This window comes from Arthrobacter sp. FW306-1B-F12A, assembly GCF_058781865.1.
On sequence record NZ_JBYSXD010000002.1, the window covers coordinates 57,672 to 108,391 of the forward strand.

A 50,720-nucleotide genomic window follows, 5' to 3' on the forward strand; every position below is an offset into this window, starting at 1 on the left:
TCACGGCGCCGGCCAGATTGTGATCTCGCATTTCAACCAGCCCGCCGGCGGTACCGCGGAGGGCTATGCCCGCGCCCTTCCGGGCCTGCTGGACCGTGGCGTGACGTTCGCGCGGCTTGGTGACACGCTGCCGCTTTGACCCTCCTTGAGGCAAACGACTAGAATGAACGGGCGCATACTACGTGCGCGCAAATTTACAATCCACAATTCAGGATGACCCGGCGTTTTGCCGTGTCCTGCGGACCGGCAACGGGAAGCGGGCGGTTTGCCTGACCGATACTCTATCCACAACGGAGCCCCTACTACATGACCATCACCTCCACCGAGAAGCCCGGTACCCCCGTAGTCGCGATCAACGACATCGGTACCGCTGAGGACTTCCTCGCAGCTGTCGACGCCACCATCAAGTACTTCAACGACGGAGACCTCGTCGAAGGTATCGTCGTCAAGGTTGACCGCGACGAAGTTCTGCTCGACATCGGTTACAAGACCGAAGGTGTCATCCCTTCCCGCGAGCTTTCCATCAAGCACGACGTTGACCCCGGGGACGTCGTCTCCGTTGGCGATCAGGTCGAAGCCCTGGTGCTCACCAAGGAAGACAAAGAAGGCCGACTGATCCTCTCCAAGAAGCGTGCTCAGTACGAGCGTGCCTGGGGCGACATCGAGAAGGTCAAGGAAGAAGACGGTGTTGTCACCGGTACCGTCATCGAGGTTGTCAAGGGTGGTCTTATCCTCGACATCGGCCTGCGCGGCTTCCTGCCCGCATCCCTCGTCGAGATGCGCCGCGTCCGCGACCTTGCCCCGTACATCGGTCAGCAGATCGAAGCCAAGATCATCGAGCTGGACAAGAACCGCAACAACGTTGTTCTTTCCCGCCGTGCATGGCTCGAGCAGACCCAGTCCGAGGTTCGCTCCACGTTCCTCAACAAGCTGGAAAAGGGCCAGGTTCGTCCCGGCGTCGTTTCCTCCATCGTCAACTTCGGTGCATTCGTGGACCTTGGCGGCGTAGACGGCCTCGTTCACGTTTCCGAGCTGTCCTGGAAGCACATCGACCACCCGTCCGAGGTTGTCGAGGTTGGCCAGGAAGTCACCGTCGAGGTTCTCGAAGTGGATCTGGACCGCGAGCGCGTGTCCCTGTCTCTCAAGGCCACGCAGGAAGACCCGTGGCAGACCTTCGCCCGCACCCACGCCCTCGGCCAGGTTGTTCCGGGTAAGGTCACCAAGCTGGTTCCGTTCGGTGCGTTCGTCCGCGTCGAAGACGGCATCGAAGGCCTCGTTCACATCTCCGAACTGGCTGTCCGCCACGTTGAGCTTGCTGAGCAGGTCGTCTCCGTTGGCGACGAGCTCTTCGTCAAGGTCATCGACATCGACCTCGAGCGCCGCCGCATCTCGCTCTCCCTCAAGCAGGCTAACGAGGGCGTTGACGCTGAGAGCACCGAGTTCGACCCGGCTCTGTACGGCATGGCCGCTGAGTACGACGAAGAGGGCAACTACAAGTACCCCGAGGGCTTCGACCCCGAGTCGAACGAATGGCTTGAGGGCTACGAGACGCAGCGCGCCGCTTGGGAGCAGCAGTACGCTGACGCCCAGGCACGTTGGGAGGCTCACAAGAAGCAGGTTTCCCAGCACGCTGCTGACGACGCCGCTGCTGCCGCTTCCGGCGAGAGCGACTCCGGCACCACCAGCTACTCCTCCGAGCCGGCTGCCACCGAGTCCAACGCGGGCACCCTGGCATCCGACGAGGCACTCGCCGCCCTGCGCGAGAAGCTGACCGGCAACTAATTGCCACTGGCCCGGGTTTCCGGGCCGGATCAAAACGGCTCCTGCGATTCATTCACGAATCGCAGGAGCCGTTTTGTTTAACCCTCTTGCACTGGTTGCCTGCTTGCCTGTGCCTCTCACTCGCGTCCCTCTTGCCCGGCTCCCCACGTGACAGGGGAGGGCATGTCCCGTGGGTGCTCAGGCCTGGACGTCGACCCATTCCGTTCCCCGCAAGTGGAGGCCCGAGGCGCCGCCGGTCAGGGATGCCAGCCGCTCACGGGCGTCCGCGATTGCGCCTGGATCATCGGGTAGCGCCACGCGCAGGATTGTCTCCGAGGGCTCGTAGCTAGTTTCGGCCATGACGTAGCCCGCGGAGCGCAGATCGTTTTCCAGCCTCCCGGCCGCTTGGTGGGGCACGGGGATGTCGCACATCCGCAGGCGGCGGCGCTGGACCAGGGGAGCGGAGTCCAGCGCGGCCGAGATCGATTCGGAGTACGCACGGACCAGTCCGCCCGCGCCCAGGAGGATCCCACCGAAATAGCGCACGACGACGGCGCTCACGTCGCTGAGGTCAGCCACCCCAGGCAAGGTCTCGCGTTTGATGAGCGCCTCAAGCATGGGGATGCCAGCTGTTCCGGAGGGTTCGCCGTCGTCGTTGGACCGCTGGATGACGCGGTCCGGACCGAGGACGAATGCCGAGCAGTGGTGCCGGGCGTCATGGAATTCCTTGCGCAATTCCGCCACCAGGGCGCGGGCGGCGTCCTCGTCGGAAGCGCGGCGCAGCACCGTGATGAAGCGCGAACGTTTGATCTCGAGTTCGTGGCGGAAATCGTCTCCCGGCGCCAATGTTGTGTACGCGGTCGCCCGGCTTTCTTCCTGTTCTGCCACCGACCCAGTCTAGTGTGGAGGGGTGCTGAAGATTGGACTTACCGGCGGGATCGCCTCCGGCAAATCGCTCGTGTCCGCCCGGCTGAGGGAGTTGGGCGCTGTCTTGATCGACGCCGACGCGCTGGCCCGCGAGGTCGTGGAGCCGGGCACTCCGGGCTTGGCGGACGTCGTGGCCGAGTTCGGTAAAGACATCGTCGACGCCGAGGGGCGCCTTGACCGGGCACGCCTCGGCGCGATCGTCTTCGCCGAGCCGGATCGCCGCGAAGCGCTCAACGCGATCATCCATCCCCGGGTCAGGGAGAAGGCTGCGGCGATGCTCGCGACCGCGAAACCCGGCGACATCGTCGTCCAGGATATTCCACTCCTGGTCGAAACCGGGCAGGGCAGCAGCTTCCACCTGGTGCTCGTCGTCGATGCGCCGGACGAGGAACGGATCCGGCGCATGACGGAGATCCGAGGCATGACAGCGGAGGACGCGGTGTCCCGGATGGCCGCGCAAGCCAGCCGGGAGGAACGGCTGGCCGCGGCCGACATCGTGTTGGAAAACTCCGGAACCGTGGAGGAAGTCACCGAGCTGGTGGAAACTCTCTGGGAAGAACGATTGGTGCCGTTTGCCCGCAACCTCGCGGCGGGCCGTCCGGCCCCACGAGCCGGCGGACCTGTATTGCGGCCGCCAAACCCCGACTGGCCGGCCCAGGCCGGGCGGCTGCTTGCCCGGATCCGGCGGGCATCCCCGGAGGTGTTGGGCGCAGACCACATCGGTTCGACGTCGGTACCCGGCCTTCTTGCAAAAGACATCATCGACCTGCAGGTCAATGTGTCCTCGCTTGAAGCCGCAGACCGGATAGCGGGGGTCTTGGGTGAGGCAGGATTCCCGTTGCGGGAGGCCTCTGCCCGTGACACACCCAAGCCACCGGACTTGGATCCATCGGCATGGCAAAAGCGCTTCCATGCCAACGCGGACCCCGGGCGGGCAGCCAATGTCCATGTCCGGGTGCTTGGAAGCTCGGGCTGGCGTTATGCGTTGTTGTTCCGGGATTGGCTCCGCGCCAACCCCGAGGCCGTGGCAATGTATGCGGCCCTGAAGCAAGAGCTTGCCGCGCAGTACGCCGGTGACGGCCGGACCCTGGCGTATGCGGAAGCCAAGGAGCCCTGGTTCACCGAGGTCGCGTGGCCGCTCATGGATGCCTGGGCCAGCAGCAGCGGTTGGCAGCCGCCGTCGTACTCCATGGCGCAAGGCTAGGCATGGCCCCGAAACGGAGAATCACGCCGCACCTTGAGGGACAGCGGCTCGGCGCCGTTCGTGCGTTGGCGTGGGGCGGCGTCGTCCTCATGGCCGGGGCCGCGCTGCTGTGGTTCCTTGCCGGCGGCCGCGAGGAGTTCGTCGCTGGAACGCAGCCGGCGACGTGGCGCGTCCTCGTGCCGGGCACAGCTTTCTGGTTGGCATGGACCGCCTGGCTTGGGGCAGGAGTGTGGTTCGCCGTCAAGATGTTCCGTTCCGTCATGGGGCGGCTCGACGACGGTTGGACCAGGCCAGGCGGAGGTGACGGTTCCACCGGATAACGCGGACAGTAACTGTCCGCGGGCGGGGGTACATTGGATTCATGAGTCTTGCCCAGGAGATCAACCGTGTGGTCGCGCCTTTTGAGGTCATCAGCGAATTCAAGCCGGCAGGTGACCAGCCGGCCGCAATCGCCGAGCTGACCGAAAGGATCAACAACGGCGAGAAAGACGTCGTCCTGCTCGGCGCCACCGGTACGGGCAAGAGTGCCACCACCGCCTGGTTGATCGAACAAGTGCAGCGGCCCACCTTGGTGATGGTCCAAAACAAGACCTTGGCCGCGCAGCTCGCCAACGAGTTCCGGGAGCTGCTGCCCAACAACGCGGTGGAGTACTTCGTTTCCTATTACGACTACTACCAGCCTGAAGCCTACGTCCCCCAGACGGATACCTTCATCGAGAAGGACTCCTCCGTGAATGAGGAGGTGGAGCGGCTGCGGCACTCGGCCACCAATGCGCTGTTGACCCGCAGGGATGTCATCGTTGTGGCTACCGTGTCGTGCATCTACGGCCTGGGCACCCCGGAAGAATACATCGCCGGGATGGTCACGCTCACCAAGGGCGCCGAAATGAACCGGGACGATCTCCTGCGGAAGTTTGTCGGCATGCAGTACACCCGCAACGACATGGACTTCCACCGCGGCACGTTCCGGGTCCGCGGAGATACCGTGGAGATCATCCCTATGTACGAAGAGCTGGCCCTGCGCATCGAGTTCTTCGGCGACGAGATCGAGAACATCTATACTCTGCATCCGGTAACGGGCGACGTCATCCGCGAGGAAACCGAGATGTACATCTTCCCGGCCTCGCACTATGTCGCCGGTCCGGAACGCATGTCCCGCGCCATTACCGCCATCGAGAACGAGCTCGGGGAGCGGCTCAAGGTCCTCGAAGGCCAGAACAAGCTGGTGGAGGCCCAGAGGCTGCGCATGCGCACCACCTACGATCTCGAGATGATGCAGCAAATGGGTTTCTGCAACGGCATCGAGAATTACTCACGCCACATCGATGGCCGCGGCTCCGGCACGGCCCCGCACTGCCTCATCGACTACTTCCCGGACGACTTCCTGCTGGTCATTGACGAATCCCATGTCACGGTTCCACAGATCGGCGCCATGTACGAGGGCGACATGTCGCGCAAGCGCACACTCGTGGACCACGGTTTCCGGCTTCCTTCGGCCATGGACAACAGGCCGCTCAAATGGGATGAATTCCTGGAACGGGTGGGCCAGACCGTCTATCTTTCCGCGACCCCCGGCAAGTACGAGCTGGGCAAGGCCGACGGGTTCGTCCAACAGATTATCCGCCCTACCGGACTGATCGATCCCGAAGTCATCGTGAAGCCGACCAAAGGCCAGATCGACGACCTCCTTGGCGAAATCAGGACGCGCGTGGAGCGCGACGAACGCGTCCTGGTCACCACCTTGACCAAGCGGATGGCCGAGGACCTGACCGACTACTTGCTGGGCCATGGGGTCAAGGTCCAATACCTGCACTCCGACGTCGACACCCTCCGTCGCGTGGAACTGCTCCGGGAGCTCCGCATGGGCAGCTTCGACGTCCTGGTGGGCATCAACCTGCTCCGAGAGGGCCTCGACCTGCCCGAAGTGTCACTTGTCAGCATCCTCGACGCCGACAAGGAAGGATTCCTCCGCTCGGCCACCTCCCTCATCCAGACCATCGGGCGCGCCGCCCGAAACGTCTCGGGCCAGGTCCACATGTACGCCGATCGGATCACGGACTCGATGGCGAAGGCCATTGAGGAAACCAACCGCCGCCGGGAAATCCAGGTCAAGTACAACACGGACAACGGGGTCGATCCACAGCCGTTGCGCAAGAAGATCGCAGATATCACCGATCAGCTTGCCCGCGAAGACGCCGACACCCGCGAGTTGTTGGCCGCAGCCGGAAAGGGCGGCCGGACCGGTAAGGGCAAGGGCGCTTCGAAGGTCCGGCAAGATGGCCTGGCCGCGGCGCCGGCCGAAGACCTCGTGGGCCTGATCGAACAGCTGACCGAGCAGATGCACGCGGCTGCCGCTGAGCTCCAATTCGAGATCGCTGCGAGGATCCGTGACGAGGTGGGCGACCTCAAGCGCGAACTCCGCCAAATGCAGTCCGCCGGGCACGCTTAGGGTAAAGTTGGGGCTACGTAGGGGAGTATCCCAAGCGCTACGTCCGTCAACACGCAAGGCACAGACGCCTCGCCGGGCCTAGCGGATCGCCGTTTGAGCGTTGTTGCCTTCGGGCATGGAGACGCAGGCAGGTCGGAGAGACTTACGCCGTTTTGGCGTACCTGCGAAAGGCATTCTAGATGCAACTCCCCGCCTGGTTTGAGATCGGCTCCTTCGTCGTTCTCGGAATCATCCTCCTTGTCGACCTTCTCCTGGTGGTCAAGCGTCCGCACGAACCCTCCATGAAGGAAGCAGGCCTCTGGGTCGCTTTCTACGTCACCCTCGCCTTGGTGTTCGCCGGAGCGATGTTCGCCTTTGCCGGCCCGGAGCATGGCAGCCAGTTCATCGCCGGTTGGGTGACCGAATACAGCCTGAGTATCGACAACCTCTTTGTCTTCATCATCATCATGGCGCGGTTCTCGGTGCCCCGTAAGTACCAGCAGGAAGTGCTCATGGTGGGCATCATCATCGCCCTCGTCCTGCGCGGTATCTTCATTGCCCTGGGTGCCGTGGTGATTGAGCAGTTCAGTTGGGTCTTCTACATCTTCGGCGCGTTCCTGCTCTGGACCGCGTGGAAGCAAGCCACGGACAACGGCGAAGACGAGGAAGACGGCGCCGAAAACCCGCTGATCGCCCGTATCCGCAAAGTTGTCCCGATGTCGGAGAAGTTCGACGGCGGCAAGCTTCGGACCACGGTCAACGGCAAGAAACTGTTCACTCCCATGCTGATCGTCTTCGTGACCATCGGCATGACCGACCTCCTGTTCGCTGTGGACTCCATTCCGGCCATCTTCGGACTGACGCAGAGCGCCTTCATCGTCTTCACCGCCAACATCTTCGCCCTCATGGGCCTGCGCCAGCTGTACTTCCTGCTTGGCGGACTCATGAGCCGGCTGATCTACCTCAAGCACGCATTGTCGATCATCCTCGCCTTCATCGGCGTCAAGCTGGTCCTGCACGCCATGCACGTCAACGAACTGCCCTTCATCAACGGCGGCCACCACATCGAATGGGCTCCGGAGATCCCGACCTATGTGTCCCTCGCGGTCATCCTCGGCACCATCGTCGTGGCGGTTGTCGCGAGCCTCCTGACCCCGGCGGGCAGCAAGTCCAAGCTGGATGCCCGGCTCGAAGAAGATTCCCGCAAGAGCATGAACAAAGTCAGCGGCAACTAACACGGGTCAACTGCGGAACGTTTCGGAGCCCCGGCCCTTACTGTGGCCGGGGCTCAGCGTTTGGCGGAGATATGCTCTTGGCATGGCGTTGACCTCTCCGATGACCCTCGATCCGGCAGCAGTACAGCGACGCACAGTCCGATTGCTGAGCACCGCACAACTGCTGAGCGGTGTGGGCAACGGCGCCACCCTGTCCATCGGATCGTTGCTTGCCGTCCAGCTCAGTGGATCGAGCGCCTGGGCGGGATCGGTCACCACTATCCTCACGCTCGCCGGTGCCGTCACTGCTTTGCCCCTGGCCGGTCTTGCCGAGCGCAGGGGGCGCCGTGCCGGACTCGTCACCGGTCTCCTGGCCGCGATGCTTGGGGCAATCTTCATGATTGTCGCGGCGGCTACGGGGGCTTTCGCGGTGCTCCTCCTTGGTGCAGCCCTGCTGGGTCTCGGCACGGCATCGAACCTCCAGGCGCGATTCGCCGCCGTCGATCTCGCCGCACCGGAGCACCGCGGACGATCGCTTGCAACCGTGGTCTGGGCAATCACCATCGGCGCCGTGGCCGGTCCGAACCTCATCCAACCTGGCGCTGCGATGGGCGAAGCTCTGGGCCTGCCCGCAATCTCCGGGCCATTCGTCTTCTCCGTTGCCGGCCTCCTTCTGGCCGCGATGTTACTGATGGCCGCACTGCGCCCCGACCCGCTGTTGCTGGCAAGGCGCCTGGCCGAGGGGACGCACGACGACGGCGGAAGCGCTGGCGCCCGTGCCGAAGCAGGAGGACCCCGACGTCGTTCATTGACTGCCGGATTCCAGGCCGTGCGGGCGTCTCCGCGCGCCAAGCTGGCCCTGACTGCGGTGGTTGCGGCGCATGGAATCATGGTGGCGGTCATGTCGATGACGCCGTTGCACCTGCAGGAGCTCGTCTCCACCGGGCCGGTTGGGGGCCATGTGGGTCACGAGGGCGGCCACGCCATGGGTACCGACGCCCTGGTGATCATTGGATTTACGATTTCCCTCCACATCGCCGGCATGTTCGCTTTGTCGCCGCTGATGGGGTGGCTGACGGACAGGGCGGGCCGGATCCAGACGATCGTGCTGGGCTTCGTGCTGCTGGCGGTGGCTGTCGCCGTGGCCGGCTTCGGGCAGCAGGACCCGGCCCTGGTCACGGTGGGGCTCGTTGTGCTCGGCCTAGGGTGGTCGGCCGCGACGATTTCAGGATCCACCCTGTTGGCCGAGAGCGTCGAGCGGCAGCAACGCGTCATCGTCCAGGGAGTCTCAGACACACTCATGGGGGCTGCCGGTGCCTTGGGCGGAGGCTTCTCCGGGCTCGTGCTGGGCTGGGTGGGCTACGAGGGTCTGAACATGGCTTCCGGTGCCGTGGCCGTCGTCGTGCTGGCCGTCGTCGCGGCTTCGGTGAAGCGTCCGGCAGTACGGCCGGCGGGCTGAGCTGAACAGCAGAACCTCAGTTCTTGCCGCGCACCATCCCCAGGAGCCGGTTGAAGATTCCTTCCCCGTCTTCGCCGATGCCATCGTGATGGAAATCCCCTGTGGTCCAGGCCTGCAGTCCGCGGACGGCGGCCGCGGTTTCCATGGATAGCTGGAAGTCCACATAGATGTCGTCGCGGTAGACAGCTGCCGCGACCGGCACAGTATTCGCCTTCAGCCGGGACACATCGTAGAGCGGTTTCCAGTCTTGTTTGCCGGCCAACAGCGCAGCCACTTCCTGCAGGGGCACGAGCGCTGGATCCTGTTCGAAGTACCAGGGGTAGACCATTTCGCCCGTAAGGAGCGGCTCCGCGGCGTCGGGATGGAACTCGGGGAACTCCCCGCTCACCCGCCACGCCGCCCAGCCGGTCGCCTGCCCCTGTCCGTAGATGGACTCGTGCAAGACCGCGTACAGGGGATTCGATGCCCGGGAAACGAGGCCGTAGACCTGTTCCAGAAAGGCGTCGGAGAGGCGTTCGCCCGCCGGAGACGGCACGAAGGCGTCCTCCAGGAGGGTGTGCAGGGCATCCACGCGGGCGTTCCCGCCCAGGAACGATCCCACCATTTGGAAGCGTTCCGTGGTGAGGCGTTCTCCGCTGGGCAGCCGCTCGTCCGTCGATTCCAGATGCCGCGCGATCCGGGTGACCCGCTTGCGGTCCTCCGGGTACCACCCGAAGTATTCCGCGTTGCGTTCCGCGACCCGTTGGAAAGTCGCCTTGTAGACGCGTTCGGCCGGACCTTCCAGCGGCGCCAGACCTCCCGTGATGAGCACTTCGCTCAAACCTTCCGGCGCGAAGGACAAGTAGGTCAGCGCGCAGAAACCGCCGAAGCTCTGGCCCAGGACGGTCCAGGGTTCCGAACCGAGGGTCTTGCGGATGAGTTCGGCGTCGGCCACGATCGAATCCGCCCGGAAATGCGTGAGGTAGTCTGCCTGTGCGGCGGCATCGCCCCGGAGCGGCAAGGTATTTCGGTCCGCCGGCGTGGACAGGCCCGTGCCGCGTTGATCCAGCATCAGGATGCGGAAACTCCTCGCGGCAGCCTTCATCCAGCCGGACAGGGAGGTGGTCCGGGTTCCGCGTCCGCCGGGCCCGCCCTGGAGGTAGAGCAACCACGGTAGCCGGGCTGTGTCCTCCTCCGAGTGCTCGGCGGAGACGAACTCCCGCGCGAAGACTGTGATCGTTTCCGCGGTGCTGTCGGCTTCCACACCTGCGGACGCCCAATGGTCGAGGGGGACCGCGAAGAAGTGTTCGGTGGTGCGGACGCCCCGGAATTCGTGACGTGCCCGGATGGTGTGCGCCACGCCCTCAACCACGCGCTCAGCCACGAGCCATGACCTTGTCGCTGCCGAAGGCACCCAGCGCTTCGCCGGTCAGCCGGAAGGTCGACCAGCCGTCCATGGGCACCGCTCCGAGGCCGCGGTAGAAGTTGATGGACGGTTCGTTCCAGTCCAGGACACTCCATTCCACCCGTGCATAACCGCGTTCGACGGCGGTGGCGGCCAGGTGCTGCAGGAGCGCCTTCCCGTGGCCTTCGCCCCGGGCATCGGGCGTGACGTAGAGGTCCTCGAGATAGATGCCGTGGACGCCTTCCCACGTGGAGTAGTTCAGGAACCACAAAGCGAATCCCTGGACGTCTCCTGCCGCGTTTTCCGCCATGTGCGCGTACACCCGTGGATTCTCGCCGAACAAGGCCTCGGTGAGCATTTCCGGCGTGTTCTTCACGGCGTCGGGCTCTTTTTCATAGACGGCAAGCTCATGGATCATCTGCAGGATCGCGGGGACGTCGGACACTGTGGCTGGGCGGACAACACTCATGATTCGAGCTTACTAGGCGCCTACAGGCGGTTGACCGAGGTCACCCTGACCACGGCGGTGCCGCTCTCGTCCGAGGCTGCCAGGTCCACTTCGGCGGAAACGCCCCAGTCATGGTTGCGGGCCGGGTCATCGAAAATCTGCCGCACCCGCCAGATGCCTGGTTCCTCCGTGATCATGAGGAGTCCCGGGCCGCGGGCATCGGGGCCGGTTCCGATGTCGTCGTGCTCGTCGAAGTAGTCGTCCAAAGCGTCTTCCCAGCGCTCCGCATCCCAGCCGCTGCCGGCGTCGAGCTCGCCCAAGGCAGCCGCATCCTCGTCCGCGAACAACTCAACGCGCCGGAACATTTCGTTGCGGACCATGACCCGGAAGGCGCGGATGTTTGACGTGAGCGACGGCGGCGGGGGAGGTGGAGCGTCGTGCGGCGTCGGAGCCACCCCGGAGGTGAGCTCTTCCCACTCGTCGAGCAGGCTGGAGTCGACTTGGCGGACCAGTTCACCCAGCCAGGCGATGAGGTCCTCGAGGTCTTCGCGGAGCACGTCCTGCGGGACCGTCTGGCGCAGGGCCTTGAAGCCGTCGGCCAAATACCGCAGCACGATTCCCTCGGAGCGGGCCAGCCCATAGAACTGCACGAACTCACCGAAATTCATGGCGCGCTCATACATGTCGCGGACCACCGACTTCGGAGCCAGCTCAAAGTCGCCCACCCAGGGTGCGGCCTTGCGGTACACCTCGAACGCTTCGCCCAGGATCTCCGCGAGGGGCTGCGGGTAGCTGACCTCTTCAAGCATCGCCATGCGCTGGTCGTAATCGATGCCGTCGGCCTTCATCGCGGCGACGGCCTCGCCGCGTGCCTTCTTCTGCTGCGCAGAGAGGATCTGCCGGGGCTTCTCGAGGGTCGCTTCGATCACGGACACGACGTCCAAGGCGTACGACGGCGACTCCGGATCGAGGAGCTCGAGCGCGGCAAGCGCAAACGGTGAAAGCGGCTGGTTCAGGGCAAAGTTGGCTTGCAGGTGAACGGTCAGCCGGACGGATCGTCCTTCTTTCTCCTGCTCGGCCTCGGGAATGCGTTCAACCACTCCGGCTGCCAACAGCTCGCGGTAGATGCTCAGGGCCTTCTTCATGAGCTGCAGTTGGGCGGGCCGTGCCTCGTGGTTCTCAGTGAGGAGACGGCGGGCAGCGGTGAACGGGTCGCCGGGGCGCTCCATCAGGTTGAGCAGCATCGCATGCGTCACAGTGAAACTCGAGGTCAACGGGTCCGGCACGGACTCCACCAAACGGGTGAAGGTGGGCTGGCCCCAGGAGACGAAGCCTTCCGGTGGCTTCTTCCGAACCACTTGCCGCAGTTTCTTCTGGTCGTCGCCGAACTTCGCGGTGGCTTTCGCCATCGCCTTCGCGTTCTCCACGACGTGTTCGGGAGCCTGCACGACCACCGTACCGGCCGTGTCGTAGCCCGCCCGGCCGGCGCGGCCCGCGATCTGGTGGAACTCCCGGGAGTTCAACAGGCGGGTGCGGACGCCGTCGTACTTGCTGAGCGCCGTCAGGAGGACAGTGCGGATGGGAACGTTGATCCCGACCCCGAGCGTGTCGGTGCCGCAGATGACCTTCAGGAGTCCTGCTTGTGCCAGCTGCTCAACGAGGCGGCGGTACTTGGGCAGCATGCCGGCGTGATGGACGCCGATCCCATGGCGGACCAGCCGGTTCAGGGTCTTGCCGAAGCCGGCGGCGAACCGGAATCCCGCGATCAGCTCGGCAATCTTGTCCTTCTCCTCGCGGGAGCACATGTTGACGCTCATGAGGTTCTGGGCCCGCTCGATGGCCTCCACCTGGCTGAAATGCACCACGTACACGGGAACCTGCTTGGTGCTGAGCAGTTCTTCGAGGGTTTCGTGGACCGGTGTTTCCTGGAAGTAATAGTGCAGCGGGATGGGCCGTTCGGCCGAACTCACGGTGGTAGTGGACCGCCCGGTGAGTTCGCTCAGGCCGGCTTCGAAGCGGCTGACGTCTCCCAGGGTGGCCGACATCAGCAGGAACTGGGCCTGGGGGAGCTCCAGGAGCGGCACCTGCCAAGCCCAACCGCGCTGGGGATCGGAGTAGAAGTGGAATTCGTCCATGATGACTGTGCCGAGCTCGGCTTCCTTGCCTTCGCGCAAAGCGATGTTGGCGAGGATTTCGGCGGTGCAGCAGATGATCGGCGCATCCTGGTTGACTCCCGAATCTCCGGTGATCATGCCGACGTTCTCTGCTCCGAAAATGTCGCAAAGCGCGAAGAACTTTTCCGAGACCAAGGCCTTGATGGGGGCGGTGTAGTAGCTGCGCAAGCCGCGGGACATCGCCTCGAAGTGCCCGGCGATCGCCACGAGGGATTTTCCGGAACCGGTGGGGGTTGCCAGGATGACATTGGCGCCCGACGCGAGTTCCATGATGGCCTCGTCCTGGGCGGGGTAGAGCTGAAGTCCGCGGCTCTCCGTCCAGGCGACGAAGCGTGTGTAGATTTCGTCCGGGTCAACGCGTCCGCCGTCGGGGAGCTGCTCAAGAAGTTTCATTGCCTTCCAGCTTAGTGTGGGTGGAGCAGACCACGGGGACCGACCATGGAGGATGCAGTGAAATGGGATCCAGCCAAGTACATCGAGTTCGGCAATCACCGCGACCGGCCGTTTTTTGACCTGACGTCGAGGATTCTGGCGGAGGACCCCCGGCACGTCGTGGATCTGGGCTGCGGTCCGGGGAACTTGACGGCGACCCTCGCGACGCGATGGCAGGGCGCCGCCGTCGTCGGGCTGGACTCCTCAGCCGAAATGCTGGCAAAAGCCCAAGTCCTCGCTGCCGCGCAACCGGGCCTTTCGTTCGTGCAGGCAGACATTGCCGGATGGGCACCGGAAGCGGACACCGACGTCGTGGTCAGCAACGCGGCGCTGCAATGGGTGCCGGGCCACTTGACGATGCTCTCCGCGTGGTTGGAAGCGCTGAGACCTGGTGCGTGGTTTGCGCTCCAGGTCCCCGGAAACTTCAGTGCGCCGTCCCACGTGCTCATGCGCGAACTGGCCGCTTCGCCGGAATGGTCCGGAAGGCTGTCCGGCGTGCTCCGCCATGACGACGCCGTGGGCGAACCGGCCGACTACCTGCGGATCATGCTCGACGCCGGATGCGACGCCGACGCCTGGGAAACCACCTACCAGCAACTCCTGCCGGGAGCCGATCCGGTACTGGAGTGGGTGCGCGGGACCGGCCTGCGTCCAGTGCTCGCAGGGCTTCCCGAAGACGAAGCACGCGAGTTCGAAAACCATTACGCAGCCGCGCTCCGCGAGGCCTATCCGCGGGGCCGGCACGGAACAGTGTTTGCCTTCCGCAGGGTTTTTGCGGTGGCACAAAAACGAGGCTGAGCGGGCCCGCGTCCAAAGGACGCCGGAAGTGCCGCGTTTACAAGGTTTCGCACTGTGTTCTGAACTACAATGGCAACGCGATCTCGGGGTGGCATCGTGTGGAATCCGCTGCTCCGGAGGCCAACGATTGGAGGCAGTGTGCTGGCATCCTTGCTGTTGCAGCGCCTCGCCCCCTACAAGCCCCACGTGCTGGCCATCGTTCTCCTGCAGCTCGTCCAGACCGGCGCCACACTCCTCCTGCCCACCTTCAACGCGAAGATCGTCGACGACGGCCTGGTCGCCGGGAACAGCGAGGTAATCCTGCGCCTGGGTACCTGGATGCTGGTCCTCACGGTGATCCAGGTGCTCGCCGCGGTGCTCGCCGGCTACCTCGGAGCGATTGTCGCCATGAAGGTCGGCCGCGGGCTGCGGCAGGAACTCTTCGACAAGATTCATTCCCTGCCCGACCAGGACGTCGCAGCCTTCGGACCGGCCAGCCTCGTGGTCAGGACGACGAATGATGTCCTGCAGCTGCAGAACATCACGGTCCTGGTTTTCAGCATGCTGGTGGCGGCGCCCGTCATGGGCATCGGAGGCGTGATCCTGGCGGTCGAACAGGACGTTGCCCTGTCTTGGATCGTTTTCGCCATCGTTCCCGTGTTGCTCGCCATCATGCTGTTGATTGTCCGCAAGCTCGTCCCGCTGTACCGCGAGGGCCAAGGCTTGGTGGACCGGATCAATAGCGTCCTCCGGGAACAGATCCTGGGGACCGCGGTCATTCGTGCGTTCGTCCGCCAGCCGTTCGAGATGAAACGGTTCGAGGCCGCCAACGACGCACTGACAAGGAACAATCTCCGTTCGGCCAGGATTGTCGCGGCCATGCTTCCCCTCGTCATGACCGTGGTCAATCTTTCATCCGCGGGCGTGGTCTGGCTAGGCGGGCACCGCATCATCGCGGGAGACATGGAGCTGGGTGCGCTCACGGCGTTCATCGCCTACATCATGCAGATCCTCCTCGCGATCATGATGGCAATGTACGTGTTGAGCACGGCCCCGCGGGCGGCTGTCAGCGCTGAACGCGTCACCGAAGTGCTCAACACGGAATCAGAAATCACGCAGCCGGGAAACACTGCCGGCGGGATGGTGGCACGCCCCTCGCGGGCTGAAGGCCTGCGCTTCGACAATGTCGTTTTCGCCTACCCGGGAGCCGAAACACCAGTAGTGGAAAGCATCACATTCCACGCGGCTCCGGGAAGCACGACCGCGGTCATCGGCTCCACGGGAAGCGGCAAGTCGACCATCGTCAGCCTTGTGCCGAGGCTGCTTGAGGTGAGCAGTGGAAGCATCTCGCTCGACGGCCGGGACATCGCGGCCGTTCCGCTCAATGCCTTGCGCAACCAGCTCGGCGTCGTGCCCCAGGAGAGTTGGCTGTTCCGCGGAACCATCGCCGAGAACCTGCGGATTTCCTTGCCTTCCGCGACAGATTCGCAATTGTGGCATGCCCTTGAGACGGCCCAGGCCGCGGATTTCGTGAACGAGTTGCCGCAAGGACTGGAGACCATGTTGTCCCAGGGCGGCGCCGGTCTGTCCGGCGGCCAGCGGCAGCGCTTATGCATAGCCCGCGCCATTCTGCGCCCTGCATCCGTCTATTTGTTTGACGACAGCTTCTCTGCGTTGGACACGGTGACGGAAGCAAAGCTCCGGGCCGCGCTTGAACCGGAACTCCGGGGGGCGACCGTCATCATTGTCGCCCAGCGCATCAACACCGTGGTGTCGGCGGACCAGATACTGCTCATCGACGAGGGCCGCCTGGTGGCACAAGGAACCCATGCCGAACTTCTCGAGTCCTCGGAAACTTACCGGGAAATCGTAGCGTCCCAGCTGGAAACGGACGACGCCGCGTGAGCAGCGAAGGCGAACACCTCGCCATTCCAGCGAAACCGTCGCGGTCGCTCCTCCGCCTGGTGGGCTTGATGAAGCCCTCCCGGGGAATCATGACCGCCGCGATCCTGTGCATCTGCGGCTTTGTCACGCTCAATGTCGCCGCACCCAAAATACTCGGTGACGCCACCGACGTCATCGCCGCCGCCGTGTTCGGCGCGCAGTTCGACGCCGGGCGCTTCGTCTTCCTCTTGCTCCTGGCCGCAGGCATGTATTGCGTCACGTCGCTGCTTAGCTGGGCGCAGGGCCGCCTCAACGCCCTCGCCGTCCAGCGCCTCGCACACGACCTCCGCGAAGCCGTGGAAGGGAAACTGCATCGCCTTCCCGTGGCCTACTACGACGGCCGCTCCCGGGGCGACGTGCTGAGCCGCGCGACGAACGACCTCGACAACGTGTCGCAGACGCTCAACCAGCTCCTCTCCCAGCTCCTGACCTCAACACTGATGGTCATCGGCTCGCTCGTGATGATGCTGCTGCTTTCGCCGCTCCTCGCCGTCGTGTCCCTGCTGGCAGTTCCGGTTTCGGCGCTGGCGTCGATTATCGTGACCCGACGCTCGCAGAAATACTTCGTCCGGCAGTGGGAAGCCACGAGCGACGTGAACTCGCTTGTGGAGGAGACAGCCACGGGTCACGAGACCATCAAGCTTTTCAACGCCCAGTCATCGATGGCGGTCCGCTTCGCTGATCACAACGACGGGCTTTACGCGGCCAGTTCCAAGGCACAGTTCGCTTCAGGGTTGCTGGTGCCCCTCATGGCTTTCGTGTCCAACGCCAGCTACGTGGGGGTTGCCATTGTCGGTGCCCTGCAGTTCCTCGCCGGGGCGATGAGTATCGGGGGCATTCAAGCGTTCATCCAATTCAACCGCCTCTTCAGCCAGCCGCTGGGCCAGATCGGCGGATTGGCCCAGGTCCTGCAATCATGCGCGGTTTCCGCCAGCAGGGTCTTCGAGCTGCTGGACGCCGCCGAACTGACAGGGGAACGTGCGGAACAGGGCGCAGATGCGCGCGCCGACTCCGGTCCGGGCCTTGAGTCGCGGTTTGACGCGCAGTTTGATGCCCCTTCGGGACGCGTTGCCTTCGAACACATCTCCTTCAGCTACCGGCCGGATGCGCCCCTCATCGAGGACCTGTCCTTCCAGGTGGAACCGGGACAGACAGTTGCGATTGTCGGGCACACCGGAGCCGGGAAGACCACACTGGTCAGCCTCCTCATGCGTTTCCACGAACTCGGCTCCGGACGGATCACCATCGACGGCGTTGACATCGCGGGCATGGGACGCGACGCACTCCGCCGGAATTTCGGCGTCGTTCTCCAGGATCCGTGGATTTTCACCGGCACCATCCGGGAGAACATCGAGTATGGCTTTCCGGGCGCCAGCGAGGCCGAGATCGTGGCCGCAGCCGAGGCGAGCCACGTCGACCACTTTGTCCGCTCGCTGCCCAACGGGTACTCAACCATGCTCAGCAACGGAGGCGAACCCCTCAGCCAGGGCCAGAGGCAATTGCTGAGCATCGCGCGCGCACGGCTCTCGGGCCGCCCCATCCTGATCCTGGACGAGGCGACAAGTTCGGTGGATACCCGCACCGAAGTCCTTATCCGCCAAGCGATGCACCGGCTCCGGAGCAACAAGACGTCATTCGTCATTGCGCACCGCTTGTCCACTATCCGCGACGCTGATCTAATTCTCGTCATGGACCACGGACGGATCGTTGAACACGGCACGCATCATTCGCTGTTGGCGCTTGGCGGGCACTACGCCCACTTGCATGAAGCGCAGTTTGCCGCCGGAGGCGGCGAACTCGCCGCGATGCCGGTGAGGTCCGCGAAGCACCGCGCCGGGCAAGGAGAGAGGGAAGCATCATGAGCCCGCTTGAGTTTCCCGGTTCGTGGCGTCCCAATCAGTCCAGTACCGTCGCGCTGTACGAACAGCTTCGGCTCCGCGTCATCGAGTTGGCCGACGGCGGCATCCTGGCTGTCGGTACCAAGCTCCCCGCGGTGCGCAGCTTGGCCGAACAATTGGATGTCGCCCCCCACACGGTGGCCCGGGCCTATAAAGAACTTGAAGCTGCTGGAGTAGTGGCCACGCGTGGCCGCAACGGAACAGTTGTGTGCGCCCGGGATGACCGCTGGAGCGCATTGGCAGCCGTGGCTGCGAGCTACTCGGCGGCGGCCAAAGCGCAGGGCGCCAGTTTCGCGGAGGCGGTGCAGCTTCTGGCGGCTGCCTACGACGCCGATTGATACCCGTCGGTAGGCTGTGGGAAGCCACATGGAAATTCGAAGAAGTTTTCGATTAGCATTAGTGGGTGCCTAAAGCCGTAGCTGAAGTCCCCGCCGTCGAATCCTTCGCAAGTGTTTCCGAGCAGCAAGCTGCCACGCCCGTAAGACATGACCTGTCCCGGCTCGTGGTCAAGGGAGCGCGTGAACACAACCTCCGCAACGTCGATCTCGATCTTCCCCGTGACGCAATGATCGTTTTCACGGGCTTGTCAGGTTCAGGCAAGTCGTCCTTGGCTTTCGACACTATCTTCGCGGAGGGCCAGCGCCGGTACGTGGAGTCATTGTCGGCATATGCCCGCCAGTTCCTGGGCCAAGTGGACAAGCCGGACGTGGATTTCATCGAGGGCCTTTCGCCGGCAGTGTCCATCGACCAGAAGTCGACGAGCAAGAACCCGCGCTCCACAGTGGGCACCATCACCGAGATCTACGACTACATGCGCCTTCTCTGGGCACGTGTCGGCCGGCCGCATTGCCCCGTGTGCCACGAGCCGATCACGCGCCAGACGCCGCAGCAGATCGTCGACCAGTTGCTGGAACTCGAATCCGGCACCCGATTCCAGATTCTTGCCCCTGTGGTCCGCGGACGCAAGGGCGAATTCGTCGAGCTCTTCAAAGAGCTCACGGCCAAGGGATACTCACGCGCCCGGGTGGACGGAGATCTCGTCCAGCTGAGCGATCCGCCCAAGCTCGGCAAGCAATTCAAGCACTCCATTGAAGTGGTCGTGGACCGGCTCGTTGTCAAGGAAGGGATCAGCCAGCGGCTGACCGACTCGATCGAAACCGCGCTCCGGCTTGCGGAAGGCCGGGTACTGGTCGAGTTCGTGGATCTCGACGCCGAAGACCCAGCCCGGATCCGGGCCTTCTCCGAAAACCTTGCCTGCCCCAATGAGCACCCGCTGGCCATCGACGAGATCGAGCCACGCTCCTTCTCGTTCAACAACCCCTTCGGCGCATGTTCGGCCTGCAGCGGTATCGGCACCAAGCTCGAGGTCGACGAAGAGTTGGTTGTCCCCAATCCGGAACTTTCCTTGAACCAGGGTGCCATCGCACCTTGGTCGCTGGGTACTGCCACCACGGAGTACTGGAACCGGCTCCTCGAAGGCCTGGCCCTGGAGCTCGAGTTCTCCATGGACACCCCGTGGGAGAAGCTGCCGCAGGAAGTCCGGCAGACGGTGCTGCACGGCAAGGACCACAAAGTAGTCGTCCAGTACCGCAACAGGTTCGGCCGGGAGCGCAAGTACAGCACCGGCTTCGAAGGCGCCATCCAGTACGTTCACCGCAAGCACGGCGAAACGGATTCCGACTGGGCCCGCGACCGCTACGAAGAGTACATGCGGCAGGTTCCTTGCCCCGCATGCAACGGTGCGCGGCTCAACCCGGCGTCGCTGTCCGTGCTGATCAACGGCAAGTCCATCGCCGAAGTTGCGGCCCTTCCGATGCGTGATTGCGCGGATTTCCTCGGTAGCCTCACGCTCACCGACCGCGAGGCCCAGATCGCCCACCAGGTTCTCAAGGAGATCCAGGCGCGCCTGACATTCCTCTTGGACGTCGGGCTCGAATACTTGAATCTCGAACGGCCGTCCGGGACCTTGTCCGGTGGCGAAGCCCAGCGTATCCGGCTCGCCACGCAGATCGGCTCCGGCCTGGTGGGCGTCCTGTATGTCCTGGACGAGCCGTCCATCGGGCTGCACCAGAAGGACAACCGCCGCCTGATCGAGACGCTCACCCGATTGCGCGATCTCGGCAACACGCTGATTGTGGTCGAACACGACGAGGACACGATCCACGAGGCCGACTGGGTTGTGGATATTGGACCCGGCGCCGGTGAGCACGGTGGCCAGGTGGTGCACTCCGGTTCCTACAAGGAGCTCCTGGAAAACACGGACTCGCTGACCGGCGACTACTTGTCCGGCCGGCGCAAGATCGACATCCCGGCCAAGCGGCGCAATTATGACAAGAAGCGCGAGCTCAAGGTCATCGGCGCACGCGAAAACAACCTGAACAACGTTGACGCGACGTTCCCGCTGGGCCTCTTCACGGCAGTCACTGGCGTCAGTGGATCGGGGAAGTCCACCCTGGTGAACGAGATCCTTTACAAGGTCCTTGCCAACAAGCTCAACGGTGCCAAGCAGGTCGCCGGCCGGCATCGCTCCGTGGCAGGCCTTGAGCACCTCGACAAAGTGGTGCACGTGGACCAGAGCCCCATCGGGCGGACCCCGCGCTCCAACCCTGCCACGTACACGGGCGTCTTCGACAACATCCGGAAGCTTTTCGCGGAAACCACCGAAGCCAAGGTCCGTGGATACCAGCCTGGACGGTTCTCCTTCAACGTCAAGGGCGGCCGCTGCGAGGCGTGCTCCGGTGACGGCACCCTGAAGATCGAGATGAACTTCCTGCCGGACGTCTATGTTCCCTGCGAGGTGTGCCACGGTGCCCGGTACAACCGCGAGACCCTGGAGGTCCATTACAAGGGCAAGACCATCGCGGACGTCCTCAACATGCCCATCGAGGAGGGTGCCGAGTTCTTTGCCGCTTTCACCCCCATTGCCCGGCATTTGAACACCCTCGTCGACGTCGGCCTAGGTTATGTCCGGCTCGGGCAGCCGGCCACCACGCTTTCCGGCGGCGAGGCGCAGCGCGTGAAGCTGGCCTCGGAACTGCAGAAGCGTTCGAATGGCCGGAGCGTCTACGTCTTGGACGAGCCCACAACGGGCCTCCACTTCGAGGACATCCGGAAGTTGCTCATGGTGCTGCAGGGTTTGGTGGACAAGGGCAATACGGTCATCACCATTGAGCACAACCTCGACGTCATCAAGTCCGCTGACTGGATTGTGGACCTTGGCCCCAATGGCGGTTCAGGCGGCGGCCGGATCGTGGCAACGGGCACGCCCGAACAGGTTGCCAAGTCCACGGAAAGCCATACCGCAACCTTCCTGGCGGAGATTCTCGGTTAGCCCTGCGTGAACGGCCGGGGAATTTTTCGGCAGTGGTCGAAGTATTCCCTGGCCGGCATGTGAGTTTCAGGCATGCCTCAACTCGTGAGAAACTAACCCGGTGACTCAAACAATGGTGCCCGTAATCTTTGATCTGGACGGCACCCTTGTCGATCCTGCAGGCGGCATAACCGGCGGTATCGCCGCGGCCCTGGGCGAAATGGGGCTCCGTGTCCCGGAACAGGCCGTGCTGGACTCCATGGTCGGGCCCAAGCTCAGCGATTCCCTGGAACACATTGCCGGGGTTCCCACAGGAAAAGTCGACGAAGTCATTGGGCTGTACCGCAGCTATTATCGTTCCGTCGGAATCGCTCAAAGCCGGCTCTACCCCGGAATCCGTGAGCTCCTGCAGTTCTTCGCGGAGTCGCGGCGGCCGGTTGCCGTCGCCACCCAGAAACCCCAGGGCTTGGCCCACACCGTGTTGGAGCACCATGGCATTGCCGGTTTCTTTGCCTCCATCTGCGGTGCGCCGGACGACGAGTCAATAGCCGCCAATACAACTCCGGGTAAGGTGGCAATCGTTGGTGCCGCTCTGGCCACGTTGCGTTCCCAGCCTGCGGTGATGGTCGGAGACCGCCACCAGGATGTTGCCGGGGCCATGGCCAACGGCCTCGACTGCATCGGGGTCAGTTGGGGATTTGCGCCCGACGGCGAACTTCAGGAGGCAGGCGCCGTCGCCGTCGTGGACACCGCGGCGCAGCTGCTGAAGAAGATCGAAGAACTTGACGCTGTCCGCGCGGCGGCCCTGAGCGAGGTGCAGAACGATGGAAGCCTTTGATGTCATCCGCTGGACCACGCGCGGACTGATTTCCAGCACCTGCCGGCCCACGGTCATCGGGCTGGAGAACGTGCCCAAGGAAGGGCCCTTCATCGTGGCCCCGAACCATTTGTCTTTTCTGGACAGCGTTATTGTCCAAGCCTTGATGCCGCGCCCGGTGGGCTTCTTTGCCAAGGCCGAGTATTTCACCACCAAAGGCTTCAAAGGCCGCGCGATGAAGGCGTTCTTCCAGGCCGTTGGATCCATTCCGGTGGAACGCGGAGAGCAGGCAGCCAGCGTGCAGGCCCTCAAGACCCTCCTGGACATCCTGGAGAACGGCAGGGGCATCGGCATCTATCCGGAGGGAACCCGCTCGCGCGACGGCTTGCTCTACCGCGGGCGGACCGGTGTCGGCTGGCTTGCCCTGACAACGGGGGCGCCGGTGGTGCCGGTTGGCCTCATCGGCACGGACAAGCTGCAGCCCGTGGACCGGAACACCGTTCGTCCACAGCATTTCACCATGAAGGTCGGCGAGCCGCTGTACTTCGAGAAGACCGGTCCGGACCATTCCCTGCCGGCCAGGCGCGAAGTCACGGACAAGATCATGGATGCCATTGCGGTATTGAGCGGCCAGGAACGTTCCACGAGCTACAACCAGAGCAAGTCCGCGGAGTAGCGCTCCGCGAAGCGGGCCCGTACGGGGGAGCGCGATTCCCTTACTAGACTGGATCTGTGGCAGATCCAGCGAGTTATCGACCCCAGACGGGAGAAATCCCCACCACCCCCGGCGTCTATCGGTTCCGGGATCCGCACGGCCGTGTCATCTACGTGGGCAAGGCGAAGAACCTCCGATCCCGGCTGAACTCGTACTTTGCCAACCCGGCGGGTTTGCTGCCGAAGACGCACGCGATGGTGCACGCGGCCAGCAGCGTCGAATGGACCATGGTGGGCAGCGAGCTTGAGTCGCTCCAGCTCGAATACACCTGGATCAAGGAATTCAAGCCCCGCTTCAATGTGGTCTTCCGCGATGACAAGACGTATCCGTACCTTGCCGTGAGCATGGCGGAGAAGCTCCCGCGGGTACAGGTCATGCGCGGGGAGCGCCGCAAGGGCACCCGCTACTTCGGGCCATACACGGCCGGGGCCATCCGCGAAACAATGGACACCTTGCTCCGCGTCTTCCCGGTCCGCAGCTGCAGTCCCGGCGTGCTGAAGCGCGCCCAGGCCAGCGGCCGGCCATGCTTGCTCGGCTATATCGACAAATGCTCGGCCCCGTGCGTCGGCCGCGTCACCGCCGAAGAGCACCGGGCCATCGCCGAAGACTTCTGCTCGTTCATGGGTGGCGAAGCCAAACGCTTCATCACCCGCCTCGAAAAGGACATGGGCGCCGCCGTCGCCGAGCTGGACTACGAGCGGGCGGCCCGGCTCCGGGACGACATCATCGCGCTCCGCAAAGTGTTCGAGCGCAACGCCGTCGTGCTTTCCGAAGACACCGACGCGGATGTCTTCGCCCTGCACGACGACGACCTTGAGGCTTCCGTGCAGGTATTCCACGTCAGGGGTGGCCGGGTGCGCGGCCAGCGGGGCTGGGTCGTGGAAAAAGTCGAAGACGCCACCACTCCGGAACTCATCGAACACCTCTTGCAGCAGGTCTACGGAGAGGACAGCGACAACCAAGGCCGTATTCCGCGCGAAGTCCTCGTCCCTGAGATTCCGAGCAACCATCACGAACTGCTCGAATGGCTCGGCGGCCTCAGGGGCGCCAAGGTGGACATCCGGGTGCCGCAGCGTGGCGACAAGGCCGCCCTCATGTCCACCGTCCGCGAAAACGCCGAGCAGGCGCTGAAGCTCCACAAAGTCCGGCGCGCCGGCGATATCACGGTCCGTTCCCAGGCGCTCCAGGAACTGCAGGAAGCGCTCGAGCTTCCCGTGCCGTTGCTCCGGATCGAGTGCTACGACATTTCCCATGTGCAGGGCACCAACGTGGTTGCGTCCATGGTGGTGGTGGAGGACGGCCTCCCGAAGAAGGCCGACTACAGGAAGTTCTCCATCACCGGTGCGGCGGCAAGCGACGACACCGCTGCGATGCACGACGTCCTCACCAGGCGCTTCAGGCACTACTTGCAGGATAAATCCGCCCAGCTTCCCAAGAGCGGAGAAGTTCCGCACCCGGGAACAGGTGAACCGCCGTCGCCGGAGGATGCTGCCCTCACGGGAGCCAAGGCGAAGTTCGCTTATCCGCCCAACCTCGTCGTCGTCGACGGCGGGCAACCCCAAGTGAATGCGGCCGCCCGGGCCCTCGCGGAACTGGGCATCGACGACGTCTACGTCGTGGGCCTCGCCAAGCGCCTCGAAGAGGTCTGGTTGCCGGACAGTGACTTCCCGGTGATCCTGCCCCGCACCTCCCAGGGGCTCTATCTGCTCCAGCGCATCCGCGACGAAGCCCACCGTTTCGCCATCACCTTCCACCGGCAGAAACGTGGAAAGGCCATGACGGTGTCGGCGCTTGACGGCGTTCCGGGTCTCGGCGAAGCCAAACGGAAGGCGCTCGTGGCGCATTTCGGTTCGCTCAAGAAGATCAAGGCGGCAACGGCCCTCGAGCTCACGGCCGCGAAGGGGATCGGCCCGGCATTGGCGGAAGCGGTCGTCAGCCATCTCGCGGCGGCCGGTGCCTCCGGAGAGGCCGCTCCTGCCGTGAACATGACCACCGGCGAAATCCTTGAAATTTAGCTAGGGTAATAAGCGGACCCCTCCTGAAGGGGTCCGCTTGTGGACCATCCCAAAAACTTTGGACCATCTCAGAAACGGGGAAACTTGATGTCAGAGCCAACAGCAGGATCCGGCGCGGAGCAGGACGGTCTGGTACCCGTCAAGCCTGTCGAAGCGGAACTGCTGGTGGTGACCGGCATGTCCGGAGCAGGCCGGAGCACCGCCTCCGACGCCCTGGAGGACCATGGCTGGTACGTCGTCGAAAACCTTCCCCCGCAGATGCTGGGGACGCTGGCGGAAATCGTCTCGCACGCGCCACAGTCCATCCCCAAGCTTGCCGTCGTCGTGGACGTGCGCAGCAAGGGCCTCTTCACCGATATCAGGACGGCGCTCGGCGCGCTCAGCGCCACCGGAATCACCTTCCGCGTCCTCTTCCTCGATGCCAGCGACAACGTCCTGGTGCGGCGGTTTGAGCAGGGCCGCCGCCCGCATCCGCTCCAGGGCGGTGGCCGGATCCTGGACGGCATCGCGGCGGAGCGGGACGTCCTGAAAGAGCTAAAAGAATCCGCGGACGTCGTCTTGGACACGAGCACGTACAACGTCCACGGCCTGGCGACCGCCATCACCGAACTTTTCACCGACACGGGCCCTGTGGCGCTGCGCTTGAACGTCATGAGCTTCGGCTTCAAATACGGCCTGCCCGTGGACGCCAACTTCGTGGCGGATGCTCGCTTCATCCCCAACCCGCACTGGGTTCCGAAATTGCGTCCGCACACAGGGCTCGACGCCGACGTCAGCGACTATGTCCTGGGGGCCGCTGGCGTGAAGGACTTCGTCGACCGTTACGTCCTCGCCTTGGAGCCCGTCCTCGACGGCTATCGGACGGAAAACAAGCACTACGCCACCATTGCCGTCGGTTGCACCGGCGGCAAGCACCGTTCGGTCGCGGTCGCCGTCGAACTCTCCAAACGGCTCGCGCAATACCCGCGGGTCACCGTCACCACAAGCCACCGCGATCTGGGTCGCGAATAATGGGGGTCCTGACAGGACCCCTGCCGCTGGTTCCACCGAAAGGCACGCCGGGCAGCCAGCCCGCCAAAGGCCCCTCGGTTGTGGCGCTCGGCGGCGGACACGGGCTTTCGGCATCGTTGTCGGCACTGCGGCTCCTGACCTCCGAGCTCACCGCGATTGTCACCGTTGCCGACGACGGCGGATCCTCCGGGCGGCTCCGCGAAGAGTACGGCGTCCTTCCGCCGGGCGACCTTCGAATGGCGCTGAGCGCACTGTGTGACGACACCGATTGGGGCCGCACCTGGCGGGACGTCATGCAGCATCGCTTCAAGACTCCAAGCGGACGCCAAGGTTCCCTGGACGACCACGCCATGGGGAACCTGCTCATCGTCACGCTCTGGGAGCTTCTGGGCGACGCAGTGGCCGGACTGAAATGGGCAGGCGCCCTTCTGGGTGCCCGCGGCCAGGTCCTCCCGATGTCCACCCAGCCGCTGAACATCGAGGGCGACGTCCGGGTGCCACTGCCCGGGGGCGGGTACGAGTTCCAGATCGTCAAAGGCCAGGCCAAGTGCGCCGTTGCCGGATCGCTCGAAAACGTCAGGCTCCTTCCGGAAGACGCACGCGCCTGCATCGAAGCGTTGACCGCAATCGAGCTTGCGGACTGGATCATCCTGGGTCCCGGCTCCTGGTACACGTCAGTGTTGCCGCATTTGCTGCTGCCGGAAATGCGCCAGGCCTTGTGCGACACCCCCGCCAAACGCTGCCTCACCATGAACCTCGCCATGGACACCAAGGAAACCTCCGGGATGTCCGCGGCGGACCACTTGGATGCCCTGCGCCACTATGCGCCGGAGTTCAGCGTGGACGTTGTCCTGGCCGATCCCACCTCGATATCGGACCTCAAGGAATTCGAACGCGCTGCCGGGATGATCGGTGCGGAGGTGGTCTTGGGTAAAGTGGGGGCGTCGAGCCGCCGTCCAGTCCACGACCCGCTGCGTCTGGCGTCGGCGTATCACGATATCTTCGGGAATAGTTAGGAACATGCGATGGCACTGACCGCATCGGTCAAGGAAGAACTTTCCCGGCTGGACATCAAGAAGTCGTCCGTCCGCAAGGCCGAAGTTTCGGCCATGCTGCGTTTTGCCGGCGGGCTGCACATCATTTCGGGCCGCATCGTGATCGAGGCGGAGGTTGACCTCGCCTCAACGGCGCGGCGGCTGCGCGCCGCGATCGCCGAAGTCTACGGGCACCAGAGCGAGATCATCGTCGTCTCCGGCGGGGGACTCCGTCGGGGTAGCCGCTACGTTGTCCGCGTAGTGCGCGACGGCGAAGCCCTGGCCCGCCAGACCGGCCTCCTCGACGGCCGCGGGCGACCCGTGCGCGGCTTGCCGTCCGCCGTCGTCAACGGTTCGGCGTCGGACGCGGAGGCTGTGTGGCGCGGCGCGTTCCTGGCTCACGGTTCCCTCACCGAACCCGGCCGGTCATCCTCGCTCGAGGTCACGTGCCCCGGGCCGGAATCGGCGCTTGCCCTGGTGGGCGCTGCCCGCCGCCTCGGCATCCAGGCCAAGGCCCGGGAAGTGCGCGGCGTGGATCGCGTGGTCATCCGTGACGGCGACACCATCGCCGCGCTGCTCACCCGGATGGGCGCGCATGACGCCCTCATGGTGTGGGAGGAGCGCCGCATGCGGAAGGAAGTCCGGGCCACGGCCAACCGCCTCGCGAACTTCGACGACGCCAATCTGCGCCGTTCGGCCCAGGCCGCCGTCGCGGCTGGCGCCCGCGTGGACCGGGCCCTGGAAATCCTCGGTGACGACGTTCCGGACCACCTCAAGTACGCGGGTGAACTCCGGGTCGCGCACAAGCAGGCCAGCCTCGATGAATTGGGCCGGCTTGCCGATCCGCCCATGACCAAGGACGCCATCGCGGGAAGGATCCGCCGGCTGCTGGCCATGGCGGACAAGCGGGCCGGCGACCTGGGGATCCCGGGCACCGAGGCAAATGTGACCCCCGAAATGATGGACGAATAGGGCGCCCGTCCTAGAATCGTCAGGGTGTAGATTTCCGGCCGGTTCGCCGGTCGGATGAACAAAACGAGAGTTACCAAACGGACCCCGGTCCACTACATTGGAGGATTTCGTGACAGAGTACGTACTGCCCGAGCTCGGCTACGACTACGCAGCACTTGAGCCGCACATTTCGGCGAAGATCATGGAGCTGCACCACAGCAAGCACCACGCCGCCTATGTAGCAGGCGCCAACAACGCTTTGGCCCAGTTGGCCGAGGCGCGCGACAAGGGCGACTTCGCCAACATCAACCGCCTCTCCAAGGACCTCGCGTTCCACACCGGCGGCCACATCAACCACTCCGTGTTCTGGAACAACATCTCCCCGGACGGTGGCGACAAGCCCGAGGGTGAGCTGGCTGCGGCCATCGATGACGCCTTCGGCTCCTTCGATGCTTTCCGTGCCCAGTTCTCGGCAGCCGCGCTTGGACTGCAGGGTTCCGGCTGGGGCTTCCTTGCCTACGAGCCCATCGGCGGCAACCTCCTCATCGAGCAGCTCTACGACCAGAAGGGCAATGTCGCAGTCGGCACCACGCCGCTGCTCATGCTGGACATGTGGGAGCACGCTTTCTACCTGGACTACGTCAACGTCAAGGCCGACTATGTCAAGGCCTTCTGGAACATCGTCAACTGGGCCGACGTCGCAAAGCGCTTCGAAGCGGCCCGCGCGAACGCCACCGGGCTGATCGTTCTCTAGGGACTCCGCCCAGGATCGGTGAGTGACGCGGAATACACGGGGATGTAACAAACTTCACATTCAGGTGAATTTCGCCCAAATACCGGATTGTCTGCCCCCGCAGTTGCGGGGGCAGACGTAGTTAAACGTAAGATGGGTCACGGAAGGCGGTTAGCCTTCAGCAATGTGGCTGGTCGCCCTCCGATCTGATAATCACTTCTGCCCAATGGTGTGCGGGAATTGTTAGTTGGAATCAAGATCCGACTCACTAGGTGTGCTTGCAAGAGCACCAAGGAGACTGAAATAGTGACCACCCGTATTGGTATCAACGGCTTTGGCCGCATCGGCCGCAACTACTTCCGCGCAGCACTCGCCCAGGGTGCCGACCTCGAAATTGTTGCGGTCAACGACCTCACGAGTCCCGAGGCACTTGCCCACCTTTTGAAGTACGACTCCGTCGGCGGCCGCCTGACCCAGTCCGTCGAAGTCAAAGAGGGCAACCTCATTGTCGACGGCAGCATCATCAAGGTCCTCGCAGAGCGCGACCCTGCAAACCTGCCGTGGGCCGAACTGGGCGTCGACATCGTCATCGAGTCCACCGGCTTCTTCACCAAGGCCGCCGCTGCGCAGAAGCACATCGACGCAGGTGCCAAGAAGGTCCTGATCTCCGCTCCTGCTTCGGACGAAGACATCACCATCGTCATGGGCGTCAACCACGAGCTCTACGACCCCGCAGCACACCACATCATTTCCAACGCTTCCTGCACCACCAACTGCCTCGGCCCGCTGGCCAAGGTGGTCAACGACGCCTTCGGCATCGAACGCGGCCTCATGACCACGGTGCACGCCTACACGGCGGACCAGAACCTGCAGGACGGCCCCCACAGCGATCTCCGCCGTGCCCGCGCCGCAGCGATCAACATGGTTCCCACCTCCACTGGTGCTGCCAAGGCGATCGGCCTCGTCCTTCCGGAACTCAAGGGCAAGCTCGACGGCTACGCCATCCGCGTCCCGGTCCCCACCGGTTCCGCCACGGACCTGACCGTCACGGTTTCCCGCGAAGTAACCGTTGAGGAAGTCAACGCGGCTCTCAAGGCAGCTTCGGAGACCGAGCAGTTCAAGGGCATCCTCAGCTACACGGCAGACCCGATCGTCTCTTCTGACATCGTCGGCGACCCCTCTTCTTCGATCTTCGACTCCGGCCTCACCAAGGTCATCGGCAACCAGGTCAAGGTTGTTTCCTGGTATGACAACGAATGGGGCTACTCCAACCGCCTCGTTGACCTCACGGAGCTCGTCGCATCCAAGCTGGGCTAGGGTAGACACATGACATCTCACACCCTCAACGAACTGATCGCTGAAGGTGTCCGCGGGCGGTACATTCTTGTCAGAAGTGACCTGAATGTGCCGCTCGACGGCTCTACAGTGACCGACGACGGCCGCATCAAGGCCTCCCTCCCGGTCATCGAAAAGCTCTCGGACGCCGGTGCCCGCGTGCTCGTCACGGCCCACCTGGGACGCCCCAAGGGCGCTCCCGAGGCCAAGTATTCGCTCAAGCCGGCTGTGGCGCGGCTTGCGGAGCTCGCGCCATTCAAGGTCCAGCTCGCGGAAGACACCGTTGGTGAGTCCGCCAAGGAGCTGGCCGGGTCCCTGGACGATGGAGACGTCCTGGTCCTGGAGAACGTCCGTTTCGACGCCCGCGAAACCAGCAAGGACGACGCCGAGCGCGGCGCCTTCGCCGATGAACTCGTGGCGCTCACCGGCGACAACGGTGCCTTCGTGGATGACGCCTTCGGCGCTGTCCACCGCAAGCACGCCAGCGTCTACGACGTCGCCACCCGGCTTCCTTCCTACCAGGGTGACCTTGTGCACACCGAGGTGGAGGTTCTGCGCAAACTCACCACTGATACCCAGCGCCCGTACGTCGTGGTCCTCGGCGGTTCCAAGGTCTCTGACAAGCTCGCAGTGATCGACAACCTCCTCGGCAAGGCAGACACCATCCTCGTCGGTGGCGGAATGCTCTTCACCTTCCTCGCAGCGGCCGGTCACAAGGTTGCGGGCAGCCTGCTTGAAGCTGACCAGATCCCCGTGGTCCAGGACTACCTCAAGCGCGCCTCCGACGCCGGTACCGCCTTCGTCATCCCCACCGACGTCGTGGTCGCAAGCCGCTTCGCCGCCGACGCTGAACACGAAGTGGTCGCCGCTGACGCGATCGAGGACAGCTCGTTCGGCGCCTCCGGCATTGGCCTGGACATCGGACCGGTATCCGCGGAGGCTTTCGCCGAGCAGATCAAGGCCGCACAGACCGTGTTCTGGAACGGCCCCATGGGCGTCTTCGAATTCGAAGCCTTCTCCGGCGGCACCCGTGCCATCGCCCAGGCCTTGACTGAGACGCCGGCATTCACCGTGGTTGGCGGCGGCGACTCCGCCGCGGCCGTCCGGACCCTCGGCTTTGAGGACTCCCAGTTCGGACACATTTCCACGGGCGGCGGCGCCAGCCTGGAATACCTTGAAGGCAAGGATCTTCCCGGCCTGAGCGTTCTGGACCGCTAAGGCTACATGGCCGGGGGGGGGCCCTTCCTTGAAGGCAAGCGCCCCGCCGGCTTTCCCTATCTCAACGCATCTTTGGAGCACACGTGACAACTTCTGCCAACGGAAACTTCATCCGCAAGCCCTTCATTGCCGGCAACTGGAAGATGAACATGGACCACGTCCAGGGCATCACCCTGCTGCAGAAGCTGGCTTGGACCCTCTCCGACGCCAAGCACGACTACAGCCGGGTGGAGGTGTCGGTCTTCCCCCCGTTTACCGATCTGCGCGGTGTGCAGACCCTCGTCCAGGGCGACGAGTTGGACGTCGTCTATGGCGGACAGGACCTCTCGCAGTTCGACTCCGGAGCGTACACCGGCGATATCTCCGGCCAGTTCCTCAACAAGCTCGGTTGCGCCTATGTCCTGGTGGGCCACAGCGAACGCCGCACCATCCACAACGAGGACGACCAGGTCCTCAACGCGAAGGTCAAAGCAGCCTTCCGCCACGACGTTACGCCGGTCCTGTGTGTCGGCGAGGGCCTTGAGGTCCGCCAGGCCGGCACCCATGTGGAGCACACGCTGGCCCAGTTGCGCGCCGGCGTCGAAGGCCTCACCGCAGACCAGGCCGGCGAACTGGTTGTCGCGTACGAGCCTGTCTGGGCCATTGGTACTGGCGAAGTCGCGGGTCCCGAAGACGCACAGGAGATGTGCGCCGCTATCCGTTCAGAGCTCGCATCCTTGTTCGACGATGCTGTGGCCGCCAAGACCCGCCTCCTTTACGGTGGTTCGGTCAAGGCCAACAATGCGGCAGCGATCATGGCCGAAAGCGACGTCGACGGCTTGCTGGTGGGTGGCGCGAGCCTGGACCCCGCCGAGTTTGCTAACATTGTCAGGTTCGAGAGCCACCTCAGCGCGGCTTAGTCCGTTTCCGGTTCCGCTCCCGTTTTCCGTTCTTCTGAAAGGCCGTCGTGGACGTTCTTCAAGTCATTCTGCAGATTCTGCTGGGCATTACCAGCCTTCTGCTGACGCTGCTCATCCTCCTCCACAAGGGACGTGGCGGCGGGTTGTCCGATATGTTTGGCGGTGGCATGAGCTCAGGATTGAGTTCTTCAGGTGTCGCAGAGCGAAACCTCAACCGCTTCACCATCGTCTTGGGCTGCACTTGGGGTGTCGTGATCATTGGACTTGGCCTCATCATGCGCTTCACCGCGGGCGGAGACTCCTAGCACTGCCGTCGCCGGGATCCTCCCACTAGACTAGGCTGCATGGCCTTCAAGCCATGCAGCCGAACTCTCAAGGGGATCGACGATGGTTCATGGTACTTCTGGATTCCGGGGCACACGGGCCGGCGTAACAGCTGGATCGGCCCCAAGAAACCAACCCGACTCTGTAGTCGGCGAAAGCTTGCCGCGTATTCGTGTTCCCTATTGGTGCGCCAAGGGACATGAGACGCGGCTTGTTTTCGTTAAACTCCCGGAAGATCAAATCCCGATCCGGTGGGATTGCCCGAAGTGTGGCCTGGTTGCCGTCCGCGAACAGGGCGAAGCCACCATGGAACGTGCGGACGAAGAAATCTTCAAGAGCCACCTGGACTACGTTAAAGAAAGACGCTCCAGCCAGGACGCGGAGATTGTCCTGGCCGGAGCGCTCAAGCGGCTACGCGCCCGCGGGGTCCTTTCGGACGAGCTGCTGGGGGACGCGTGAGGCTGCATTCTCATCGATAAGCCACAGGGTCCTCGAGCGGCCACTGGGCCCGGAGGCGGGAACCTGCACCGGGTTGGCTCCGGCAAGGGCCAGCCCCACGGCGCCGGCCTTGTCCTCGCCTGCCACGACCATCCAGATTTCCTGGGCGGAGTTGATGGCGGGCAAGGTCAGCGAAATCCTCGACGGCGGTGGCTTGGGGGAGTTCTCGACCCCCACCACCGTACGGTCCTTCACGCGGATACCTGCCTGCTCCGGGAAGAGCGAGGCAATATGCGCATCCGGACCCACCCCGAGCAGCAGGATGTCGAAGCGGGGCAACTCGCCTGCCTCCTCGGGACGGTTGTCCGAGGTGTCCGCGGAGTGCTCGGCCTCGGCAGCGGCTTTGAGCCGGGCCGCGTAGTCCGCCGCGGCCTCGTCCGCGGTGGCGAACTCATCCGATGATCCCGGTTCGTGCACGCGGGCCGGGTCCACCGGCAGGCTGGAGAGCAGTGCCTCACGCGCTTGCACGGTGTTGCGGTCGGTGCTGTCCTTGCCGACGAAGCGCTCGTCACCCCACCAGAAGTTCACCCGGGACCAGTCAACGGCCGGCGCCGCGGGCGAATCGGCAACCGCTTTCAGGGTGCCGATGCCCACGGTTCCGCCGGTGAGGACCACAGTGGCTTCTCCGTGCTTGTCCTGGACATCCACCAGCTTGGTGATGAGCCTTGCTGCGATCGCGGCCATAAGGACGGCGGAGTCGGGATGGATGCTTACTCTTGGGTCAGCGCTCACTGGGACGGTCACTCCTTGCTATTGGTTCGGGGCAGTCCCATAGTAATCACTTCTCCGAAGACATCGTCCGGATCAAGACGGCGCAATTCTTCGGCGAGGCAGTCCCGCAGGCTGCGGCGAGGCAGTGAAATCCGCTGCGCGGGCTGGCCCGGCTGGGTCAGTTCCGCAATGGTGAGGCCAGGACGGACCAGCTGGACGTCGCCTGTGGCGCGGCTCAGCCGTACCCTGCGTATGCCTGTTCCCGCCGGGTCGGCAACAATCTGGACCGGAGCGTCGAGGAACAGGGTGAGCCAGGCGGCCAGCAGAAGCGTGCTGGGCGAGTCGGAAGCACCCTCGACGGCGATGGCCGTGACGGGGGATTCGTCTACCTGGTCCAGGGCTGCCGCGAGCTGGAGGCGCCAGTTGGTCAGGCGTGTCCAGGCGAGATCGGTGTCGCCGGCCCGGTACGTGTTCCGGATCCGGGCCAGCGCTGCTGCGGGGTCGGCCTCGTTGGCGGAGTCCGTGATGCGGCGGTGCGCGATCCTGCCGATGGATGTCTCGCAGGCGTTCTCGGGTGCTCCGTGCGGCCACCAGGCCACGATCGGCGCGTCCGGGAGCAGCAGTGCCGCGACGAGGGATTCGCTTTCCTTGGCGAGTTCACCGTAACCGCGCAGGACGATGACTTCTGATGCTCCGGCGTCGCCACCCACGCGGATCTGGGCGTCGAGGCGGTTCGGCGCTTCGCTGCCTGCGTCCGCGAGGACGATGATGCGGCACGGATGTTCGCGGCTGGCCTCGTTGGCTGCCTCGATGGCTTCTTCCTCAAGCCCGGACTTGGTCACCACCACGAGGGTCAGGACGCGTCCAAGGGCGATCACACCTCCCTGCTCGCGCAGGGAGGTGATCTTCTTGGAGATCTTGGAGGTGGTGGTGTCGGGAAGATCTACGATCATGGCCTTCTCCAGGTTCGTCCGTCGCGGGCAAGCAGCTCGTCGGCCGAGGCCGGGCCCCAGCTGCCGGGAGCGTAGGGTTCGGGCTGTTCGTCGAGTCCGGCCCAGTATTCCTCGAAGGGGTCCAGGATCTTCCAGGACTCCTCGACTTCCTGGTGCCGCGGGAAGAGCGGGGGCTCGCCGAGCAGCACGTCCAGGATCAGGCGTTCGTACGCCTCGGGGCTGGACTCCGTGAACGAGTGGCCGTAGCCGAAGTCCATGGTCACGTCGCGGACTTCCATCTGCGTGCCGGGAACCTTGGACCCGAAGCGGATGGTAGCGCCCTCGTCGGGCTGGACCCGGATGACCACGGCGTTCTGGCCGAAGTCGTCCTCGCCGTGGCCGCGGAACAGCAGGTTGGGTGCGCGCTTGAACACCACGGCGATTTCCGTGACGCGGCGGCCAAGACGCTTGCCGGCCCTCAGGTAGAACGGAGCCCCGGCCCAGCGCCGGGTGTTGATGTCCAGGCGGATGGCCGCGTAGGTTTCCGTCTTGGAATCGGCCGGAATGCCGTCTTCCTCGAGGTAGCCCTGCACCAGTTCGCCGCCTTGCCAGCCGCCGGTGAACTGGCCGCGGGCCGAATGGGTGGAGAGGTCCTCGGGAAGCCTGACAGCAGCGAGGACCTTTTCCTTCTCGGCACGCAGGTCATCGGCATTGAAGGAAATGGGCTCCTCCATGGCCGTCAGGGCCAGCAACTGCAGCAGGTGGTTCTGGATGACGTCGCGGGCCGCGCCGACGCCGTCGTAATACCCCGCCCGGCCCCCGGTGCCGATGTCCTCGGCCATGGTGATCTGGACGTGGTCAACATAGTTGGCGTTCCACAAAGGCTCGAACAGCTGGTTGGCGAAGCGCAGGGCCAGGATGTTCTGGACCGTCTCCTTGCCAAGGTAGTGGTCGATGCGGAAGACCGCGTCCGGCGGGAAGACGGACTCCACGATGTCGTTGAGCTTGCGCGCGGACTCCAGGTCGTGGCCGAACGGCTTTTCGATGACCACCCGGCGCCACTGGCCGTCGCCGGCCTGCGCGAGCCCGTGCTTGGAGAGCTGTTGGCAGACCTGCTCGAAGGCCTTGGGCGGAATGGACAGGTAGAAACCGTGATTGCCGCGCGTGCCGCGGGTCTCGTCGAGTTCGTCAAGCGTGGCGCTGAGGCGCTTGAACGCCTGGTCGTCGTCGAACTCTCCCTGGACGAAACGGATGCCCTCGGAGAGCTGGTTCCAGACGGCGTCGTCGAACGGGGTGCGGGAGTGCGCCTTGACGTTCTCCTTGACCTCGTTCGCGAAGTCCTCGTTGCTCCAGTCCCGCCGGCCGAAGCCGACGAGCGCGAAGCTCGGCGGCAACAGCCCACGGTTGGCGAGGTCGTAGACCGCCGGCATGAGTTTCTTCCGGGCAAGGTCGCCGGTGACTCCGAAGAACACCAGCGACGATGGCCCTGCGATGCGGTTCAGGCGCCGATCCCGAGGATCCCGAAGGGGATTGCGGTGGCTTGCCTTTCCGGTGGACCGGTAACCGATTTCAGTTTCTGGCATGTTTGGGTTTGTGCCTTAGCTTTCGAGCGCGCTGGCCTGGCCGGCCAATGCGGCGACGATTTCCTGGAGCTGGGCAACGCCGGCTCCGCGGTCCGTGAGGTGCAGACGTAGTACCGGGCGGCCGTGGTTCTCGAGAACCTGGGCATCGCCGGCCGCCTGGGCTGCAATCAGCTGGCCGAAGGTGAACGGCCGTTCCGGAATGGCGATGTCGCCGGTCGCGGAAGCGGTCACTTGCAGGAACGAACCGATGGCCGGTCCGCCCTTGTGGAATTGCCCGGTGGAGTGCAGGAAGCGCGGACCCCAGCCAAAAGTGACCGGGCGGCCGCTGACCCCGGCGAGTTCGTCCCGGATGCCCTCAAGCTGCGCGAACGCGATCCGGTCGAAATACGCCTGGACGCTCAGGTAGCCGTCCGTGCCGAGTTCGCCGAGGAGCGCCTTGACGGCATCGGCGGCCGTTGCCGCGTCGCCGAGCCACGCACCTCCGCGGACCTCGATCGCGCCGTCGACGAAGTTCGCCGGCGTCGGCTCGGGACGCGCGTCCAACAGGCCGCGCGCGGCAATCTTGGCTGCCTCGACGTCGGGCTGGTCAAAGGGGTTGATGCCCAGCAGGCGGCCGGCGACCGAGGTGGCGAATTCCCAGACGAACATCTGGGTGGCGAGGCCACCGGCGATGGCGGCTTCGTTTTCGCCGAGTTCGACGTCGGATTCCGCACCGACGAGGCGGATCACCAGGACGTCTTCCGCACCGCTGCTGACCTCGGGTGCGGAAGGACCTGCAACAACCGGCAGGACCCCCGTGCCGAGCTTGCCCGTGGATTCGGCGATGAGCTGTTCGGCCCAGTCCGCGAAGCCGACGATTCCGGAACCGTCTTCGACGATGACGATCTTGTTGCGCAGCGGGGTGGTTCCGCCCAGGGCGGCCCCGAGCCGGAGCCCGATGTTTTCGGGTGAGTCTTCGTTGAGGATTTCCGCAGCTTCCTCGGCCTCATCCAGGAATGCCTGGATGTCGACTCCCGCGAGGCCGCTGGGGACCAGGCCGAAAGCAGTCAGCGCCGAAAAGCGGCCGCCGACGTTCGGGTCGGCGTTGAAGACGGCACGGTAGCCGGCTTCACGGGAGGCCTTGTCCAGCGGGGAACCCGGATCGGTCACGATGACGATGCGGCTCTTGGCATCGATGCCGGCCTCGGTGAAGGCATGCTCGAATACCCGTCGCTGCGAGTCGGTTTCGACAGTGGAGCCTGACTTGGACGAGACCACGATGGCGGTCTCGGCCAGGCGGTCCGCGAGGGCAGCACCGACTTGTTCGGGGTCTGTGCTGTCCAGCACGGTCAGCTCGACGCCAGCAGTGCCGGCAATGACCTCGGGGGCAAGCGAAGAGCCGCCCATGCCACACAGGACAATGCGGGAGACGCCTTCGGCCCGGAGGGCATCCCGGAGTTCCAGGATCCCTTCGACCAAGGGCTGGGAAACGGTTGCCGCTTCCACCCATCCGAGACGGATGGCGGATTCGGATTCGGCATCCGGACCCCACAGAGTGTGGTCCTTGGCGAAAATCCTGGTGGCAATCCGGTCTTCGACAAGTGCCGGGATGTGTTGCTCGATGGCCTGCTGCGCAGCACCGCTGGCGTCGTAGCTGAGAGTGCTCATGTGGGTTAGGAAGCCTTCCGTGCAGAGGCGAGGGCACCTTCGACGTCGGCCAGAAGTTCCTTCCAGCTGGCGACGAACTTGTCCAGGCCCTCGGATTCGAGGATTGCGACGACGTCGTTGTAGGAGATGCCCAGGCCCTCGAGTGCGTTGAGGACGTTGTTTGCTTCTTCGTAGGTGCCGGAGATGGTGTCACCCGTGACGACGCCGTGGTCGAACGTGGCGTCGAGGGTCTTTTCCGGCATGGTGTTGACGACGCCGGCCGCGACCAGTTCGGTCACGTACAGGGTGTCCGGGTACGCCGGGTCCTTGACGCCGGTGGAGGCCCACAGCGGGCGCTGGGGGAGCGCGCCTGCTTCGGCCAGGACTGCCCAACGCTCGGTGGAGAACAGCTCTTCGTAGACCTGGTAGGCGAGGCGGGCGTTGGCGACGCCTGCCTTGCCCTTGAGGGCCTTGGCCTCATCGGTGCCGATGGCGTTGAGGCGCTTGTCGATCTCGGTGTCCACGCGGGAGACGAAGAAGGACGCCACGGAGTGGATCTTGGAGAGGTCGTGGCCGTTTTCCTTGGCCAGCTCCAGGCCGGACTGGAATGCGTTGATGACGGCGCGGTAGCGCTCCAGGGAGAAGATCAGGGTCACGTTGACGCTGATGCCCTCGGCCAGGGTTGCCGTGATGGCGGCGAGGCCTTCGAGGGTTGCCGGGATCTTGATGTGGACGTTGTCCTTGTTGACCTTCTTGTACAGGTGCTTGGCCTCGGCGATGGTGCCTTCGGTGTCCCACGCCAGGCGGGGGTCCACCTCGATGGAGACGCGGCCGTCCACGCCGTTGCTCGCTGCCGCGACCGGGGCGAAGAGGTCGCAGGCATCGGCGACGTCGGTGGTGGTGATCTCGAAGACAGTCTCTTCAACGGTTGCGCCCTTGGCGGCCTCTTCGGCAATCACGGCGTCGTAGTCGCTGCCGGCGGTGATGGCGGCGTGGAAGATGGACGGGTTGGTGGTGACACCAACGACGTTCTTCTCTTCGATGAGCTTCTGCAGGCTGCCGCTGGAAAGGCGTTCGCGGGAGAGGTCGTCAAGCCAGATGGACACGCCGGCGTCGGAAAGCTGCTGGGTGGGAGTCGTAGTCATTTCTTTAATCTCCTTGGAAATCTGTTCGTTGCTGTCGGATTCGTCTCAAACGCTTTTTCAGCTATTGAGACCCGCGAGGGAGTCCTTTGCGGCGGCGGCGACTGCTTCTGCCGTGATGCCGAACTCCTTGAAGAGGCGCTTGTAGTCTGCCGAGGCGCCGAAGTGCTCGAGGCTGATGGAGCGTCCGGCGTCGCCGACGAATTCCTTCCAGCCCAGTGCCAGGCCTGCTTCGACCGAGACGCGGGCCTTGACGGCGGCGGGGAGCACGGACTCGCGGTACGCGGAGTCCTGCTTGTTGAACCACTCGACGCACGGCATGGAGACGACGCGGGTGGCGATGCCTTCGGCCTGGAGCGCTTCGCGGGCGTTCACCGCGAGCTGGACCTCGGAACCGGTGCCGATCAGGATGACCTCGGCCGGGACCGTAGCGCCGTCCTTTGAAGCCTCTGCCAGGACGTAGCCGCCCTTGGCGACCCCGGCGGTGGAGCCGAAGGTGTCACCCTCGGCAAGGCCTTCGCCGCGTGCGTAGGTCGGGATGTTCTGGCGGGTCAGCACGATGCCTGCCGGGTTCTCGTGGTTCTCAAGCATGGTCTTCCATGCCGCGGCAACCTCGTTGGCGTCGCCGGGACGGACAACGTCCAGGCCCGGAATGGCGCGGAGGGTGGACAGCTGCTCCACCGGCTGGTGGGTTGGGCCGTCTTCGCCCAGGCCGATCGAGTCGTGGGTCCAGACGTACAGCGACGGGACGCCCATGAGCGCGCCAAGGCGGATCGCGGGACGCTGGTAGTCACTGAAGATCAGAAACGTGCCGGAGAACGCCCGGGTCCGGCCGTGCAGCGAAATGCCGTTCACGATCGACGCGGCAGCGTGCTCGCGGATACCGAAGTGCAGCACCCGGCCGTACGGGTTGCCCTTCCACGCGCCGGTGGAGCGCGAGGTCGGGATGAACGACGGCGAACCCTCGATGGTGGTGTTGTTGGACTCGGCGAGGTCGGCTGAGCCGCCCCACAGTTCCGGAAGGACCGGGCCGATCGCGTTCAGGACCTTGCCGGACGCGGCGCGGGTGGAAACTTCCTTGCCTGCTTCGAACACCGGCAGAGCGGCGTCGAGTTCGACGGGGAGCTTCTTGGCCTCGATGCGCTCAAGCAGTGCCGCGCCCTCGGGGTTGGCGGTCTGCCACGCCTCGAAGGATGCCTGCCATTCGCTGCGCTCGGCTGCGCCGCGCTCGACGACTGCACGGGCGTGCGCCAGGACGTCCTCGTCAACCTGGAAGGAACGCTCGGGATCGAAGCCCAGGACTTCCTTCAATGCTGCGACTTCTTCGGCACCGAGGGCGGAACCGTGGATCTTGCCGGTGTTCTGCTTCTTGGGAGCCGGGTAGCCGATGATGGTGCGCAGCGAGATGATGGACGGCTTGCCGGTCTCGGCCTTGGCGGCGAGCAGGGCACCGTAGAGCTCCTGGACGTCTTCGACGTATTCGCCGGTCTTCGTCCAGTCCACGCGCTGGGTGTGCCAGCCGTAGGCCTCGTAGCGCTTGAGGACGTCTTCGGTGAAGGCCACGTCGGTGTCGTCTTCGATGGAGATGTGGTTCTCGTCGTAGATCACCACGAGGTTGCCCAGTTCCTGGTGGCCGGCCAGGGAAGAAGCTTCCGAGGTGACGCCTTCCTGGAGGTCGCCGTCGGAGGCAATGACCCAGATGGTGTGGTCGAACGGGCTCTCGCCGGCGGGAGCATCGGCGTCGAACAGGCCGCGTTGGCGGCGCTGCGAGTAGGCGAAGCCCACCGAGGAGGCCAGGCCCTGGCCCAGCGGGCCGGTGGTGATCTCGACGCCGGCGGTGTGCTTGTATTCCGGGTGGCCGGGGGTCAGCGAGCCCCAGGTGCGCAGGGCCTCGAGGTCCTTCAGCTCCAGGCCGTAGCCGGAAAGGAACAGCTGGATGTACAGGGTCAGCGATGTGTGTCCGGGGGACAGGATGAACCGGTCGCGGCCGATCCAGTCCGGGTGCTTCGGGTCGTGGCGCATCAGCTTCTGGAACAGCAGGTAGGCGGCCGGCGCAAGGCTCATGGCCGTACCGGGGTGACCGTTGCCGACCTTCTCGACGGCGTCAGCGGCCAAAACGCGGACGGTGTCCACGGCGCGCTGGTCCAGGCTTGTCCAAGTCAGTTCTTGCTCTTCCAAATGTGGCACGTAAACCGAGCCCCTCTCTGTGCTGACGGCTGGTGACGGCACATGGCAAGCCTCGGGCACAGGATGGCGCCCGCTGCGAAGTTCCTACCAGCCGTTCACCATTGAAACGTTGATCTATCATCCAGACATGCAAATCTGAGAATACGCTTTCTCGGAAACCTGCGTGAGCTGATCTGCAGACCAGCTTAGCCCGGTTCGCCACCCCGAATGGTGGGAATCTCAAAAAATGGACGCATATTCCGTTTTATGAATCACGGCAGCGGCAAAGCGCCGGTGAACTTTCGGAAACAAAGGAAAGTTCCGGGTGCCATGGCGTCGGACAGGCCACGGTATGATATCTGGAGGCCGAACCGGGGTGCCGCCACCGCGGGAAACCCGCCTTGACAACACCAGCAAAGAACAGAGTGACTGCCAACGTGAGCACAACAGATACGCCCCTCAATGCTTCCCCGGCTGTGGGGAAGCGCGGAATGTCCCGTAAGTTCAAGGCGTATCTGGCACTGACCAAACCCCGCGTGATCGAATTGCTGCTGGTCAGCACCCTGCCCACCATGATCTTCGCGCAACGGGGCTTTCCTTCGATCGGCTTGATCCTCGCCACGTTGGTGGGCGGCGCCTTCGCAGCCGGCAGCGCAGGGGTTTTCAACTGCTACATCGACCGCGACATCGACAAGCTGATGCACCGCACCGAAAAGCGGCCCCTCGTGACGGGCGAAGTCACCCCTCGCGAAGCACTCGTCTTCGCATGGATCCTTGGAGCTGCCTCCATCGCCATCCTGTGGTTCGGGGCCAATCCGCTGTCGGCGTGGCTCGGCCTTGGTGCGATTGTTTTCTACGTTGTCATCTACACGATGATCCTCAAGCGCCGCACTGCACAGAACATCGTGTGGGGCGGCGCGGCCGGCTGCTTCCCGGTGCTGATCGCCTGGGCCGCCGTGACCAACACTGTGGAGTGGCCCGCCGTCGTGCTCTTCATGGTGATCTTCCTGTGGACTCCTCCGCACTACTGGCCGCTGTCCATGCGGTACGGCGAGGACTACCGCAACGCCAACGTCCCCATGCTGGGTGCCATCGCAGGTGCCAAGGTGGTTTCCGTGCAGGTGGTTCTCTACGCCTGGGCCATGGTTGCGTGTTCGCTGCTTTTGGTGCCCGTGGGCCGCGCCGGCTGGGTGTACACCATCGCCGCCGTCCTCGCGGGCGCCTGGTTCCTGTATGAATCACACGCCCTCTACAACCGGGCACAGGGCGGGGACGTCTCGAACAAGGGAGCCATGAAGGTCTTCCACGGCTCCATCAGCTACCTGACGCTCCTCTTCATTGCCCTCGCGGTGGACCCGTTCATCGGTTCCCCGATCATCGGCGGCTGACGGCCCGTCACACTCGCCCTCTACATCCCCGTCACCCCCAAACGCCCGCTCACCTATGGGGCCGTTTCCCCAAACGCCCGCTCACTGATAGCGCTAAAAGGAAAGACCCTCTTTCACGTCGCATGACGTGAAAGAGGGTCTTTCCTTTGGCTTTCGCAGGGGCCATCAGCCGCCTGGGGCTAGAGCTTCGGGCTGAACCGGGCCACATCCGCCGCGTTCGTGGCGGCACTCATGAGCAGGGCGGCGCCCAACATGTGCGCGCCTACCAGGAGGGCGGGGATGCCGTTGTAGTACTGGGCAAAGCCAATGACCGCCTGCAGGACCGTCACGGCGAGCAGCAGCAGGGCAGCTGTGCGGAACAAGCCGGTGATGCCCTTGCGCAGGACGAAGTAGACGGCGAAGACGGCTCCCGCCGTGATGAGGTACGCGGGCACTGCGTGGATGTGCGAGAAGAGGTCCCAATCGAGATCGTTGCGCGGCGCGTTCGCGTCGCCTGCGTGGGGTCCGGCACCGGTCACCACGACGCCGAGGCACACGGCGACTGCCGAGAAGAACGCGACGGCGGTCATGACGGGGCTCATGGCGCCCGGAATCGGCGCCAACGTCAGCTTCATGAAGCGGCCGGTCCGTCCGTAGGCGCGGTTGACCAGGAGCGTGGAGAAGACAACCAGGGCCATCGAAACCAGGAAGTGCAGGCCGACAACCCAGGGGTTCAGATTCGACAGCACGGTGATGCCGCCGATGATGGCCTGGGCCGGAATGCTCGCGAGCAGGCCCACGGCGAGGAGGAAAAGGTCGCGGCGTTCCTTACGGAGGTTCCACAAGTACACCAGCATCAGGACGGCGACGGCGGCCAGGGCGAACGTCAACATGCGGTTGCCGAATTCGATGAAGCCGTGGATGCCCATCTCCGGCGTGTTCACCAGGGAACCGCTGGTGCAGCGCGGCCACGTGGGGCAGCCGAGCCCGGAGGATGTCAGCCGGACCGCGCCGCCGGTGACCACCAGGACCACCTGGCCGATCAGCGACAACATCGCCAGCCTGCGGACGGTGCTGTTGACCTCCGTGGGGAGCTTGGCGGTCAACTGCTGGATGGACTTCGGGAGGCGGGAAGCCGTGCTCACAGTTTTCTCAATTCTCGGTACTCAATTCACGCTGACGTTTTGGTTCCACAACGGGACGCTCAGTTCCATTTGAACCAGCGGACGGCGGCCGCGCCAGGAACGATGGTCCACAGCAACAGCACAAGAACGTAGGGCAGGGAGACGCTGCCATGGAGGAAAGCGTCCCTGAGCGACTGCCCCAGGGCTCCCGAGGGCAGGAAATGCACAATGTTCTGTGCCAGTTCCGGCAAACGCTCGGCAGGAACCACGATTCCGCCGAGGGCGCCCAGCAGAATCCAGAGCAGGTTCGTGATGGCGAGGGTTGCCTCCGGCCGCACTGTACCGGCAACCAGAAGCCCGAGCGCGGTGAAGGCGGCAGCGCCGAGAACCAAAAGCACCAGGCCCGGAAGCCAGCCTTCGGGACGCGGATGCCAGCCCAGCAACCCGGCCACGGCGCCGATCACCAGGACCTGGAGGACCAGGACGGCCAAGACGGCGATGATCTTGCCGGCGATGAGGCCGGTCCGGCCCAAGGGAGTGGTCGAGAGGAAGCGGAGCACGCCGTAGCGCCGGTCGAAGCCCGTGGCGATGCCTTGGCCCGTGAATGCCGTGGACATGGCGCACAATGCGAGGACGCCCGGCGTCGCGATGTCCACGCGGCTGGCGCCCAAGCCATCGAGCAGCGGTGTGACGGCGAGTCCCACCAAGGCCAGCAAGGGCATGATCACAGCCAGGATCAGCTGCTCGCCGTTCCGGATCATGGTCAAGGTTTCGTAGCGCCCCTGCAGCAGGATCCTGCGCATCAAAGGTGCGGGTCCGGCGTGGGGTGTGCTGCGCACGGGGATCGCAGTGGTCATCGGATGTCCCTTCCGGAAATGTCCAGGAATACGTCTTCCAAGCTGCGCGCCTCCAAGCGGAGGGACGCCGGCATAATGCCCTTTTCGGCCCACCAGGCCGTGAGTTTGGCCAGATGTTGCGGAGTCAGCGTGCCTGCGATCGCGTAGCTGCCTGCCCGGCTTTCCGTGATGGTGAGTTCGTCGCCGATGGCCGCGGCTATGTCGAGTCCGGCCGGGGCATCGAAGAACAGGGTGCGTTCGGTCACGCCGTCCATGGCCTCGTGGCCGTGGCTCAACAAGTCGGCGACGGTGCCCTCTGCGACGTTGTGACCGGCGTCGATGATGTAGACGTAGTCGGCAAGCCTCTGGGCGTCATCCATGAGGTGTGTGGTGAGGATGATGCCCATGCCGGCATCCCGCAGTTCGGCGATGAGCTCGAAGACGATCTGGCGGGACTGGGGATCGAGGCCCGCGCTGGGCTCGTCCAGGAACAGGACTTCGGGGTTGCCGATCAAGGCGGCCGCAAGCGAGAGCCGTTGCTTCTGGCCGCCCGACAGGCGGCGGACTCCGGTGCGGCTGAAAGTGTCGATGCCCAAGCGCTCCACGAGTCCATCCAGGGGCAGCGGGTTTTGGTACATGCCCGCAATGTGCCGAAGCAAGGGGATGGGCCGGGCCGACGGCGGGAGGCCGCCGTCCTGCAGCATCACGCCGACGCGCGAACGAAGGTTCGCGCCGGCCGTGTCGGGGTCTTCGCCAAGGAGCGCGATGCGGCCGCCGGTACGTTTTTGAAGGCCTTGCGCGCATTCGAGCGTTGTCGTCTTGCCCGCACCATTGGCACCCAGCAAGGCAGTGATCTGGCCGCGCTCTGCGAACATTGACAGGCCGCTGACTACCCGGAGCATCTTGCCGTCAAGGGAAGCCAGCGGGCCAACGTCCTTGATGAGTCCATCGATGGTGAGGACAGGGGATTCGGGGGATCGCACCAGAGTATTCTACGTGAAGTAGTAGGGGTGCGGCGGGCAAGGTGCCGCAGGCCAGCCTTGCCTTACTGGATGCCCGGACTAAATTACGACATGATTGTGTTGTGTATTCCATGAGGAGTTCTGTTTCCGTGCCCGCAGGGCATAGCGCGGTCATGCCTGTGCCCGGTGGCACAGCTGCTGGCGCGGCTGACGCGGAAGACCGCACCCGCGACCGTGTACTCAACGCGGTGTTGGAGCACGGCCCCGTCAGCGCGGCTGAACTCGGCGACATGCTGGGTTTCACCCCCGCAGCCGTCCGCCGTCACCTGGATCACCTCCAGCGCGCCGGGGTCATTGAGGTAAAACGCGTCGCGAAGGCGGGTGCCGGCGCAGGCCGGCCGGCCCGTCGCTATGTCCTCAGCTCACAAGGGCAGTCGAAGCTCGGGGATGACTACCTGAACATTGCCAGTTCCGCGTTGCGGAAGCTCCGGGACCTCGCAGGCGAGGAAGCTGTCAGGGACTATGCGGTGGAGCGCTTCGCCGAAATGGAAGAGCGCTACGCACCCGAAGTGGACCTGGCGGGTTCCGACATTGCGGCCCGCGCTGTGGCACTGTCCAAGGCGCTGAGTAGGGACGGATATGTCGCGTCCGCTGCGTCTATTGAGACCAAGGCGCCGTTGCCCGCTTCCCTCTCGAGCGTCCAGCTGTGCCAAGGCCATTGCCCCATCCAGCAGCTCGCCGCGGAATTTCCCGTTTTTTGCGACACCGAGACCGAATTGTTTTCCCGTTTGGTCGGCGTCGACGTCCGCAGGCTTTCCACCCTCGCGCAGGGCGGACATGTCTGCACCACCCACATTCCAACCGGCAGGCCGGCCGCCAAGGAAGCCCTCGGGTTTCCGAAGCTGCGGGCCACGCCCCATGTCGAATCCAACAATCAGTAAGAAAGGCCGTGATGACGGGTCAATTAGCTGAAGGAACAGCAGAGAAAGCGCTAGCTGACGGTGCTGTGATCTCGGAGATTCTGGAGAAGAATCCCGAGCTGCACGGTATTGGCAACTACGAGTACGGATGGGCCGACAAGAACGACGTCGGCGCCAACGCACGCCGTGGTCTCAACGAAGAGGTAGTCCGCGACATTTCGGCCAAGAAGAACGAGCCGCAATGGATGCTGGATCTCCGCCTTAAGGGCTTGAAGTACTTCGACCGCAAGCCCATGCCCACCTGGGGTGCAGACCTCTCCGGCATCGACTTCGACAACATCAAGTACTTCGTGCGCTCCACCGAGAAGCAGGCTGCCACGTGGGAAGACCTCCCCGAGGACATCCGCAACACCTACGAGAAGCTGGGCATCCCGGAAGCCGAGCGCAGCCGCCTCGTGTCCGGCGTGGCCGCGCAGTACGAGTCCGAGGTCGTGTACCACCAGATCCGCGAGGACCTGGAAAAGCAGGGAGTCATCTTCCTGGACACCGACACCGCCCTGCGTGAGCACCCGGAGATCTTCCAGGAATACTTCGGCACCATCATTCCGGTGGGCGACAACAAGTTCGCTTCGCTGAACACGGCCGTATGGTCCGGCGGTTCCTTCGTGTACGTCCCCAAGGGCGTCCACGTGGACATCCCGCTGCAGGCCTACTTCCGCATCAACACCGAGAACATGGGCCAGTTCGAGCGCACCCTGATCATCGCGGACGAAGACTCCTACGTCCACTACATCGAAGGCTGCACCGCTCCGATCTACACTTCGGACTCGCTGCACTCGGCAGTGGTGGAAATCATCGTGAAGAAGGGCGCCCGCGTCCGCTACACGACCATCCAGAACTGGTCCACCAACGTGTACAACCTGGTCACCAAGCGCGCCATCTGCGAAGAAGGCGCCACCATGGAATGGATCGATGGCAACATCGGCTCCAAGGTGACCATGAAGTACCCGGCTGTCTACCTGGTCGGCGAGCACGCCAAGGGTGAGACCCTGTCCATCGCCTTCGCCGGCGAAGGCCAGCACCAGGACACCGGCTCGAAGATGGTCCACATCGCGCCGAACACCAAGAGCTCCATCATTTCCAAGTCCGTTGCCCGCGGCGGCGGCCGTGCAGCCTACCGAGGCCTGGTCCAGGTCCGCGAAGGCGCCAAGCACTCCGCCAACACGGTGCGTTGCGACGCCCTGCTGGTAGACACCATTTCCCGTTCCGACACCTATCCCTACATCGACATCCGCGAGGATGACGTGGTGATGGGTCACGAGGCCACCGTTTCCCGAGTCAGTGAGGAGCAGCTCTTCTATCTGATGTCACGCGGTATGCCCGAGGACGAGGCCATGGCCATGATCGTGCGCGGCTTCATTGAGCCGATTGCCCGTGAGTTGCCCATGGAATACGCCCTTGAACTCAACCGCCTGATTGAACTGCAGATGGAAGGATCCGTCGGTTAGCAATGACTGAAATCACTACTGAAAAGGCCCGCATCGGCGCGCCCTCGGCACAGCCATTTATTGACGGCTTCACCGAAGAAGGCGAGAACCTCTCGCCTGTCAACACCGGCACCAACACGTCTTCCACCTCGGAAAAGACCTCGGAACAGGCTCCTTCGGCCGGACCGCTTGCGGGCGCCTCGGCCAAGAGCCACTCCCACGGCGGCGGCGTTGGAATTCCGGACAGTTCGCGCGCAGGTCGACTGACCTCGTACAAGCTGGCCGACTTCAAGCCCCTCACCGGACTGGAAGAAGACTGGCGCTTCACCCCGCTCAAGCGGCTTCGCGGCCGACACAACGAGGTCCTCTCCGGTTCGGCACCGTCGGTCGCCGTGACCGCCCCGGAAGGCGTCGTCGTCGAGACCGTGGGGCGGGACGACGTCCGCATCGGCTCCGCAGCCATCCCGGAGGACCGCGTGTCCGCCAACGCTTGGGAGAACTTCACCGAGGCCACCGTCATTACGGTGCCCGCCGAGCTCCAGCTCGACGGCGAAGTGTCCGTCCTGCTGACCGGCACCTCCACTGAAGCTTCCGCCCAGCACATCGTGATCGTGGCAGGGCGCTTCTCCAAGTCCCGGATCGTCCTGGACCACCAGGGCAGCGCGATCGTTTCGGAGAACGTCGAAATCCTCGTCGAAGACGGTGCCGACCTGACGGTCATCTCGCTCCAGGAATGGAACGACGACGCCGTTCACGCCTCTTCGCAGCAGGCCAAGCTGGGCCGGGACGCCAAGTTCAAGCACATCGTGGTCAGCCTCGGCGGCGACGTCGTGCGCATGACTCCGTCCACGCGCTTCACGGCGCCGGGCGCGGAAGCCGAGATGTTCGGCCTGTACTTCGCCGACGCCGGCCAGCACCTCGAGCAGCGCTTGTTTGTTGACCACGCCGTGGCCAACTGCAAGTCCAACGTCCTCTACAAGGGCGCCCTGCAAGGCCGCAACGCGCACACGGTGTGGGTCGGCGACGTCCTGATCCGCAAGGAAGCAGAAGGCACCGACACCTACGAGGCCAACCGCAACCTGGTCCTCACTGACGGTGCACGCGCCGACTCGGTGCCGAACCTGGAAATCGAGACCGGTCTGATCGAGGGTGCCGGCCACGCCAGCGCCACCGGCCGCTTCGACGATGAGCACCTGTTCTACCTGATGGCACGCGGCATTCCGGAAGACGTCGCCCGCCGTTTGGTGGTCCGTGGCTTCCTCAACGAGATCATCCAGCAGATCAAGGTACCGGCACTCGAAGAGCGCCTCACCGAGGCTGTTGAGCGTGAGCTCGCCGCGAGCGACAACTAATTCAAGCCAAGCAGGGAAAACAGACTATGAGCGATCAGCCACAAGGCGAACTGGTATGCAACGCCAACGAGATCCAGGTCAAGCAGGCGCTGCGCATCCTGATCGATGACTACCCCGTAGCCATCGTCAAGGACTCGATGGGGGAGATCCACGCCATCGGCGACACCTGCTCGCATGCGGACATTTCGCTCGCCGAGGGTGAAATCGAAGGCTGCGCGATCGAATGCTGGGGCCACGGCTCCCAGTTCGATCTCCGCACCGGACAGCCCTTGCAGCTCCCTGCCTATGACCCCGTCCCCGTCTTCGCCGTCACCCTCGACGGTGACGACGTCTACGTGGACGTGACCAACGTTGTGAACGGCGCGTCAGTACAGAACTACTGAGCGCCAAGTGCCTAAAGACTTACGAAAGAAAGAAGAGCATGTCTACTCTTGAGATCAAGGACCTGCACGTCAGCATCGAGACGGAGCAGGGTACCAAGGAGATCCTGAAGGGCGTCAGCCTGACCATCAAGACCGGCGAGACCCACGCAATCATGGGCCCCAACGGTTCGGGCAAGTCCACCCTGGCGTCTACCATTGCCGGCCACCCGCGCTACAACGTCACGAGGGGCACCATCACGCTCGACGGCGAAGACGTATTGGCCATGACCGTTGACCAGCGCGCCCGTGCAGGCGTCTTCCTGGCCATGCAGTACCCCGTAGAGGTTCCGGGCGTCACCATGACCAACTTCCTGCGCACCGCCAAGACGGCAATCGACGGCGAAGCTCCCGCTCTCCGCACCTGGACCAAGGATGTCAAGGCGGCCATGCAGCAGCTGCGCATCGACGCCGACTTCGCACAGCGCAACGTCAACGAGGGCTTCTCGGGCGGCGAGAAGAAGCGCGTGGAGATCCTCCAGCTCGAACTCTTCAAGCCGAAGTTCGCCGTGCTTGACGAGACCGACTCCGGCCTGGACGTCGACGCGCTCAAGGTCGTCTCCGAGGGCGTCAACCGCGCCCACGCCACGGGCAACATGGGTACTTTGCTCATCACCCACTACACCCGCATCCTGCGCTACATCAAGCCGGACTTCGTCCACGTGTTTGTTGATGGCCAGGTTGTCGAAGAGGGCGGCCCCGAATTGGCCGACCGCCTCGAAGAAGAAGGCTACGACCGTTACGCCACGGGCGCCGGCGCAGCCACCATCGCTGCTGCCGCAGCAGCACAGGCCTAGTTAGGACTCCCGCCATGACCGAAATCAACGCGGCTCGCACCAGCCTCGAGGACGTCGAGGAGGCGCTCAAGGATGTCATTGACCCGGAACTCGGTGTCAACGTGGTGGACCTTGGGCTGCTCTACGGTCTGAAATACTCGGAGGAGGACGGCGCCCTGCTCATCGACATGACGTTGACGACGGCGGCCTGTCCGCTGACGGATGTCCTCGAGGAGCAGGTCGGCCAGTCCCTCGACGGCATCGTCGACGACTGGCGCCTCAACTGGGTATGGATGCCGCCATGGGGTCCCGAGCGGATCACTGACGACGGCAAGGACCAGATGCGGGCACTCGGCTTCAACATCTAGGATCCCCACCGCTTGCTTAAAGTACGACGACGGGCGGGG

The 50,720-nt window shown here is 64.2% G+C and carries 44 protein-coding genes (1 of these 44 only partly in view); 31 read left to right on the forward strand and 13 right to left on the reverse strand.

Going from position 1 to position 50,720, the window contains the following annotated elements:
• Positions 1-139, forward strand: the end of a protein-coding gene (locus AC3WJU_RS01480; protein ID WP_492258966.1) for a polysaccharide deacetylase family protein. The gene continues 794 nt to the left of window position 1, outside the view; the window shows 139 of its 933 coding nt (coding positions 795-933); its start codon lies beyond the left edge, outside the window; the stop codon is at positions 137-139.
• Positions 140-306: 167 nt separating this feature from the next.
• Complete coding sequence (gene rpsA / locus AC3WJU_RS01485; protein WP_284988238.1) at positions 307-1,782, forward strand: 30S ribosomal protein S1; 1,476 nt, start codon at positions 307-309, stop codon at positions 1,780-1,782.
• Positions 1,783-1,959: 177 nt separating this feature from the next.
• Here the strand turns inward: rpsA and AC3WJU_RS01490 are convergent, their stop codons facing one another.
• On the reverse strand, positions 1,960-2,649 hold the full coding sequence (locus AC3WJU_RS01490) for an IMPACT family protein (protein WP_492258967.1): 690 nt from the start codon (positions 2,647-2,649) through the stop codon (positions 1,960-1,962).
• Between the two features lie 22 nt (positions 2,650-2,671).
• Between AC3WJU_RS01490 and coaE the strand changes: the two genes are divergently transcribed.
• The 5 genes from coaE (at position 2,672) to AC3WJU_RS01515 (ending at position 8,993) form a co-directional block, all read left to right on the forward strand.
• A complete protein-coding gene (coaE, locus tag AC3WJU_RS01495) occupies positions 2,672-3,892 on the forward strand; it encodes a dephospho-CoA kinase (protein ID WP_492258968.1) in 1,221 nt (406 codons plus the stop codon).
• Between the two features lie 2 nt (positions 3,893-3,894).
• On the forward strand, positions 3,895-4,212 hold the full coding sequence (locus tag AC3WJU_RS01500) for a hypothetical protein (RefSeq protein WP_492258969.1): 318 nt from the start codon (positions 3,895-3,897) through the stop codon (positions 4,210-4,212).
• A gap of 41 nt (positions 4,213-4,253) precedes the next feature.
• Positions 4,254-6,341: an excinuclease ABC subunit UvrB gene (gene uvrB / locus AC3WJU_RS01505; RefSeq protein ID WP_059389294.1), complete on the forward strand. Its 2,088-nt coding sequence runs from the start codon at positions 4,254-4,256 to the stop codon at positions 6,339-6,341.
• A 179-nt stretch (positions 6,342-6,520) separates the two neighbouring features.
• Positions 6,521-7,555 carry a TerC family protein gene (locus AC3WJU_RS01510; protein WP_059389293.1) on the forward strand — a complete coding sequence of 345 codons (1,035 nt, stop codon included), beginning with the start codon at positions 6,521-6,523 and terminating at the stop codon, positions 7,553-7,555.
• A gap of 82 nt (positions 7,556-7,637) precedes the next feature.
• Positions 7,638-8,993 carry an MFS transporter gene (locus AC3WJU_RS01515; RefSeq protein WP_492258970.1) on the forward strand — a complete coding sequence of 452 codons (1,356 nt, stop codon included), beginning with the start codon at positions 7,638-7,640 and terminating at the stop codon, positions 8,991-8,993.
• Positions 8,994-9,009: 16 nt separating this feature from the next.
• Here the strand turns inward: AC3WJU_RS01515 and AC3WJU_RS01520 are convergent, their stop codons facing one another.
• From AC3WJU_RS01520 to AC3WJU_RS01530, 3 genes are read right to left on the reverse strand one after another with little or no spacing between them, the layout of a single operon-like run.
• A complete protein-coding gene (locus AC3WJU_RS01520; protein ID WP_059389290.1) occupies positions 9,010-10,356 on the reverse strand; it encodes an alpha/beta fold hydrolase in 1,347 nt (448 codons plus the stop codon).
• A complete protein-coding gene (locus tag AC3WJU_RS01525; RefSeq protein ID WP_284988232.1) occupies positions 10,349-10,846 on the reverse strand; it encodes a GNAT family N-acetyltransferase in 498 nt (165 codons plus the stop codon). The genes AC3WJU_RS01520 and AC3WJU_RS01525 overlap by 8 nt, the downstream gene beginning before the upstream one ends.
• Before the next feature lie 20 nt (positions 10,847-10,866).
• Entirely contained in the window at positions 10,867-13,392 is a 2,526-nt protein-coding gene (locus AC3WJU_RS01530; protein ID WP_492258971.1) for a DEAD/DEAH box helicase, read from the reverse strand.
• A gap of 57 nt (positions 13,393-13,449) precedes the next feature.
• On the opposite strand from AC3WJU_RS01530, the gene AC3WJU_RS01535 reads away from it, so the two are divergent.
• The 17 genes from AC3WJU_RS01535 (at position 13,450) to AC3WJU_RS01615 (ending at position 32,871) form a co-directional block, all read left to right on the forward strand.
• Positions 13,450-14,229, forward strand: coding sequence for a trans-aconitate 2-methyltransferase (locus AC3WJU_RS01535; protein ID WP_492258972.1), 780 nt, complete (start codon positions 13,450-13,452; stop codon positions 14,227-14,229).
• A 138-nt stretch (positions 14,230-14,367) separates the two neighbouring features.
• Positions 14,368-16,113 (forward strand): ABC transporter ATP-binding protein, encoded by a 1,746-nt coding sequence (locus AC3WJU_RS01540; protein WP_059389288.1) that lies wholly within the window; start codon positions 14,368-14,370, stop codon positions 16,111-16,113.
• Positions 16,114-16,202: 89 nt separating this feature from the next.
• Positions 16,203-18,014 carry an ABC transporter ATP-binding protein gene (locus tag AC3WJU_RS01545; protein WP_084784550.1) on the forward strand — a complete coding sequence of 604 codons (1,812 nt, stop codon included), beginning with the start codon at positions 16,203-16,205 and terminating at the stop codon, positions 18,012-18,014.
• Complete coding sequence (locus AC3WJU_RS01550; protein ID WP_284988227.1) at positions 18,011-18,388, forward strand: GntR family transcriptional regulator; 378 nt, start codon at positions 18,011-18,013, stop codon at positions 18,386-18,388. Before AC3WJU_RS01545 ends, AC3WJU_RS01550 begins: the two co-directional genes overlap by 4 nt.
• Positions 18,389-18,453: 65 nt before the next feature.
• Complete coding sequence (uvrA, locus tag AC3WJU_RS01555) at positions 18,454-21,381, forward strand: excinuclease ABC subunit UvrA (protein WP_492258973.1); 2,928 nt, start codon at positions 18,454-18,456, stop codon at positions 21,379-21,381.
• Between the two features lie 100 nt (positions 21,382-21,481).
• Positions 21,482-22,198 (forward strand): HAD hydrolase-like protein, encoded by a 717-nt coding sequence (locus AC3WJU_RS01560; protein ID WP_284988226.1) that lies wholly within the window; start codon positions 21,482-21,484, stop codon positions 22,196-22,198.
• Complete coding sequence (locus tag AC3WJU_RS01565; RefSeq protein WP_059389285.1) at positions 22,185-22,853, forward strand: lysophospholipid acyltransferase family protein; 669 nt, start codon at positions 22,185-22,187, stop codon at positions 22,851-22,853. Before AC3WJU_RS01560 ends, AC3WJU_RS01565 begins: the two co-directional genes overlap by 14 nt.
• 56 nt (positions 22,854-22,909) lie before the next feature.
• Positions 22,910-24,907 (forward strand): excinuclease ABC subunit UvrC, encoded by a 1,998-nt coding sequence (gene uvrC / locus AC3WJU_RS01570; RefSeq protein WP_492258974.1) that lies wholly within the window; start codon positions 22,910-22,912, stop codon positions 24,905-24,907.
• An 87-nt stretch (positions 24,908-24,994) separates the two neighbouring features.
• Positions 24,995-25,918 carry an RNase adapter RapZ gene (gene rapZ / locus AC3WJU_RS01575; RefSeq protein ID WP_284988224.1) on the forward strand — a complete coding sequence of 308 codons (924 nt, stop codon included), beginning with the start codon at positions 24,995-24,997 and terminating at the stop codon, positions 25,916-25,918.
• A complete protein-coding gene (locus AC3WJU_RS01580; protein ID WP_059389284.1) occupies positions 25,918-26,934 on the forward strand; it encodes a gluconeogenesis factor YvcK family protein in 1,017 nt (338 codons plus the stop codon). Before rapZ ends, AC3WJU_RS01580 begins: the two co-directional genes overlap by 1 nt.
• A 9-nt stretch (positions 26,935-26,943) precedes the next feature.
• On the forward strand, positions 26,944-27,924 hold the full coding sequence (gene whiA, locus AC3WJU_RS01585) for a DNA-binding protein WhiA (RefSeq protein WP_133202987.1): 981 nt from the start codon (positions 26,944-26,946) through the stop codon (positions 27,922-27,924).
• Positions 27,925-28,033: 109 nt separating this feature from the next.
• Entirely contained in the window at positions 28,034-28,657 is a 624-nt protein-coding gene (locus AC3WJU_RS01590) for a superoxide dismutase (protein WP_492258975.1), read from the forward strand.
• A 285-nt stretch (positions 28,658-28,942) separates the two neighbouring features.
• Complete coding sequence (gene gap, locus AC3WJU_RS01595; RefSeq protein WP_059389281.1) at positions 28,943-29,953, forward strand: type I glyceraldehyde-3-phosphate dehydrogenase; 1,011 nt, start codon at positions 28,943-28,945, stop codon at positions 29,951-29,953.
• Between the two features lie 9 nt (positions 29,954-29,962).
• On the forward strand, positions 29,963-31,189 hold the full coding sequence (locus tag AC3WJU_RS01600; protein ID WP_307053014.1) for a phosphoglycerate kinase: 1,227 nt from the start codon (positions 29,963-29,965) through the stop codon (positions 31,187-31,189).
• Between the two features lie 83 nt (positions 31,190-31,272).
• Entirely contained in the window at positions 31,273-32,088 is an 816-nt protein-coding gene (gene tpiA / locus AC3WJU_RS01605) for a triose-phosphate isomerase (RefSeq protein WP_059389279.1), read from the forward strand.
• A gap of 47 nt (positions 32,089-32,135) precedes the next feature.
• Complete coding sequence (gene secG, locus AC3WJU_RS01610; protein WP_059389278.1) at positions 32,136-32,393, forward strand: preprotein translocase subunit SecG; 258 nt, start codon at positions 32,136-32,138, stop codon at positions 32,391-32,393.
• A gap of 82 nt (positions 32,394-32,475) precedes the next feature.
• The gene (locus AC3WJU_RS01615) at positions 32,476-32,871 is read left to right on the forward strand and encodes an RNA polymerase-binding protein RbpA (RefSeq protein WP_284988220.1); all 396 of its coding nucleotides are present in this window, start codon (positions 32,476-32,478) and stop codon (positions 32,869-32,871) included.
• Here the strand turns inward: AC3WJU_RS01615 and pgl are convergent.
• From pgl to tkt, 6 genes are read right to left on the reverse strand one after another with little or no spacing between them, the layout of a single operon-like run.
• Positions 32,824-33,642: a 6-phosphogluconolactonase gene (gene pgl / locus AC3WJU_RS01620; RefSeq protein WP_284988219.1), complete on the reverse strand. Its 819-nt coding sequence runs from the start codon at positions 33,640-33,642 to the stop codon at positions 32,824-32,826. The two genes, AC3WJU_RS01615 and pgl, sit on opposite strands and share 48 nt — an antisense overlap.
• An 8-nt stretch (positions 33,643-33,650) precedes the next feature.
• A complete protein-coding gene (locus AC3WJU_RS01625; RefSeq protein WP_284988218.1) occupies positions 33,651-34,574 on the reverse strand; it encodes a glucose-6-phosphate dehydrogenase assembly protein OpcA in 924 nt (307 codons plus the stop codon).
• A complete protein-coding gene (gene zwf, locus AC3WJU_RS01630) occupies positions 34,571-36,136 on the reverse strand; it encodes a glucose-6-phosphate dehydrogenase (protein WP_059389277.1) in 1,566 nt (521 codons plus the stop codon). The genes AC3WJU_RS01625 and zwf overlap by 4 nt, the downstream gene beginning before the upstream one ends.
• Before the next feature lie 15 nt (positions 36,137-36,151).
• Positions 36,152-37,783 (reverse strand): glucose-6-phosphate isomerase, encoded by a 1,632-nt coding sequence (locus AC3WJU_RS01635; protein WP_306959608.1) that lies wholly within the window; start codon positions 37,781-37,783, stop codon positions 36,152-36,154.
• Between the two features lie 5 nt (positions 37,784-37,788).
• The gene (gene tal, locus AC3WJU_RS01640) at positions 37,789-38,907 is read right to left on the reverse strand and encodes a transaldolase (protein ID WP_284988216.1); all 1,119 of its coding nucleotides are present in this window, start codon (positions 38,905-38,907) and stop codon (positions 37,789-37,791) included.
• A gap of 57 nt (positions 38,908-38,964) precedes the next feature.
• Positions 38,965-41,091 (reverse strand): transketolase, encoded by a 2,127-nt coding sequence (gene tkt / locus AC3WJU_RS01645; protein ID WP_492258976.1) that lies wholly within the window; start codon positions 41,089-41,091, stop codon positions 38,965-38,967.
• A 404-nt stretch (positions 41,092-41,495) separates the two neighbouring features.
• Between tkt and AC3WJU_RS01650 the strand changes: the two genes are divergently transcribed.
• On the forward strand, positions 41,496-42,458 hold the full coding sequence (locus tag AC3WJU_RS01650) for a heme o synthase (protein WP_059389275.1): 963 nt from the start codon (positions 41,496-41,498) through the stop codon (positions 42,456-42,458).
• Positions 42,459-42,637: 179 nt separating this feature from the next.
• Here the strand turns inward: AC3WJU_RS01650 and AC3WJU_RS01655 are convergent, their stop codons facing one another.
• Genes AC3WJU_RS01655 through AC3WJU_RS01665 form a run of 3 tightly spaced genes read right to left on the reverse strand, consistent with a single transcriptional unit; the run spans position 42,638 to position 45,380 of the window.
• The gene (locus AC3WJU_RS01655; protein ID WP_059389274.1) at positions 42,638-43,582 is read right to left on the reverse strand and encodes a COX15/CtaA family protein; all 945 of its coding nucleotides are present in this window, start codon (positions 43,580-43,582) and stop codon (positions 42,638-42,640) included.
• 59 nt (positions 43,583-43,641) lie between these two features.
• Positions 43,642-44,418 (reverse strand): ABC transporter permease, encoded by a 777-nt coding sequence (locus AC3WJU_RS01660; protein WP_306959616.1) that lies wholly within the window; start codon positions 44,416-44,418, stop codon positions 43,642-43,644.
• On the reverse strand, positions 44,415-45,380 hold the full coding sequence (locus AC3WJU_RS01665; RefSeq protein WP_284988214.1) for an ABC transporter ATP-binding protein: 966 nt from the start codon (positions 45,378-45,380) through the stop codon (positions 44,415-44,417). Before AC3WJU_RS01665 ends, AC3WJU_RS01660 begins: the two co-directional genes overlap by 4 nt.
• Positions 45,381-45,532: 152 nt before the next feature.
• On the opposite strand from AC3WJU_RS01665, the gene AC3WJU_RS01670 reads away from it, so the two are divergent.
• The 6 genes from AC3WJU_RS01670 to AC3WJU_RS01695 are packed head-to-tail and all read left to right on the forward strand — an operon-like array spanning position 45,533 to position 50,681.
• Positions 45,533-46,300, forward strand: coding sequence for a helix-turn-helix transcriptional regulator (locus tag AC3WJU_RS01670; RefSeq protein WP_059389270.1), 768 nt, complete (start codon positions 45,533-45,535; stop codon positions 46,298-46,300).
• 11 nt (positions 46,301-46,311) lie between these two features.
• Positions 46,312-47,787: a Fe-S cluster assembly protein SufB gene (gene sufB / locus AC3WJU_RS01675; protein ID WP_284981344.1), complete on the forward strand. Its 1,476-nt coding sequence runs from the start codon at positions 46,312-46,314 to the stop codon at positions 47,785-47,787.
• A 2-nt stretch (positions 47,788-47,789) separates the two neighbouring features.
• A complete protein-coding gene (gene sufD, locus AC3WJU_RS01680; protein WP_492258977.1) occupies positions 47,790-49,118 on the forward strand; it encodes a Fe-S cluster assembly protein SufD in 1,329 nt (442 codons plus the stop codon).
• Between the two features lie 26 nt (positions 49,119-49,144).
• Positions 49,145-49,501, forward strand: coding sequence for a non-heme iron oxygenase ferredoxin subunit (locus AC3WJU_RS01685; protein ID WP_059389267.1), 357 nt, complete (start codon positions 49,145-49,147; stop codon positions 49,499-49,501).
• A 38-nt stretch (positions 49,502-49,539) separates the two neighbouring features.
• Positions 49,540-50,334, forward strand: coding sequence for a Fe-S cluster assembly ATPase SufC (gene sufC / locus AC3WJU_RS01690; protein ID WP_284988212.1), 795 nt, complete (start codon positions 49,540-49,542; stop codon positions 50,332-50,334).
• Between the two features lie 14 nt (positions 50,335-50,348).
• Entirely contained in the window at positions 50,349-50,681 is a 333-nt protein-coding gene (locus AC3WJU_RS01695; RefSeq protein ID WP_059389266.1) for a metal-sulfur cluster assembly factor, read from the forward strand.
• Positions 50,682-50,720 lie beyond the last annotated feature (39 nt).

Bases quoted from the DNA above. Each gene is read 5' to 3' on its own strand.
- rpsA (WP_284988238.1), top strand. From the start codon at position 307: ATGACCATCACCTCCACCGAGAAGCCCGGTACCCCCGTAGTCGCGATC.
- AC3WJU_RS01500 (WP_492258969.1), top strand. From the start codon at position 3,895: ATGGCCCCGAAACGGAGAATCACGCCGCACCTTGAGGGACAGCGGCTC.
- uvrB (WP_059389294.1), top strand. From the start codon at position 4,254: ATGAGTCTTGCCCAGGAGATCAACCGTGTGGTCGCGCCTTTTGAGGTC.
- AC3WJU_RS01510 (WP_059389293.1), top strand. From the start codon at position 6,521: ATGCAACTCCCCGCCTGGTTTGAGATCGGCTCCTTCGTCGTTCTCGGA.
- AC3WJU_RS01515 (WP_492258970.1), top strand. From the start codon at position 7,638: ATGGCGTTGACCTCTCCGATGACCCTCGATCCGGCAGCAGTACAGCGA.
- AC3WJU_RS01525 (WP_284988232.1), bottom strand. From the start codon at position 10,846: ATGAGTGTTGTCCGCCCAGCCACAGTGTCCGACGTCCCCGCGATCCTG.
- AC3WJU_RS01530 (WP_492258971.1), bottom strand. From the start codon at position 13,392: ATGAAACTTCTTGAGCAGCTCCCCGACGGCGGACGCGTTGACCCGGAC.
- AC3WJU_RS01545 (WP_084784550.1), top strand. From the start codon at position 16,203: ATGACCGCCGCGATCCTGTGCATCTGCGGCTTTGTCACGCTCAATGTC.
- AC3WJU_RS01550 (WP_284988227.1), top strand. From the start codon at position 18,011: ATGAGCCCGCTTGAGTTTCCCGGTTCGTGGCGTCCCAATCAGTCCAGT.
- AC3WJU_RS01565 (WP_059389285.1), top strand. From the start codon at position 22,185: ATGGAAGCCTTTGATGTCATCCGCTGGACCACGCGCGGACTGATTTCC.
- rapZ (WP_284988224.1), top strand. From the start codon at position 24,995: ATGTCAGAGCCAACAGCAGGATCCGGCGCGGAGCAGGACGGTCTGGTA.
- AC3WJU_RS01580 (WP_059389284.1), top strand. From the start codon at position 25,918: ATGGGGGTCCTGACAGGACCCCTGCCGCTGGTTCCACCGAAAGGCACG.
- whiA (WP_133202987.1), top strand. From the start codon at position 26,944: ATGGCACTGACCGCATCGGTCAAGGAAGAACTTTCCCGGCTGGACATC.
- AC3WJU_RS01600 (WP_307053014.1), top strand. From the start codon at position 29,963: ATGACATCTCACACCCTCAACGAACTGATCGCTGAAGGTGTCCGCGGG.
- AC3WJU_RS01615 (WP_284988220.1), top strand. From the start codon at position 32,476: ATGGTTCATGGTACTTCTGGATTCCGGGGCACACGGGCCGGCGTAACA.
- AC3WJU_RS01625 (WP_284988218.1), bottom strand. From the start codon at position 34,574: ATGATCGTAGATCTTCCCGACACCACCACCTCCAAGATCTCCAAGAAG.
- zwf (WP_059389277.1), bottom strand. From the start codon at position 36,136: ATGCCAGAAACTGAAATCGGTTACCGGTCCACCGGAAAGGCAAGCCAC.
- AC3WJU_RS01635 (WP_306959608.1), bottom strand. From the start codon at position 37,783: ATGAGCACTCTCAGCTACGACGCCAGCGGTGCTGCGCAGCAGGCCATC.
- tal (WP_284988216.1), bottom strand. From the start codon at position 38,907: ATGACTACGACTCCCACCCAGCAGCTTTCCGACGCCGGCGTGTCCATC.
- AC3WJU_RS01660 (WP_306959616.1), bottom strand. From the start codon at position 44,418: ATGACCACTGCGATCCCCGTGCGCAGCACACCCCACGCCGGACCCGCA.
- AC3WJU_RS01670 (WP_059389270.1), top strand. From the start codon at position 45,533: ATGCCTGTGCCCGGTGGCACAGCTGCTGGCGCGGCTGACGCGGAAGAC.
- sufB (WP_284981344.1), top strand. From the start codon at position 46,312: ATGACGGGTCAATTAGCTGAAGGAACAGCAGAGAAAGCGCTAGCTGAC.
- sufD (WP_492258977.1), top strand. From the start codon at position 47,790: ATGACTGAAATCACTACTGAAAAGGCCCGCATCGGCGCGCCCTCGGCA.
- AC3WJU_RS01685 (WP_059389267.1), top strand. From the start codon at position 49,145: ATGAGCGATCAGCCACAAGGCGAACTGGTATGCAACGCCAACGAGATC.
- sufC (WP_284988212.1), top strand. From the start codon at position 49,540: ATGTCTACTCTTGAGATCAAGGACCTGCACGTCAGCATCGAGACGGAG.
- AC3WJU_RS01695 (WP_059389266.1), top strand. From the start codon at position 50,349: ATGACCGAAATCAACGCGGCTCGCACCAGCCTCGAGGACGTCGAGGAG.